Origin of the sequence: Streptomyces sp. NPDC102437 (assembly GCF_044765565.1) — a bacterium.
Lineage (GTDB): Bacteria > Actinomycetota > Actinomycetes > Streptomycetales > Streptomycetaceae > Streptomyces.
Map to the genome: position 1 here is coordinate 1 of NZ_JBIWKI010000036.1, position 57,248 is coordinate 57,248.

Consider the following 57,248-nt stretch of genomic DNA (forward strand, 5'->3'; position numbering starts at 1 on the left):
GGTCGAACCCGCCCCGCACTCGGCACCACGCCGCTACAATCCCCACGCTCAAGCCGTTGACCAGGACATACACCGAAGTCCGGCTGGAGTACTAGTGCTTCCTCGCAGAAGTTTGTGGAGGGGCCCGTCGAGAAGCGGCAGCTCAGCGACCGTTAAGCTGCGCGCTGTCGAACGTTAGTTGGAAGGGCTGCATGAGTACTCGACCCCCGATGGTTGGTTTGGTCGCCACAATTCGCTCTCTGGCGGTACTCACACTGCTGGTGGGATTGGTCAGTGCTCTGCCTGCCCTTTTGCGCGGCACGGAGGGACTCGGCGTTCCTGGGACCGTCCTGCTGGCGGCGCTGATCTTTGGTTTGCCGTTCGCGTGGTTCGCTGGGCCTCGCCGCGTTTGGTACCAGACGCGGCTCGACGCGGTCACGCCGTTGCCTCATGGGGCAACGGTGGTAGCACGCGAGAAGACGTTCGAGCTCGTCTCCCGGCCCTTGACCGTTCCCCTGGTGATTGCTCTCGGTCTCTGTTTGCTCATCGCCTACAACACCGGCATTCCGGCTGGCCTTGCGTTGGTGGGGGTGGGCGGCGGGCTGCTCCTTCAGGCCCGTTGGCTGGCACGTGAGGAACGGAGGCGTGGCGTCTGGCTCTTGTGTCCGCAAGCACCGCTTCGGGTCGCGGCTGACGACCCTGCTCTCTCCCTGTACCGGCGGGCGCCTTTCTATACCGCCCCAGAACCACCAACCCCCGATTTGGTCTCCTGAGCAGCTACACCATGATCACCTGCCGTGGGCAGGAACAGGCATGCGGTGACGGTGGCGCTGGACGAGGCAGTCCGGGCCCGACTTGAGAAGCTTGCAGCTTCGGCACGCGGGCAGGCGAGGGCAGTACTGCGGGCCAAGATCGTGCTCGCGGCCGCAGACGGACTGTCCAACGGTGCGATCGCTCGTCGTTTTCGCATCAATGTGAACACCGTCCGCAAATGGCGCGGCCGGTTCGCCGGGCGGGGCGTGGACGGTCTGAAGGACGCCGCCCGCTCGGGCCGCCCGCGCCGCTACGACGACCTGGTGCGCGTAGCTGTGGTCGCCGCGGCCACCAGCGCCCCCGCCGGCCCAGCTACGACCTGGACTCATGCGGCCGGCGGGCAGGAGGTTCTCGACCCTCTGCGGGAGAAGCGCGCCCAGCGGGATCTCGAACGGGCTGCAGCCGACGTCGATGTAGTTGTCCCCGCCCGTCGAGGGGTGCAGGTCGATCCGGTACATGCCGAGGCCGACGGTGTCCGGGTACCGCACGGCGACCCGCTCCCCGCGGACGGCGAGCGAGAGGTCCTGCTCGACGACGGTGTAGTCGGCCCTGATCCGGCGCGCCTCGCGGATGTACGCGGCCTGGGCCAGGCCGTCGGTGCCGCCGGTGATGTCGCCGCGCAGGCGCAGCCCCGGGAATCCGGTGCTGCCGTCCGGGCGGGGCGCCTCGGTCTGCATCCAGTACAGGAAGGAGAAGCTCAGCTCCCTGGCCCGGCGCAGGTGGTCGGCGGCGTCCGAGACGTCGAGGACCGGGCCCTCCAGGTAGTCGATCATCGGCCAGTTGACCAGGGTGATGTCGCTGGGTAAGCGCCGTCGGTGAAGGTGCCTCGGGCGGCGATCCGACGGAATGTCCACAGGTTGGCGTTGCCGGGATTGACCCGCTGGTCGGCGATGACCGCCAGCGGGTCGTCGCCGGGGGTTGGCTGAAGTCGTGCTCGACGCGCTCCAGCGTCCTGGGGTGCGGGTATCCCCAGGACAACAGCCGTCCACCCCAGACGTCGGGCTGGTAGGACCGCCAGAAGTCGTAGTCCGCGGGCTTGTCGATGGTGTGGTCGCCGTCGACGTGGTCCATGGCGAAACACACCGATACGGCCTGCATGTTCAGCGGCTGGGCGACCTGCGGGGCGCTCGGCTCGCCGGTATTCGCCAGGTTGGGGGATTCTCCCGTGAGCTCACGGCTCATCTCGTTGACCACCGCCCAGTGGATCGCTACCCGGGACCCCTGAGGCAGAGTCTCGTAGTCCCGCACGAGACTCTGGTGCCACATCAGCCAGCCGAAGGTCCGTTCGATCGCTTGCCTCTTCCGCAGCGGCTGTGGCGCGGCAGGCCGTCGTGGATCACAGTAGCGACACCGACAACTTGACCGACATATAGTTAGCCTCCATACTACTTCTCATGAGGATCGAGGATGCGCACCCCGGCGCCGCACCCACGCTCGAACAGGCGCGGAAGCAGATCGAACGGTACGGACTTGACGCCGACCCGCAGGCGGTACTTGTCGCCGTGCGCCTCATGGCGACCGGCGCCCGTCTGGACAGGGCGTCCGAAGTGCATTTCTCGCGCTCCGGGCTGTCGACCGGACGCTACCGTCTCCTGGTGGATCTCGAGGACAGCGGCGGCGAGAAATCGCCGTCGCAGCTCGCGAAGAGCCTTGATGTCTCGCGCGCCACGGTGACTGGCCTGGTCAGCGGGCTCGAGCGGGAGGGCCTGGTGGCTCGGCGCGCCTCCACGGAGGACGGGCGGGGCGCGGTGGTCGTTCTCACCGCGCGCGGTGCCCAGCAGCTGCACGACATGGCAGCGGACCACTTCGCACGACTTGAGTCACTCGTCGATGGACTGACCGCCGACGAACGCGGATTGTTCCTGGATCTTCTGGAGCGGATCACTCGACGGATCGGCGCCCTGACCGCCGAATAGCACCACCGCACTCCGCGAGGAGTGACCGCCCCGGCCGGGGCGGTATCGCCTTCATACCCTAATAGTTAGCCTCCTAATTATTTTCGAGGAGTTCCATGAGTTCCCCGCGCAGAACCGCGCCACGCAATTCCGTCACGCGCCCGTTCACCCTCTGGAAGGAAGTCGCGACCGCCTACCTGGCCCCCGCGCTCACCGCCGGGCTCGGCGGAGTCCTCAGTGGCCAGTCCGAACTGACCACGGCCGCCTTCACCTCCATCGGGGTCACATCGGCCCTGGTGGCCGGCGCTGTCGGCGCGTGGCTGCACCGCCGCGGCCGGCCCCGCCGCTGGACGACCTCGGCGCCGCGGCCGGCACTCGCCCTCGTGTTCACCGTTGCGGCGGCCGGAATCGGCGGCCTGGCCGGATGGTTCGCGTCCGGTTGGCTGCCGTCGCACGCCCCGGTGCCGGATGCCGAATGGCTGGAGCGGCTACGGATCGACCTGCCGTTGTCGGCCGCCCTGGCCACCGCCATTGTCACCTGGCGGTGGCACGGCACGACATCCCGGCAGCAGGGATGACCCGACCCTCCCCGCCCGTTTCTCGAGACCCCTCACCTACGAAAGGCACACCGTGATCACCATCGTGGGCGCAACCGGCGCCACCGGCGGCGCGCTGCTCCGGCGGCTGACCGAACTCGACGTCCCCTACCGCGCCGTCAGCCGTGTCCCCAGCAGACTAGGCGTTGCCACCGGCGCGAGAAAGCCGGTCGAGACCGTCGCCGCGGACGCCGCGGACCCCCGCACACTCCGCGCCGCGTTCAAGGGATCCACGCAACTGTTCCTCGCCATGGCCAACAGCCCCCGCCAGGCCGAGCTGGAGAACAACGTGATAGACGCCGCGGCCGCATGCGGGGTACAGCACGTGGTCAAGCTTTCCGCCCCAGCAGCCGAGCCCGCCTCACCGGTGACCGTCTCCCGCGGCCACTGGCGAGTCGAGGAACACCTGGCGGCAACCGGCATGACGGCTACGCTGCTCCGCCCGTACGCGTTCATGCAGAAGCTGCTCCTGAACGCCCCGGCAATCGCCCGGGGCGTGCTCATCGGGGCAATGCGCGAGGCGCCCTGCAACTACATAGACGTCCGGGACATCGCCGACGTCGCCGCCGAGACCCTCCTGCGCCCCGGCCTCGCCGGCACCACGTACACCCTGACCGGCCCGCGGGCCTTCAGCCATCCCGAACTCGCCCGTCTGCTCGGGGAGCTGACCGGCCGTCCCGTCCGTCACATCGACCTGCCGCCGAGCGAATTCCGCAGCCATCTCCTGTCGACCGCACATATGCCGCCCTGGCTCGCCGACCACGTAGTGGAGATCCAGCAACTGGCCATCGCACGCCCGGAGTCCCCCAACGACACGATCGAGAACGTCCTCGGCCGCCCCGCCAGGACACTCCGCGCCTTCATCCACGAACACCTCCACACATTCGCCCCAACCACCTGACCGACAGCTCAGCCACCCGCTCCCGGACCCTTCGTTCTTCTCCGAGAAGCAGCGCCGCTTCTCGGAGAAGAACGTGTGAGACGAACGCTGTCCACAACAAGAAGCCATCGGCCTCGCGGAGCAGCTCGACACCCTCACGGACTCCGCCACACCCCCACCCACCCCCGGCTCACCGAGCGGGTGCGGTCAGAGCGTTCCCGCCGTTCGCCAGGAAGATCGCAGCGTCGAACACGTCACGCGTCCGATTCACCTCCGGCGGCAGATTTCCCCGATGAGCGTGTCCAGGTCTTGAGGTCCGTCATGCGGCTCGCCGCATCCCCAGCCCGAGGTCGGCGGTTACGCCTGATGACCGACGACCCTGAACCAATCAGCCGATCATCAGACTTTTTGAGTATGCGTTGAAAGCCTTGGCTGTCAGGGTAATTCTGAAAGTAACCCATCGTCTCCGGCCCAAAGGCGAGTTGGTTTCATCGTCCGATTCACACGGCGGTGCTGCTCTGGCATGCACGAGACAAAGGTGGCATCCCGCTTCGCGCACAAGGGGTACGCCATGTCTGTCCTGACCGAAGCTGATGCCAGCACGCCCCGGGCTTCGAAGCTTCCCCGTGATGGTGGACACGCTTCGTTGCTCACGCGGCGAGCATGAGCTCGGTGATTTCGAAGGTGTTGATCTCATCCGACGTGTGTGGCTTGCGGAAGCTGCTCTACGCCTACGACGACGCACGGCTGCGGTACCGGCTGAGGCTCGGGGAGGGTGGACACGTCGGTGGAGTGGAACATGGACAAGCTGCCCGGGTCGGCACGTCCGGGCCGTGCTGGTACTGATCGCCGGTACCACCCGTGCGTTATTGCCTGCGCAGTTCGATGACTGTGATGTCGGGTGGTGCTCCGACCCTGATGGGTGGCAGGGATGCTCCGATTCCGCGGGAGACGTAGAGCTGTGTGTGGTCGATGGTGGCCAGTCCTGCTGTGAGGGGCTGGGTCAGTGGCACGAGCAGGTTGCCGGGGAAGAAGGCTCCGCCGTGTGTGTGCCCGGACAGTTGGAGATCGACTTCGTACCGGGCGGCTTCGTGCACCTGCACGGGTTGATGAGCGAGCAGGATCACGGGGTGGGAGGCGTCGCGGTCGCCGAGGGTCCTGTCGTAGTCGGGTGCGTCGTGGTTCTGCTCGCCTGTGACGTCGGTGACGCCCGCGAGGTCGATGGCTCCGCCCCGATGTTCGATCAGTGTCCGGGTGTTGCGCAGTGTGGTGACGCGGAAGTCGGCGAGTGTGGCGATCCAGGCGTCGACATCGTGGCGGTAGTCGTGGTTTCCCGTGACGAAGAAGGCGCCGTGGGTCGAGGACAGCCGGGTGAGCGGCGCGGCGTGGGTGGCCAGGTCTTCGGCGCTGCCGTCGGAGAGATCTCCCACGACGGCGACGATGTCGGGCGAGGTGTCGTTGATCACGCGGACCATGCGTGCGGTGTGGGAGCGGCCGAAGAACGGCCCGAGATGGAGGTCGCTGGCCATGGTGATACGCATGCCGTCGAGTGAGGGGTGCAGTCGGCGCAGGGCAACCGGCACGACTTTCACGTCGGGTGGTCCCAGGCCGCGGTGGAAGCCGTAGCCGGTGCTGGCCACGGCGGTACCGGTGGCGAGCAGCGCGACCGAGCGCGCCAGAACGAGGCGACGGCCCATCATCCGCGATGATGCGCCCTCGGCCGGTCGGGGATTCGTGTCGCCCGTGATCGGAGCCGCGGCGGAGTCGCCCTGCTGCACGACCGGCGCCCGAGGGGCCTGCGCGGGGACTACAGGGCCCGATCCGGTGCGACGCCGCAGCGTCCGAGCCATGAGGCGTGCAGGGATCTCAAGGACGACGAGAGTCATCAGCAGGTAGGCGGCCAGGGCGACCCAGACGAAGGCCGGCCAGGCCAGCCAGGCGATGCGTGTGGGGTCCGCGTACTGGGCAGCGAGGACACCGGTGGGGACCAGGACCGTGAGGGCGAGTGCCGTGGCCCGGCCCGCGCGGCGCAGCCGGGCGGATGCTGTGACGTCCTTGACGAGCCGCAGGTAGAGGTAACGGTGTGCGGCGGCCGAGGCGGCGATGCTCGCTGCGGCGACGGTGGCGTCCTGCGCGAGGGTGCTCACGCCGCTGCCTTAGCCGGTGGGAACGGACTGGAGAAGGATCGCCCGTCGTGGGTGCTGGGGTCGAGGTGTCGGTGCATGGCGGCGGGGTGCTCCGGGAGGATTGTCGAATGGTCTCGGTCGGCGGCGCCCGGTCGGCGGGACGGCCGCGTCGGACGACGGCATATGGGGCCAGGTGGCTGTTCGCGCGGGCTCACTGGGGGCGGCCCAGGCCCACGTCGTAGGCGAAAATGACGGCCTGTACGCGGTCGCGGGCATCGATCTTTGCCAGGATGCGGCTGACGTGGGATTTGACCGTCGACTCGGCCAGGTGCAGGTGGGCGGCTATCTCGGTGTTGGACCATCCCGTGGCGATCGCGGCGAGGACTTCGCGTTCGCGTTCGGTCAGGCCGGCCAACTGTCGTCGCTGTTCGGGGCTGAGGACAGAAGAGCCCGGCGTCCGCTGTGGGTGCGAGGTGGTGAACGCGTCGATGAGTCTGCGTGTCAGGCTCGGGGAGATGACGCTGTCGCCGGCCGCCACTGTCCGGATGCCGACGACGAGTTCCTCGGGGCGTGCGTCTTTGAGGAAGAAGCCGGCCGCGCCGGCCCGCAGGGCTTCGTAGGCGTACTCGTCGAGGTCGAAGGTGGTCAGGACCAGCACCCGCGAGCGGCCGCCGGATTCGACGATGCGGCGGGTGGCTTCGATGCCGTTGACGCCGGGCATCCGGACGTCCATCAGGACGACGTCCGGGCGCAGTTCCGCGGTCAGGCGAACGGCCTCCTGGCCCTGGGAGGCTTCGCCGACGACTGTGATGTCCGGCTGTGCTTCGAGGAGCATGCGAAAGCCCAGTCGTTGCAGGGTCTGGTCGTCGACGATGAGGACGGTGGTCATATGAGGTGCTTCTCCGTGACGTCGCTGGTCAGGTTGCGGGAGGTGCTGAGGACGGTGTGCACGCGCCAGCCGCCGGCGGGGGTCGGGCCGGCGCTGATGCGGCCCTGGTAGAGCGCGGCGCGGTGGCGCATGCCGACCAGGCCCTGCCCGCCGTGCCCGCTCTGCCTGCCGTGCCGTTCGCTGTCTGCCGCGCGGGGCAGTCCCGTGTCCTCCACTGTGACGTGCACGGACTCCTCGTTCCTGTGCAGGTCGACGGACACGGTGGTGTCGGCCGCGGCATGTTTGAGGGTGTTGGTGAGGGCTTCCTGCACGATGCGGTAGACGGGTGAGCTGGAGGCCGGGACTGAGCGGTGTCAGGTCCCCGTCGGTGTGCAGGTCGGCGGTGGGGCCGGCGGCACGGACGCGGTGGAGCAGCGCGGGCAGGTCCTGAAGGGTCGGCTGCGGGGACAGCGAGGTGGTGTCCCGCTGTGTCGTGGGGTTGTCGACCACGATGAGCAGGCGGCGTAGTTCCGCGAGGGCCTCGCGGCCGCTGTCGCCGATGAGGTCGAGGGTGTCGGCGGATTTCTCGGAGCGGGATCTGGCCAGGGCGGCTGCTCCGTCGGCGAGGCCGATGATGACGGCAAGGGTGTGGCCGAGGATGTCGTGCATCTCGTGGGAGACGCGGGTGCGTTCCCAGGCCGCGGCCAGGCGGGTCTGCTGGTCCCTCTCGGTCTCCAAAGCCACGATGTAGGCCTTCGCTAGACGCCCGGTGAGGGCCAGTCCGGCGCAGGCGGTCACGGCGAGCATGGCCAGCAGCGTGACGATTTCTGGGCGCTTGACGTGTTGCAACTGGTCGCTCCCCCAGAACGCCGCGACCCAGACGACCAATTGGGCGGCGGTGACCATGCAGGCGAGGACCAGTTGGCGGTGCGTGCCGTAGCGGCCGACGTTGTAGAGCGCCACGATCCGGGCCGCGTCGGCGCCGTTGAGGACGTTCAGCGGCAGCGCAAGGACGGACGCGGCTGTGGTGATCGCGAAGACCAGGCCGGGACGGCGTTCTCGCCACAGCAGCGGAACGGTGTAGGCGATGGTGAGGACGATCTCGCTGGGCAGGTAGGCGCGGTTGGCCGGGTTGAACAAGGAGGGCAGTCCGAGGACGGCGCAGAAGACGGGCACGGCCCACAGCCGCAGCCGGGGGTGGTTGCGGTCGAGCATCCGCCACGCGGCCAGCCCGCTGATGATCGACACCGTGACGCGGTGCTGGGGATCGCTGGTCAGTGACCGCGGAAGCCGCGAAGAATGGGGCGAGGGGCCGCGTACAGGTTCGTCGGTGGTCGGCTCGCTCATGGCAGGTAGGGGCCTTTTCGTTGTCCGGGCAGACCGCCCGCCCCTCCTCGGGGAGCGTGAACCGGCGGACGGGGTCATAGGGGCCCGGACAGCTGATGTGCGGTGCACGGTGTGCTGTCCGGGCCCCCGGGGCCCACCTGCCGCACCTCGAGGGATGGGGGCCGGCGGGCGGGGTCGGGGCGTGCCGGGGTGTGCCTACCCGAGGGGGGTGGGCGCCGTCGGCTCCTGGTCGCTCTGCGCGGGAATGCGGGCCTGGCGGTCGCGTTCGGCCAGTACCTGGCGCAGCTTCTCGCCTTCCACGTCGACGTTGGGCAGGAGGCGGTCGAGCCAGCGGGGAAGTGCCCAGGCCCGTGCGCCGAGCAGGGTCATCACCGCGGGGACGAGGGTCATGCGGATGACGAAGGCGTCGAAGAGGACCGCGGTGGCAAGGCCCATGCCGATGGATTTCACCAGGGCGACGTCGTCGAGGAGGAAGCCGGCGAACACCGAGATCATGATGATGGCGGCGGCGGTGACCACGCGGGCGCCGTGGCGGAAACCGGTGACGATCGCTTCGGTGGGGCTGGCGCCGTGGACGTACGCCTCGCGCATCCCGGAGATGAGGAACACCTCGTAGTCCATGGCCAGACCGAAGACGACCCCGATCAGCAGGATGGGCAGCAGGCTGACGATCGGGGCGGTCTCGTCGACGCCGAAGACATCCTTGAGCCAGCCCCATTGGAACACGGCGACCAGCACGCCGAGGGTGGCGACGACGCTGAGCAGGAAGCCGGCCGCGGCCTTGATCGGGATCAGGACCGAGCGGAACACGAGGAGTAGCAGGACCAGCGCGAGGCCGACGACGATGGCCAGGTAGGGCACCATCGCCTCACCGAGCTTGGCGGAGACGTCGATGTTGAGCGCCGTCGTGCCGGTCACCATCACCCGCGTGCCGCTGTCCTTCTCCACCGCGTCTCTGCGGTCGCGTATGTCGGCGACCAGGTCGACCGTATCCTGGCTGGTGGGCGAGCTGTCCGGTACCGCGGTGATCAGGGCGACGTCACCGGCCTGGTTGAAGACCGGGGGCCGTACGGCGGCGACGTCGTCGAGGCCGTCCAGCATGGCGGAGGTGTCCATGGCCGCGGGTTTCGCGTCGTCGCTGTCTCGTGCGTCGACGACGATGGTCAGCGGACCGCTGAAGCCCGGCCCGAAGCCCTTGCTGAGCGTGTCGTAGGCCACACGTTGGGTGCTGCCGGGGGCGGCCATGCTGTCGTCGGGCAGGGTCAGCCGCAGCGACAGTGCCGGGATGGCCAGCACACCCAGGCCGACGACCGAGGCCAGCAGCATTTTCCAGGGGTGGCGGGTGACGAAGCGGCCCCAGCGGACGCCCATCGTGACGCGCCGGCCGTGCTGCTCGGCCCGCACGCGACGCGTGGTGAGGCGGCCGTTGGCCACGCGGGTACCGGTGAAGCCCAGCGTGGCGGGCAGGAGGGTGAGCGCCACCAGCACGGCGACGGTGATGGCGAAGGCCGCGGCCAGGCCCATGGTGGTGAGCATCGCAATGCCGATGACGCTCAGACCGGCGAGGGCGATGATGACGGTCAGGCTGGCGAAGACCACCGCCGAGCCCGCGGTCCCCAGAGCACGCCCGGCGGCTTCCTCGGGCGCGTGCCCCTCATGCAGCTCTGTCCGGTAGCGGGAGACGATGAACAGGGCGTAGTCGATGGCCACCGCCAGGCCCAGCATGAGTGCCAGGGTCTGCGCGTTGGAGGCCATGTCGACGAACGAGGAGGCGACGGTGATGGCGCACAGGGCGATACCAACGCCGACGATCGCGGAGAGCAGCGGCAGCCCGGCCGCGACCAGCGAACCGAAGGTGATGACCAGGACGAAGGCGGCGACCAGCAGGCCGATCAGTTCGGCTGCGTTGCTCTCTTCCCCCTCCAGTACCGCGTTGCCGCCGAGGCTGACGCTCAGGCTAGCCTTCTCGCCCTTGTCCGCCACTTCGTGCAGGGCGTCCGACGCGGCGGGAGTGATGTCGGCCTGCGGGACGGCGTAGGTCACCTGGGCGTAGGCGATGCTGCCCGAGGAACTGACCAGGCCGCCGGTGAAGGGGTCGGTGACGCTCGCCACCTGCGGTGCCTTGCGGAGGTCGGCGACCAGTGACTCCACCTCCTGCTTGTGCGCGGCGGACGTCAGCTTCTGCCCGTCCGGAGCCTCGATGACCACACGGGCCGTGGCGCCGGCAGCCGAGGCCTGCGGGAACTCCTTCTCCAGCAGATCGATGGCCTGCTGCGACTGGGTTCCGGGAAGCGTGAAGTCGTCCGTCGTACTGCCCGACACGCTGCTGACGCCGATGACCGCGGCGACAAGCACCGCGATCCACGCCAGCAGCACCAGCCGACGCCGCCGGAAGGCGAGCCGGCCGAGCCGGTAGAGAAAGGTGGCCACGAAAATTACTCCCACCAGGAGAAAAACGGATGTGTGAGGGCGAGCCCGACAGGCTCCGCCAATGAACGTAGGAGTCGGGTGCGGCCGAAAAGAGCTACTGGAGGACGAATCCGCGTCCGGGGCAGTACCCCGGTACCGGGCGGTGTCCTCCTTGAGGCGGGCGTCCGGGTCTCAGCCGGACAGGTGGGCGGCGAGAAGTGCCGTGGTCGCGTCCCACAGCTCCCGCTGTACGCGCGGGTCCCGGCCGGGCTCGGGGCACTGCAGGGGGCGGGCGCCGCGGACGGAGAAGTAACCGCCGGTGGTGCCCGCGAGAGCCAGGTCGGTGGCGAGCCGCACAATGATGCCGGCGCCCTCGCGGGGCTCGCCGATCCTCAGGGCGTTCAGCACCCGCTGCAGGACGGCGGAGCCGGGCAGGTCCCGGCCCAGGCCAGTGGCATTGAAGCCGGGGTCACAGCAGTTCACGGTGACCTTGTCCGCGTCCAGGCGGCGGGCCAGCTCCTGCGTCCACATGATGGTCATCAGCTTCGTGCGCCCGTACAGGGGCATCGACTCCCGGCGGGTGTAGGGCTCGGTGCGCCGCAGGTCCTCGGCCGGGGCGATCGTTTTGGCCTGCTGGGAGGCTTCGGAGGCGACGTTGACGATCCGGGCCGGCGCCGAGGCGCCGAGCTTCGCCGTCAGCGCCTCGGTCAGGACGAACGGGCCGAGGTAGTTCACCGCCGTCATCTCCGCGAGGCCCTCGGCAGTGACGCGCTGCGCGAAGGCGTGGAGGCCGGCGTTGTTGACCAGGACGTCCAGGCGCCGGTAGTACGCGGCGATTTCCTCGCCCGCGCGGCGGGCATCGGAGAGCAGGCCGAGGTCGGCGTGGAAGACGTCGACGGGCTCCTCGGTCACCGCCTTCAGGTCGGTGACAAGGACTTCCGCCTTGCTGCGGGAGCGGGCCACAGTGCCGATCCGGTAGCCCTGGCGGGCCAGCTCGAAGGCGGCGATGCGGCCCAGTCCGGAGGTGGCTCCGGTGATCACAGCGACGGGACGATCCATCCCACAACCCCTTTCATGAGGTACCTCATGATTCTGTTGTGCGAGGATACCCGAACCATGGAGCAGCACGAATCAACAACGACGGGCAGCGCCCCGGAGCAGGTGGGACTGTCCTTCCTCACCCTCGCGTACAGCCTGCGCGAACAGGTCGACCGACGCATGCTGGCGACCGCCGGCCTGTCCCTGTCCCGCACCAAGGTCCTTCAGGCCCTGGCCGGCCGCGGCGCGCTCCACCAGGCGGAGCTGGCCACCTCCCTTGGCCAGGCTCCGCGCTCCGTCACCCAGATCGTGGAGGGCCTTGAGCGCCTCGGCATGGTTGCCCGGACCGGCGACCCCGAAGACCGTCGCCGCAAAACCGTCTCCCTCACGGACGCAGGCCGCACGGCCCTGGCCGCCGCGGAACAAGCGGGCACGAACGCACTCAGGGAGTGTTTCGGCTTGCTCGAACCGCACCAACTGGCCACACTTGACGCCCTGCTCACGTACCTGGATACCGCCCTCACCGGCGACAAGACCGACTGACGCACGTCGCAGAAGAAGCCACATCGCAACGGGTCACAAGAATTGGGCGGTGTGGTGGTGCACCCGGCTTATCGCGGCCGGGGCATCGCTCGGACGGTGATCTTGCTATTGCACCGGACTGATCCCAGCTGTGAGGGTCTGTCCAATTAACGGCCCCGCCTCACATTCGGTGGTGACGACATGTGACGAGTCTCGTTGACATCACATGTGCGATGCCAACTCCCTTGTGGGAACAGTGTTTTCGGGGCTCGCGGCGCTGGTCATCGAGGAGGTGGTGGATGGCAGTGAGGTGATCCGGATCGCGGCCCGGACACGGGATGTTCCTTTGCCCTGCCCGGTGTGCGGGGTACTGACGGGGAAGGTGCACGGGTACCACAGGTGCCACCGATAGGCCGACTTCCGGCTCACCCGGAGCCGCTGGGCGACCTCCAGCGGCTTGATCTTCTGCTCGAACAACTCGGCCGCCTGCCGCCGTACGGCCTCCCGACGCTGCCGCCCCGCAGCGGTCAGGGCCGAGCCCATGGTGAGGAAGCTCAGATCCAGCGCTGAGTGGTCCGGAATGTTCTGGTGCCTCGAGCGGTTGCAGACGGTTGCTACAAAGCGGTTACTCGAGATGGGAGAGTGCGCGTGAAGATCGGTGACATACAGGTTCTGCCGGTGTGGGACGGGGTGGGGATCGAGGTCGCGGCGGACATCCTGTCCCGTCCCGGCGTGGAGGATCCGTGGACCTGCCACACCGAGCATCTTGAAGCGGACGGCACCTTGCGTCTCCCGCTCGGCGGCTTTTGCATCCGCACCGGCGAGCGGACCGTACTCGTTGACACCGGTGTGGGCGCGTTCGACGATGGCCGGTACACGGGAGGGGACCTGCTCTCCTCTCTGGCCGACTACGGAATCACCCCAGCGGACGTGACGGACGTCGTTCTCACCCACCTGCATTTCGACCACATTGGCTGGGTGACGCACAAGGGCACGGCCGTGTTCCCGCGGGCGACCTACCGTGCACACCGGGCTGACTGGGAGTACTTCGTCACCGGCGACAACGCGCAGCCGAGCGCCGTCGACAAGCTCACTCCGCTCGGTACGCGGCTGGAGCTGTTCGACGCGGACTTCACGGTGGCGCCCGGTGTCGATGCGCGCCATGCGCCGGGCCACACCCCCGGCTCCACGGTGTACGTGGTCTCATCCGGTGGCCGTAGGGCCGTCCTGTTGGGGGACGTGGTGCATTCCGTCGTCCAGTTCAGCGAACGGGATTGGGAGGTGGTCTGGGACGTCGACCCTGCCGCCGCCTCGGCGGTGCGCAACCGGATCGCGGACCAAGCGGCGGACAGAGACGACCTGCTGGTAGCCGCGCACTTCCCTGGCATGCGCTTCGGGCGCGTCGTCGTGGGGGATGGTGACCGCCGCTTCGTGGCCGTCTAGTGGCTCGTCACGCAGCCTTGGCCGGGTATTTGATCCACTGACGGATCGGTGAGTCCGGGGCGAAGTTGGTCTTCGGATCGGCGCGGACATTGCGCCAACAGACGTAGGCGCCGATGGTTGCGTTCAAAAATCGGCCCCGGCCCGAGACCTGGTGGGCGGGGGTGGACCGACCTGGTCCGCTCGAGCGGGTCGATAACCCTGAGGGTCGTCGGCGGTCTGCCACACGATCGTGCCAACGGCTGTTTTCGACGGGCCACATGGCGGCAGTCACCCCCTGGAATCGCTGTACGCCCCTCTGAGGCGCGAACACGAGCCGCCCCGGGCACGCCAACCGCATCACCTGCACGAGCGAGTAGGCGGAGGGGCCGCGGATTTGGTTGTCTGCGCAGACAGCCGGACAGCCGCAGCTACAGCTACAGCTACAGCTACAGCACGGTGCCGTGCAGGGCGCGGCGGTCACCGGACATGGCGTAGCGGCGGGCGGCGAGGCCGTGGTCGAGGGGTTCGCCGATCTCCTCGCACAACGGGGCGAGGACGTCGGCGGCGTCGGTGTCGGAGAGGTAGGCGGAGGCGACTTCGAGCATCAGCTCGCCGATCGCGTGCGTGCTGGCGGCGAGCTCGTCGACGACACGGCGCAGCGCGGCGAGCGTGGGGTCTGCCTGCGGGTCGGTGGCGGTCAGCGGCACGCTGTTGCCCGTCTGGCCGGGCGCATGCTCCAGGATGTAGCCGGTGGCGACGTTCTTGAAGTTCAACTGTTCGGCGGCACCTGCCCACCAGGCTGAGCTGAGCTTGTCCGGTCCGTTTACCCGTACGTTCTCCAGCAGGCGCCGGTTGAGCCGGGTGCGTGCCCCTGGCCGCTCGTGCGGTCCAGAGCGAACCAGTCGGGCATCAGCTGCGATGACGCCCGGACTGCTGGACGTACACTTGCCTTTCAACTTGCCCCAGGTGACCGCGCTAATCGGGGAACGCGCACGTCACAGCCGTAGTCAAGGGGGATGCCGGACGCCGACTACTTCCCTGGGACACCCCCTTTCGGCCCGGGAAGCGAGTGACCCGGTCCCCCGCCGGTCCGCTCGGGCCCTGACGTGGCAGCGTGCCCGAGCACCGGGCTGGCTGGTCGTGGTCCGCCTCCCGGTGCCGTCGCCGGGAGATACGCCACCGGCACCGGCGCACTGGCCATCATCGAGCCGGTCCCCAGGGCCGGGCGGGTCCGGGGGGCCGCACGCGAAGCCGCGCACACCACGACGAAGTCCGGCCCGCATCTGACCGCGAGACCGGGCGGCGTACTCCTGGGCCTGCCCGTTCAGCGCTTGGCAGTCCTCGGCCGCGCCGGACGCGGTGGTGGCGTACTCGGCCAAGCGGTCGGTGAAGGCGTGCCTGTCGGCGACGGCCCGCGACATCTTCGACGTGCTCACCGCGCGCCAGGAGCCCGGCGGCCTGGTCCGCATCCGTCAGCAGCAGCTTGCCGAGCGCCTGGGCCTGTCGCAGTCCGCGGTCTCCCGCGCGATCGGGCAGCTTCGCGGCAAGGGCATCATCAGCGAACGGCAGCGCAAGGGCACGCTGCTCATCCACCCCCTGCTGGCCGGCTACGAGTCGCTCGCCCACAAGACCAACCACCTCGAGGCCCCGGACACGCACGTGTGGCCCATCAACTCCCCGTGGGCGACATCCGCCCACCGCGTGTGCGCGACGGGCGCACCGGTACCGACTTCGCCCCCGACCCGGACCCGGACGGCGGTGAGGACGCGCCCGCCCCCGAGGCCCGGCCCCCTCCGGCTGGCTGGCTGGCTGGCTGAACCCGAGCCGCACGTCGCGCACCACCATGGCGCCCTCCGAGCTGGAGGGCGCCGTCGCCGTTCCTGGCCGGTGACGTTTCCGTGCCAGCAGCACCAGGTGAACCGGCCCGTTCCAGATTTCACGGTGCTGCGTTGCGCACGCGCATGCCCAGTCGGCGGTCTGCGGGCTGGTGGTGGTGTTTTCCGCCGAGCAGCCAGTGTGTGATAGGCGCGGTCGACGGTGCGGTGCCTTCGGCTGGGCTGTCCACGTCGATGTCGGGTGCGGTGGCGTTCACTGTGCGGCTCCTTGGGGGCATGTGTCAGCGGTGGCCATGGTGTTGGGGTGGTGGTTCATGGGCGGGCCTGGTTCAGGTGGGTGGGGAGGGTTTGGACGGAGTTGGAGATCAGGGATGGCACGGGCACGAGGGATTCGGGGTTGGTGGCGAGTGAGAGTCCGGGGTATGCGCTGAACAGGGCTTCGAGAGCGATCGCGGCTTCCATGCGTGCCAGGGGTGCGCCAAGGCAGACGTGGGGGCCACCACCGAAGGCCAGGTGCCGGGACTGGGTTCGGGTGAGGTCGAACCGGTCGGCGTCCTGGCCGTGCTGGGCGGTGTCGCGGCCGGCCGCGCTGTAGGGAGCGAGGATGGCGTCGCCAGCGGGTATGGTCACGCCGCCTATGTCCAGGTCCTCGCGTGGGTAGCGGGCGAGGAAGTTTCCGATGGGGGCGTCCCAGCGCAGAGTTTCCTCGACGACGACGGCCCAGACGGAGGGGGCGGAGCTCAGCGCGAGATCGAGTTGGCCGGGGTGGGTGAGCAGGGCGCGCAGCGCGTTGGTGATGAGGCTGAGGGTGGTTTCGTGACCGGCGGCGACCATCAGCCAGAGGGTGCCGGTCAGCTCTGCGTCGTTGAGGATGCCGGAGTTGTCCCTCTGGGCGGCGATCAGGGCGCTGGTGAGGTCGTCGCCCGGTGTGCGGCGCTTGTGCGCGACGACCTTGTCGAGGAGTTCGTAGATGAGGCGTTGTGTCGAGAGGACTTCTTCAGGCTCTGCGGTGGAGTCGAAGATGGACCGGACCAGGCGCCGCAGCTGGGGCCGGAGCGGGCCGGGGACTCCGATGATGTCGCAGATGACGTTCATCGGCAGCGGGTAGGCCAGGTGCTCACGCAGGTCGACCGAGCCGTCCGGGCCGGTGCGCTCGGGCAACGCCTGGACGAGGCCGCGGGCGAGGTCGGTCACTTGCGGGCGCATGGCCCGGACACGTTCGGGGGTGAGGACCTGGGTGACGACGCGGCGCAGGCGGCGATGGTCGTCGCCGTCAGCCGTCACCATGTTGGTGATTTTGACCATGCCGGTCAGCGGCCAGTCCTCGGGAATCCGGTTGGTGCGGATGTCCGTCCACCGGTGCCAGTCCTTGCTGACCCGCGGATCAGTCACCAATTCCGTGACGAGCTGGTGCGTGGTGACGGCCCAGGCTTCCACGTCGCCGGGCAGGATCACCTTCACGACCGGGCCGAGCTCTCGCAGCCGTGCGGCTTCGCCCTGGTGGTCGGCGCCGGTCGGGTCCAGGCGCAGGGCCGGGACATGCTGGGCAGTACGTTGTTGTGCCGTCATGAGCTACCTCCGGTACACGGTGCGAGAGCGGGCGGGCTGGGCTGTCGAACGGACGGGTCCAGGGCGGTGTCGCTGGTCGGCGTGAACGTCACGGGCAGGGATTGGAAACCGGTCGATGCGTCCGAGCGGCCTGAGCGTGGTGGCGAGCATGTCTTTGTAGCGGCTGGCGGTCTCGGCGTGGTTGGTGTAGGTGGTCCGTCTCGCCTCTCGTAGGACCCGGAGGGTCTCGGTCCTGGTCTGGTGGCGGGCTGTACTGCGGCTGAGGGGGGCCGCGGTGGCACCCGTCGCCGCTGTACCGAGGGCTCCGACGGTGGCGCCGAGCACGGCGGCGAGTCCTGCGTCCATCGCGCCACTGTGGCGGCCGCCGTCCGGGCAGCGCGAGACGGAGATCAGCCATCCGCATCCGGACAGCTTCGCGGCACGCCTGGTGGTGGTCGGGGCCGGAAGCCGGCCGGGACGCCAGTCGCCTTTCGTGGGCTGACGCGAGGGTGACGGGATGCACTCATATCTGCGGATTCAAGGAGTGGTTTACGGCTAAAGGTGAGGTTGTCTGCGGCATCCCGTCGCTCGGAACGTGACTGTCAGAGCTGCCTCGTATCTCCTGCCCCGTCAGATTGGCCGCCATACGCGCCAGATCACACTAGAGGTGCGATTTTCATGCCTTTCGTTGCTCTCTACCCCGAAGTGGGCCGCCTTGACGCCACCCAGCCCGGTCTCGGGGTCGACCTGGAGTGGTCCCGCGTCTACAAGGTCTCGCCCCGCGTCGCCCTCACCTGCCCCGAATGCGCGTGGGGTGTGCACGCCAAGCACTCGCCGAGCCGAGTGCGGTTCTTCTGCCATGACAGCGGGCGACCGCCGGAGTGCTCACTGGCGAACGAGTCCTGGGAGCACCACATGCTCAAGCTGGAAATGGCCGGGGCTATCCGCGCGGCCGGCTGGTTCGCCGAACTTGAGGTCGCGGCAACCGCAGCTGTCAAGGACGTGGGAGAGGTAGGCCGTTGACGCCGCGTTCCGGCCGAACTTCGTTCCCTTGGTGACCATGACGTGGGGGTTCTCCGTCGACCAAGCCGCGCGGTGGTTGAGGCATCGTTGCAGCCCTGTCCAGGAAGCCGGATCGAGTGGAACTGGGTGTGGGCGTTTGCCGAGCCGGATCGGTGAGAGGTCGAGTACCTCGTCGACCAGGTCGGCGACAAACCGGGCCAGATGATCCTCGGGCAGCCAGTCGTCCGGCGACGGCGGCAGCAGCAGGACCTGGTGCGGGTCGAACGCCCGGAACGTCTTGTCCACCGCCGCCGGACGATGCTGCGGCCGCTTCTTCCCGCCCGGCTCGACCTCGAACAGCCCATCCCCGCCATGCATACCGGGATCATGCCGCAGAGAAGACCGCGAGATACGGGCGGGTTGACCACATGACTTCGTAAGAGGTGCCGGCACGGCCGGGGCGGATGTCAGGCGCGCGAACCGCGCCCGCGGCCGCGCGGTTCCCTCCCGCGCCGTCGTTCCTGCTTCTCCTCGGCCCGGCGGGCGCTCCGGTACGCGCGGGCCAGCACGGCGTGGGACAGCGGTACCACTTCGGGCCGGGCCTGCAGGAGCAGCGTGTACAGATCGCGCGAGACCGGCGCGCTGAAGCTGGGCCAAAGTCCCTGCCGCGAAGCGCGCAGACCCTCGGCGATCCAGGGGTCCACCCGCTCGGGGCGGGCGAGCACCCTGGCGCCGCGCACGGCGTTGTAGCCATGAGCCGAGGGGGAGTGGGCGACGTACCGCCGCAGCAGCTCGCCCGCCCCGGGGAAGTCCTCGCAGGCGCGGGACAGTACGCCCGCCAGGTGCTCGGAGCGGTGCCCGTCCAGCCCTGTCTGGAGGCGGTCGAACAGCTCCGGATCGGCGTACATCCGTGTCGTCACGAACCAGTGGGTGAAGGTCTCCGGTCCGATCCAGGGCTCCGCCATGCGCGCGGGCGCAGGCGTCCCGCCGTGCAGCGCGAGGGCCCAGTTCACCCAGGCCCACGTCGCGGACCGCGCCCCCTCCGCAGCCGACCCCGCGAACTCGGGAAGGCGTTCGAGGACGTGCGCGGCGGTGACGTACTGCCGATGGCCCGCCGACAGCAGGGCGAGCATGACGCGTTCGGGCAGGCCGGGATGGTCGGACAGCCCCGGAAGGGCGGGGACGCCGGGAGCCGTGAAGGACGCGGCCGAGCGCCGCCAGCGCCCGCGCTCGTACTCGAAGAGGACCCCGGCGACCTCCTCGAGGGGCCGGGGGACAGCGGGCAGCGGGGCCCCGGTCAGCGCGCTGACGAGGGCCTGGGCGTGCAGGTCGAGCGGGGTCCGGCCGGGCAGGAGGGGGATGTCGACCGGGGCGGCGACGGCGCTGTCGGTCCGCCCGGCGCCGGTGCCGCCACCGAGGGCGGCGGTGAAGGCGGCCAGGGCCACCGCCTGGCGCTCGGCCAGAGCGGCACGGTCGAGCGCCGGCGGCGCGAGGCGCAGGACGGGTGCGTCGGCGAGGAGGTGGAGCAGGTCGGGGCCGCCGCGGGAGTAGTCCAGTTCCTCGCGGACCACCGCGCGGAAGCGCTCCGCGTGGCCCACGACGAACAACAGGCGCACCGGCGGCGTGTCCCGCGGGCGCGCATCGAACGCCAGCAGCAGCGGGACGACGGTCGCGCGCACGAGGGAGTGCAGGTGGCTGTCGACGTCGGAGCGCAGGTCGGCCTCGTCCACGACGACCAGCGCGGGCCTGCCCCGGTCGCGCAGCGCCGGGAACAGCTCGTGCTCGGAGACGCGCAGCAGCCGTCCGGCGGTCCACTCCTCACCGAGCGCCCGCGCGAGTTCCAGCGCCAGCCGCGACCTGCCGACGCCGCGGTCACCGGCGAGCAGCATGACCGGCGTGTCGGTCCCGTCCTCGCACCAGCGCCGCAGCCGGGCCAGCTCGTCGTCGCGGTCGCGGAAGGGCACGGGACTGTGCAGGGGCGACAGCAGCCGGAACACGCTGGGACCCTCCGCACCCGGGCCGGCCACGCCCGGCGCCGGGTTCTCCAGCATCTCCCGGTAGGCGAGGAAGCGCTCGATCCGCCATGTGCGCCGCCCGATCACTCCCTCAACGGCGGACACGGCGATCCCCCCGCCGGCCAGGCAGACGGGCTGCCACCAGGACTCGGCCCACACCCGGGACCAGCCGATCATCACGCAGAACCAGGCGACCCCGGCCAGGAAGCAGGCCGCGCCGCCCCAGAACACCACGCTCGCCGCGATCGGCAGCCCCTTGCCGGGCCCCGGATCGTCCCAGCCGCCCCGCTGCGCACCCCGCCGACCCACCGCGCCCACGCCCACGCCCACGCCCACGGCATCCCTCCCCGTCCATTCCCCTGACCCTCATGATCACCCCGACGAGTCCGGCCCGGCAACGGCCCGTCGGCCAGGGGCGCGAGGCGTGCCACCAGTCAGGGGAGAGCGCGCACCGGGTGCGTTTCGCGAATTTCTGGCAACAACGTCGACTCCCCGCCGCGGTCTGCGCACTCGCCGGGGCGCTCGCCCTCGCCTTCTCAGAGTTCGCCGGGGCCTGGAGGCCACAGCCACCGCGGCTGCCCGCGCTGAAGCCGGCGTCTTCGCCAGCCGGAAGTGATGTCGCAGAGTCCGGGTCCGAACGTGCCCCTCCCACGACCACGATCTCTCAGCACAGACAGTGGTACCAGCGTTCCCCAAGGCACCTTAGCTATGTCGGGGCAGTTCGACTCGGACGGTGAGGCCCCCGCCGGGGCGCGGGTGGGCGATGACCTGGCCCTGGTGGGTCAGGGTGATCGCGCGGGCGACGGCCAGTGCCAGTCCGGAGCCATCGCTGCGGCACTCCGGGCCGTGTTGGAACGCTTCGAACAGCACGGGGACCTCGTGCGGGTCCAGGACCGGACCGGTGTTGGTGACTTCGATGAAGGCGAGACGGTCCGTGGTGCCGGTGGCTACCGTCGCTGTGCCGTCGGGGTGGTTGTGGCGCACCGCGTTGGTCAGCAGGTTGAGAGCGATCCGCCGGAGCGGTGAGGGGTCGCCTGCAACCGGGCCCGGCCGCAGGTCGGTGGTGATGCGGGTGCCCGACGCTCGCGCCTCGTCGGAAGTTTCCCCCTGGCCGTGACCTTTTTCGACGCCGACGGGTATGCGTGGGTCCGGGACTGCATGTCGCGAGACGTGGTCCGCCGTAGACGTCTGGATCGCGGGGCCGGCTGCTGATGCATCCCCGCACGTGGAGAACCTTCGGAACGCACCAAAAACGCAGGAGAATGCTGCGCCGCTGAGCGTTGTTGGGGCTCGTTGAATCTGGTTCTGTCCGCACTTCCGTGAACGATCTTTCTGCGGCCACCAGGCGGATCGGTAGGATCGCGGCATGATCGGAGATCCCGTAGTCGTGCTGCCAGAGGCCGAGTACCGGCGTGTATGGGACCGTTTCTACGAGGATTTCAGCTTCCGTCCGAGTACGAATCCGATCAAGTGGCCGGCCATTCATGACCGCGTACTTCCGCAGGCAGGATCGGTGCTGCTGGCAGGTCTTCTCCACTGCCTGCGACAGATTCCGCAGCAGGTGCCAGCGATCTGCAACCTCCACCGCATGCGGCGCCGCTTTCTTGATCGCTCGCGTGTAAGCACTGACCCGGTCTCGGCAGACGATCTCCACTCCAGGATGGGCAACGAGCCAGGATGCGAGCGTCTCAGACGTGCGATCGGGAAGAACATCGACGGGGCAACGCTTTTCCACGTCCACGAGGATCGTGCCGTAGGTACGTCCCCGTCTGAAGGCAAACTCGTCCACGCCCAGAATGCGCGGTGCCCGTTGTGCAACGGGTGGAGCGTGAAGGAGTTTCAGCAGCCGCATCCTCCCTGCTGGCACACCCATCTTCCGACACAACCTGGATCCGGGGCGCCCTCCGAGCTCCGTCGCGATGGCATGCAACAACTGACGCAGCCCCATGCTGGCCTGGCGGTATCGCTCACTGACCCCGGCGATCTGCTCAACGAACGTACGACGCATGCACTCGGTGTTGTCACAGAAGAACCGACGAACCGTCAGCAGAATGATCGTCGGCCGACCGGCAACAGGGCGATCAGAGATCCTCCGTCCGTACCGACTGTGGACGCGTTTCGACGGGACGCCGCAGGCAGAGCATGAGCGGAGTGGTGTTCGGCTGAAAGCTCGAACTATGACGAGACAGTCATCAGCCGTGAAATCCTCCACCACAACGCCGTCGGCGCCTGGGTACAGCAGCTCTTCGATCGATCGCGCAGTAGCCCCCACCCCCAAGAGGTGCCCAGGAGGAACGATCCGTCATTCAAGGCGGCCGGACCTCGTTCACGGAAGTGCGGACAGAACCTTGAATCTCCCCACCCCACGCTCACAGGTTCCCCAGACTTGCTCACCTTCGTTCCCATCCGAGACGGACGTGGGTATCGGTCAAGGGATGTAGGGCCACAGCCCCATGTGCTTTCCGATCTTGCTGACTAGCGTCGGCGACTATGCAGAACAGAAGAATCGTTCACCGCTCGGTGGCCGAACGTAGGCGTGAGACTTTCGACCGCCTTGCCACGGAGCGGGATGTCTGGGTGGCGACAGCTCATCCCGATCACGGCCCCCACCAGGTCCCCTTGTGGTTCGCATGGGACGGGAAAGCGGTCTGGGTGTGCACGAGCGCGACGTCCGCGACGGTGCGGAACGTACACAAGGACCCGCGGGTGCGCCTGTCACTACCGGACGCCTTCGATGTCGTGCTGCTCCAAGGGGCGGCGCAGTGCTTCACGGACCAGAATGTGCCGGCGGACGCTGCGGACGCATTCGCCGGCAAGTTTGGCTGGGACCCGCGCATGGAGGACGGTCCCTTTGTGTATCTACGCATAGCGCCGAAGGTGGTACGTGCTTGGCGCGGAGAGCCGGAGTTGAGCGGCAGGGTGATCATGCGTGACGGTGCTTGGCTGGAGTAGCCGCTGCCCCGGACGGACTCCCTGCCTGTAGCAGACCTCCCGCTCGGGGCCCGTGGCCCAACCGGGGCAACTGGGCTGCGACCATGCGGCGTTCGTTCATTTGCGATGAGTGGGCTTGATGAATTTCAGAGATCCCCATCAGCGTTCGGTTCTGCATCCGGCGAAATAGGCAGGAGCGAGCGAAATAGGCAGGAGCGAGTCAGAGGACAGTGCCGTGCAGGGCGCGACGGTCGCCGGACATTGCGTAGCGGCGGGCCGCGAGGCCGTGGTCGAGGGGCTCGCCGATCTCCTCGCACAGCAGCGCCAGGACGTGGGCGGCGTCGGTGTCGGAGAGGTAGGCCGGGGCGACTTCGAGCATCAGCTCCCCGATCGCGTGGGTGCTGGCGGCGAGGTCGTCGACGACACGGCGCAGCCCGGCGAGGGTCGGGTCTGCCGGCGGGTCGGCGGGGGCGGTGGCGGGGCGGTGCGGATGTCGCGGACGGCCTGGCGGACCACGGCGCGCACGGTGGGCTCGTCGAGGGCTTGGAGGCCGCTGTCGGCGAGTGCGGTGAGTCGGTGGGTGGATGAAGCTCCGCGATGTCGCTGGAACGGGCGGAGACGGCGATCAGTGCGCGTTGGGACAGGCCGTAGTCGAGGGCGGCTGCGGTGGCCTGGTCGGTGTCTCGCGTGCGAGACACCTCGGTGCCGGCGGCGACGGCGCCGTGGATCGCGGCCAGGGCGCGGGCGACGTTCAGGAGCCGGTACGCCTGCCCGCGGCTGATCCCGAACTCCGCGCCGCGGTACGACTCCCACGAGGCGTAGCCGAGCGGCACCCAGACGCGGACGGCGTGCGCGTCACGGACCCGGACGGCGAGCACCGCCACGGAACGCCGGACATCGTCCATCGCCGCACGCAGCCCGGCCGTCGCCTCCCGTGCCTGCTCCTCGGTGAGCGGCGGCCCGACAACGGGCCCGGCGATGTCTTGGCCGGTCCCGTGGCCGCAGACCTCGAGGCTCAGGTGGACCCGCTGCGGACGGGCATCGACTGGGTCTTCAGTCTCTTCTGCTCCAGCCCCACCCAGTTCGGCGAGTGCCGCGCACCGCGCGGCGTGTCAGCCGGGGTTGATGTGGTAGCAGGGGAGATGCGGCAGGTCCTCGGCCCATCGTGGAAGAGATCCTCCCGACCGTGCAGCAGTGCACGTGTGCCTTGATCGCCCCGGGAAGCTTCCTTCCCCGAGGCATCGGACGAACTCCTGTCCATGGCTCTCAGCGCGGTGCGCGGGGACGAACTGGATGCACGCAGCGTCTGGAGGCGTTCACCGAGGGGCACCGCGAGCGCCTGGTCGAGATCGGCCGATCAGGGTGGTGCCGGTGGTTCACACTCGTGTGTCGAAATCTCCCGACGCCGCTTTCACACCGTAGGGGCACTCGGCCTTGGCGTACGAGTAGCGCCAGGCGCTGACGCTCATGCTGCCGTCCTTGCACCACACTGTCGCCTTTACGTAGATGTTCCCCTGGCAGTCAACGCGGTAACGGCCGGCACGCCCGGTTATGTATCCGGAGTGTGTCGGGCGGCACTCGGGATTACGTCGAAGGAGAAGAAGCGAGGAGGGTGGCGCGCGGCCACCGAGCGGATGAACGCACGGAGTCCCACCTGGTGTTTCTCAGGGTGTCCGTGGGACGGCGCTGCACGTTGAAGGGCTTCTGGGTACGGGGCGCTGTCCGCTGTCTGCCGTATCGTTCCGATCGTGGTGTGGCCGCGCGCACGTCGTGAACGTGCGCCTGGGCCGTCCGACCGTCTGCCGCTTCGAACAGGAGTCGTCCCCTTGTCCTCGCCCGAGTCCCCCGCGTCCATCGCGCGCGTGCTGCTGGTCGAGGACGACGACCTGATGCGCCGGTCCTTCGCCGTCGCCCTGGAGCGCTACGGCTACGAGGTTCGGGCCGCCGCCGACGGGCTCGCCGGGCTGGAAGCCTTCTATGAGTACACGTTCGACCTGCTGATCCTCGACGTGATGCTGCCCGGTCTCGACGGGATCGGGCTGTGTCGCAGGGTCCGGGAGACCAGTTTGGTCCCGGTCCTGATGATGTCCGCCCGGGGCGACGGCCTCGATGTGGTCGCCGGTCTCGAGGCGGGCGCCGACGACTACGTCGTCAAGCCGGTGGAGACGTACGTCCTGGTGGCCCGGATGCGTTCGCTGCTGCGGCGCGCCACGTACTCGCCCGCTCCCCCAAGTGGTCCGACCGCGGGCGGGGACCGTCCGGCCGAGGAGGACGTGCTGGAGTTCGGGGACCTGCGGATCGACACCGCCGGGATGGAGGTCTTCGTCTCGGGTCACCCGGTCGCCCTCACCCCCACCGAACTCAAGCTCCTCCTGGAGTTCGCCGCCCACCCCGGCGTCGTCCTGGAACGGCACACGCTCCTGCGGGACGTCTGGGAGTACGGCTGGGACGGTGACAGCCGGGTCGTCGACCTGTGCGTGCAGCGGCTGCGCCGCAAGCTGGGCCGGGACCGGATCGAGACGGTCCGGGGCTTCGGATACAAGCTCCGGCGGTGACCGTGCCCCCCGCACCCCGAACCCGGCCGCGCCACTCCTCGTTGCGCTGGAAGATCGCCGCGCTAGCCGCGTCCACTGCCCTGCTCGTGGTGGCGGCGGTCGGCGTCCTCGTCCACCTGTGGACGGCGCACGACATCCGATGGCGCGGCGAGGCGCGGGCGTTCAACGCCGTGTACACGGCCATGGACGTCTACCGGCGCACCGGCGTCTTCACCGAAAGTGCCACGCTGGACCCCGACAACCTGCCCGCCGAGCTGCGTGCCCCGGCCGATGGCGCCCGGCACACGGCCTACGACGACCACGTCGAGGGAAACGTCGGACCGAGCGCCTGGGCCGCCCAACGGACCGGCGGGCCGGGCAGCCCCGTCCTCGCCATCCAGATCAATCTCGGCCCGGAACACGCCAACCTCTCCCGCCTCGACGCGGCCATGACGGTCGCCTCGCTCCTCGCACTCGCGGCGGCCACCCCCCTCGCCGTGTACGGCGCCGGACTCCTCGCCCGGCGGCTGGGCCACGTCGCCGAGACGGCGGCCCGGATCTCCGCCGGGGACCTCGACGCCCGCTCGGGGCCCACCAAGGGCAATGACGAGGTCGCCGACATCGCCGCCACCGTCGACCTCATGGCCGACACCCTCGCACGGCGGCTACGCACCGAACGTCGCTTCACCGCCGACGTGGCCCACGAACTGCGCACTCCCGTCGGAGGGTTGCTGGCCGCCGCCGACCTCCTGCCGCCCGGTGAGACCGAGGACCTGCTGCGGGCCCGAATCCGCGGCCTGCGCGATCTGGTCGAAGACCTCCTGGAGATCTCCCGGCTGGACGCCGGTGCCGAACAGCCGGTCCACGCCCGGATCCCGCTCGGCGCCGTGGTCACCGAGGCAGTCTCCCGTACTGGCCTCAGCGCGGAGGTCACCGACGTCACCGACGACGGCACCGAGCGAACCGTGGAGACCGACCCCCGCCGCCTGGAGCGGGTCGTCGGCAACCTCGTCGTCAACGCCCACCGGCACGGCGGCGCCCCCGTCCAGGTCACCGTCGACGGGCGGACGGTCGTCGTCCGCGACCATGGCCCCGGCTTCCCGCCCGACCTGCTGGCCCACGGTCCGCGCCGCTTCCACACCGGCGTCCGTGAACGCGGCACGGGCCACGGCCTCGGACTCACCATCGCCTTCGGACAGGCCCGTGTCCTCGGCGCCGGACTTCGGCTGTCCAACGCCCCGGACGGCGGCGCCGTCGCCACCCTGCGGCTGCCCGGCTGAGGGAGGAACAGAGCCATCGCCGCCGCCCGGCCGGCGGCGGCCCGACCGACTGATACACGCCCGAGCGGGCACCGATACACGACCGACCAGGCCCCGATACGTTCTCCCGACACCCTTCTTGTGCGTCTTTCCGTACGAGAAGAGGAGTCCCATGACCGCCGACCTCCGGTCGACGCCAACCATGACCGGCGTGGCAGCCTCCACCACCGACCTGTCGAAGATCTACGGCGAAGGCGACACCCGAGTCGTCGCCCTGGACCGGGTCAGCATCGCCTTCCGGGAAGGCGAGTTCACCGCGATCATGGGCCCGTCCGGCTGCGGCAAGTCGACCCTGATGCACTGCGCCGCCGGGCTCGACTCGCCCACCGCCGGCTCCGTACGCGTCGGCACTACCGAACTCGGCGGCCTCCAGGACCGGCAGCTCACGCAACTGCGCAGGGACCGGATCGGGTTCATCTTCCAGGCGTTCAACCTGCTGCCGACGCTGACCGCGCTGGAAAACATCACGCTGCCGCTGGACATCGCCGGGCGCCGCCCCGACCGGGAGTGGCTGGACCGCGTCGTCTCCATGGTCGGCCTCGCCGGACGGCTGGGCCACCGCCCCGCCCAGCTCTCTGGCGGCCAGCAGCAGCGCGTCGCCGTCGCCCGCGCTCTGGCATCCCGCCCGGCGATCATCTTCGGCGACGAGCCCACTGGCAACCTCGACTCACGCGCGGGCGCCGAGGTCCTCGGCTTCCTGCGGGACTCGGTGCGCGAGCTGGGCCAGACCGTCGTCATGGTCACCCACGACCCGGTCGCCGCCGGGTACGCCGACCGCGTGGTGTTCCTCGCCGACGGACGGCTCGTCGAGGAGATGGCCCGCCCCACCCCGGACCGCGTCCTCGACCTGATGAAGAGCCTGGGCGCGCGCTCGCACGATGGCTGATCCACACCCTCCCGGCACCCCGGCACCCCGGCACCTCGGCCAACCTCAGAAGGCCCTGAAAGGTCCTGGAAGACCCCCATGTTGAGAACAACACTGCGCAACCTGCTGGCCCACAAGGCCCGGCTGGCCATGACCGTCCTCGCCGTCTGCCTGGGGGTCGCGTTCGTCAGCGGCACCCTCGTCTTCGCGGACACCACCGCCGCCGCCCATCGCGCCGCCTCGTCGAAGAGTTTCGCCGGGATCGCGGTCACCGTCACCGAGAAGGCACCGGAGCCCGGCGCCCAAGAGGACGGGCCGCCGGTCGGCGTGCTCGACGACGCGCTCGCCACGAAGCTGGCCCGGGTGCCCGGCGTCGCCGCCGTACGCCCTTCCATCGACGGCTTGGCGACCCTTAACGCGGCGGACGGCATCCCGCTGCGCGCCGAGCGGGCCTGGTCGAACGTGGCCTCCGCGTACATCCCCGGCGAGGACAGCGAGGACACCCGCCACCCGCTGGCCGAGGGCCGCGCCCCCGCCCGCGCGGGCGAGATCGCCGTCGACAGCGGCACCGCCGACGCCGGCGGACTCCACCTCGGCGACACGGTCACCTTGGCCACGGACGGCCCGGTCATGACCGCGCGGCTCGTCGGTCTCGTCACCACCGAAGACACCCGCGTCACGGCGGGCGGCACCCTCGTCCTGTTCGACAAGGCGACCGCTCAGAAGCTGTTCTTGACCCCCGGCCACTACACCGGCATCGATCTCTCCGCCACGCCCGGCACCAGCGCGTACGAACTCGCCGACCGGGTCACAGCCGTCCTCCCCGCCGACCGCGCCGAGGCCACCACGGGCCAGGCCCAGGCAGCCCAGCAGGCCACCCTCGTCAACACCCTGACCCGCGGCTACCAGAAGATCCCGCTGGTCTTCGCCGGGGTCTCGCTCTTCATCGGCTCCTTCCTCATCGTGAACACCTTCACCATGGCCGTGGCCCGGCGGAGCAGGGAGACCGCCCTGCTCCGCGCGATCGGCGCCTCGCGCCGCCAGGTGTCCCGCTCTGTCCTCCTGGAAGCGGTCGTCATCGGCCTCGCCGCCTCGGCAGCCGGATTCCTCCTCGGCCTCGGCATCGCGGCGGCCCTGCCCCACGTCCTCGGCGCCGACGGGCACACACTACCCAGCGGCCCTCTGGAGATCGGCCCGCGCTCGGTCGTGGCCGCGCTCGGCGTGGGCGTCGGTGTCACCGTCCTCGCTGCCTGGCTGCCCTCCCGAAGGGCCGCCAGGACCGCGCCCGTCGAGGCGATGCGCACGGCGGAACAGCCGCCCGCCGCACAGCGGTTCCGGCTGCGCGGCGCGATCGGCCTCGGCCTCCTCGCGCTCGGAGTCACCTGGCTCGTCTCGCTCAGCGACGCACAGGACGCCTCCGAGGAGAACCTGCGAAACGCCATGATCGGCTGCGGGCTGCTCGTCGCCGCCCTGATCGCGCTCGCCCCGCTGCTCGCCTCGCCGGTGATCCGGCTGACCGGACGGCTGACCGGACGCCTCGGCGTCACCGGCCGCCTCGCCCGCGAGAACTCCCTGCGCGACCCGCGCCGCACCGCCGCCACCGCCGCCACCCTGCTCCTCAGCACCGGCCTCGTCACCGGGCTCGCCGTCATCGGGAACTCCACCGGCCAGGCCCTCGACCGCCAGGCGGCCGCCGGTCTCGGCGCCGACTACGTCGTCAGCACACGCTCCACCACGACAGGCATCGACCCGGGCGCAGTGCGCCGCCTGGCCGACACCAGCGGAGTGCGTACCACCACCGCGATCACGGACTCCACCCTGTTCACCGGCACCGGTGTACGGGAGATATCCGGCGTCGACCCCGCCACCGTCCGCGACACCATGAAGCTCGACTTCCTCTCCGGCTCCATCGACGACCTGGCGCCCGGCCGGATCGCCCTCTCCAGCACCCTCGCCCGGGAACACGGGGTGACCACCGGCGGAGTGCTCAACGCCCGCCTCGGCCGCGAGGGCGAGTTCGCCCGGTACAAGATCGTGGGCGTCTACAAGGACAGCCCGATCGCCCGCGACGCGCTCGGCGCCCGCACCGAGGTCGCGCGGAACAGCTTCCTGCCCGGCTCAGTCCAGCGCGTCCTGCTGCGCACCGACGACGCAGAACCGAAGGCACTGGAGACACGGCTGCGCACCGCCGTGGACAACAACCCGCTGCTGAAGGTGCAGGACCGGGACCAGCTCGTCCGCGAGGCCGCGGGCACCATGGGCGACCTGCTAGGCGTGATGTACGGGATGCTCGGCATCGGCGTCGTCATCAGCGCGCTCGGCATCGTGAACACCCTCGCCATGTCGGTCGCCGAACGCACCCGGGAGATCGGCGCGCTGCGGGCGCTCGGCATGGACCGCTCCGGCGTCCGCCGCATGATCCGCCTCGAAGCGCTGACGGTGGCGGGCTTCGGCACCCTTCTCGGCGTGGCGGGCGGCCTGTTCAGCGCCTGGTCGGTCGGCTCCCTCGCCAACGGCGCGATCGACGACTACACCCTGGCCCTGCCCTGGGGAACCCTGCTCCTCGTCTGCCTGCTCTCCCTCACCATCGGCACTCTCGCCGCCGCCGTACCGGCCCGCCGGGCAGCGGCCCTGAGCCCTCTGGAGGCGGTCGCGGACGTCTGACAGGACCGATGGGTCTCCGACAATTAGCCGTGCCACATCGTGCCAGAAGGGGTGGCCAACAGCGGCCAACAACAGACACGGGAAGACGGTACTCACTGCACCTGCGCCTTCCACACGGCGGCGTATTCGCCCTGTTCCTCTGGAAGGCGGCCAGCGCCCTCAGCACTTCCTTCCTTCGCACTCCGGTCGGCTTCCAGACCTGTGTCGACCTGGTGTATTGCCCCGTGAGACACCTCAGGGTTCTACTCGTCCACACGCTGTCGTGCTGGCTGGACGCGTTCGGTGACGTGGGTGCCGCGTCCGCCATGGCGTACGTGCACCCCAACACCTTCCGGTACCGACTGCGCCGGGTCGCAGAGGTCGGTGAGATCAACCTCGACGACCCTGGCGAGCGGTTCGCGGCGATGCTGCAACTCCGGCTCCACCCGCCCGGCGCCATGAGGAGAAGCACCGCAACGAGTCAACATTCGTCCGCACCGCTCGAACACCACCTGAAGATTCGTGGAACTCCACGAATCGGCTGCGCCACCTGATGTCCAGGATGAGCCGTCAACCCCGACGCAGCCGTACGGAGGTAACCATGACCGCGGTGGTCACCGAGGACACCTGGACATCTGAGCGGATCAACCGGACAGCGACGATCACGATGGTGGTCATGCTGTGCGCCTGGTCGATCGACTACATCGACCGGTTCTCCATCAGCATGGCTCTGCCGTCGATCGGAGAGGAGTTCCATCTCGGCAAGACCGCGCAGGGCTCGTTGGTCACCGTCTTCGCGCTGGTCTACATGATCTGCCAGATACCGGCTGGCTACCTGGCCGATCGGTATGGCTCTCGCAAACCGATGCTGATCACGCTCGTGCTGTGGTCGTTGTTCACCGCTTTGACCGGGATGGCCGGCACCTTCGGTCTGCTCCTGCTGTTCCGTGGCCTGTTCGGTGCTTGTCAGGGCGCGTTCCCGGCGGCGTCGTTCAAAGCCATCGCGGAACGGACGACACCGGAGAGACGGGGGACCGCCACGAGCGTGATGTTGTCCGCCAGCGGGATCGCCGGCCTTGCACCCCTGCTCGTCGCCCCCCTGCTGACAGCCATCGGCTGGCGGCACACCTTCCTCTGGATGGCGGGTTGTGGCGCGGCCATCGGCATCGGGCTGTGGGCGCTCCTGCCCAAGGCGTTGCCGGACCGGCTCAGCCGGCTGCCGCAGGCGGCGGTGACGATGCCCGAAGTCTCGCGTGCCCAAGTGCTGAAGTCCCCGGGCGTGTGGAAGTTCGCGGTGCTGTTCTGCGCGATGAACATGCTCAGCTACGGCCTGGTCACCTGGGTGCCCAGCTATCTGCTCGAGGCCAGAGACCTGTCGCTGAACGAGACCGGCGTGCTGTCGGCGATCCCGAGTCTGGTGGGCTTCGCGACGACTATCTTCGGCGGCTGGCTGTTCGACCGGTACTTCCATGACAAGGCCAGGTGGTACCTGGTGTCCATCGCGACGGTGACCTCGGTACTGCTCGTCCTGATGGTGTCGGCGGGCAGCGCGGCGACATTCACGGTCTACGAGACGCTGGCCGTCGGAGTGTTCGGGATGGCGACGATGTGCGTCTTCGGCCTTCCGCTGCGGGTGCTTCCCACGGCGGTGGCCGGACTCGGTTCCGGGATGACGAACTTCGGAGGCCAGGTCGCCGGCGTCATCGCGCCGCTGGCGATGGGCTGGCTGGCGGACGCGTTCTCCTACACCGCGGCGTTCGGCTTCCTCATCGGCACCACGCTGCTCACCGCGGTGATCGCTTTCTGGGTCCCACAGCGCGCCGAACAGTTCAACTTTCCGTCGACCGGCACCAAGTAGTCGGCCGGCGCACCAGCAGACAGATCCGGTGCGGACAGAAAGTCCATACCGGACAGACAGAAGGGATCACCCCATGGTCACCGAATCGGAACTGGTCGCTACAATCAGCGCCCGGGCGGCGGAAGTCGGCGTCCAGGTCCGGCTGCACGCGGCCGATCTGGACGGCCCGCGGCAGGTGGGCATCGACGCCGAGGAGCCGGTGGTCACCGCGTCCGTGTTCAAGGTCCCCGTAGCAGTGGAACTTGCCCGGCAGGCGGCCGACGGTGAATTCGAACTCGCCGAGCGGATCGCGGTGGCACCGGGACATCCGACCGCCAGCCCGTACGGTCTTGCGACGTTCCGCCACGACGTCACGATGTCCTGGTACGACCTGGCCGTCCTGATGATCGGCATCAGCGACAACGTCGCCACAGACCTGATCCTCGGGAAGGTGGGAAAGGCCGCGGTCGCCAGGACGCTGCGGCGGCTCGGCCTCCCGCACACGGCCGTCCCGCACGACTGCGGGGAGCTGTTGCGCACGATCGGCGAGGACCTCGGGATCGACTACCAGGACGACGAACGGATCCTGGCCGCGTTGCCGGCCGAACAACTCGCCAGACTGCGTGCGTTGACACCCGAAGAGACCTGCCGGACCACCGCCGCGGAAAGCACCCGGTTGCTGGGCCTGATCTGGCGTGATGAGGCAGCGCCCGCGGCGGCGTGCGCCGACGTCCGGCGCTGGCTGGAACTGCAGGTGTGGCCGCACCGGCTGCGTTCCGGCTTCGCGGACGACGACGTCAGGATCAGCGGCAAGACCGGAACGCTGCCCTCGCTGCGCAACGAGATCGGCGTGGTGGAGTACCCGGACGGCGGCCGGTACGCAGTCGGTGTCTTCACCAGGGCCGTCGATGCCCGATCGAGAGTTCCCGAGCGTGACGCCTTCATCGGGTTCGCCGCCGCCCGGGCGGTGGACTGGCTTCGGCGGTAACCCGTACCGGAGGCCGGGGCCACCGCCGTCGGCGGACCGGTCGAGGCGTTCAGATTCGTGTACCCGGACGGATCTGCCTCCCCGGATTCGTCGCGTGAGACGAACGGACCGTCCGGCAAAGCTCCTAGGGTCGCCAGCAGCGAGGCTAGGAGGCGAAGCATGCGGACACTATTGCGGGGCGGTCGCGTCATCGACCCGGCTACGGGCTTTGACGGCACGGCAGACGTGCTGGTCTCCGACGACGAGGTCATCGCCGTCGGACCAGGGCTGCCGACCGCCGACGACCAGGTCGACATTGATGTCGCCGGGTACATCGTCGGACCCGGGTTCATCGATCTGCACAGCCACGTGCACTCCATCGCGGGCCAGCGGCTGCAGGCGATGGACGGCGTCACGACGGCGCTCGACCTGGAAGCCGGGATGATGCCCGTCGAACGGGCCTACGCCGAGGCGGCCGCGGCGGGACGCCCGCTGCACTACGGCTTCTCGGCCTCCTGGGGTTCCGCGCGGGCCAAGGTGCTCGCCGGCATCGAGCCGGACGCGGACATCAACACCGGACTCGCCGTGCTCGGCAATCCGGCCTGGCAGCGGACCTCGTCGAAGGCCGAACTGGCCGCCTGGCTGTCCCTTGTGGAGGGTGAGCTGGCGGCGGGCGCGCTGGGCGTCGGCGTGCTGCTCGGGTACGCCCCGGCCAGCGATCCGGCCGAGTTCCTGGCGTTGGCGAAGCTGGCCAAGCAGGCCGAAGCGCCCACGTACGCGCACGTCCGCGAGCTGGTCGAGATGGACCCGGCCACGCCGGTCGACGGGTCGCAGGAGATCGCGATCGTCGCGGCCGAGACCGGTGCCGCGATGCACCACTGTCACGTCAACAGCACGTCCGGACGGCACGTCGACCGGGTGCTCGCCACGCTGGAATCGAGCCGTTCCGCCGGGTCGCGGGTGACGGTCGAGGCCTATCCCTACGGTGCGGGCAGCACCGGCATCGGCGCGGCCTTCCTTTCGCCCGAACGGCTCAAGATGAAGGGCCTCGACCCGACGCGCGTGCTGATGCTGGAGACCGGCGAGCGGATCGCCGACGAGGCCCGGCTGCTGCAGGTCCGCGCCGAGGACCCGGGTGCGCCGTGCATCCTCGAGTTCCTCGACGAGGAGAACCCGAAGGACCGGGCCCTGCTGCACCAGACGCTCGCCTTCCCGGATTCGATCGTCGCGAGCGACGCCATGCCGGTGTACTGGCGAAACGCCGGCAGCGAATCCACCCAATGGCCGCTGCCCCCTGGGGGTGCGACGCACCCGCGCACGGCGGGCACGTTCTCCAAGTCGCTGCGGCTGATGGTGCGCGAGGCCGGGGTCTGGACCTGGCTGGAGGCGTTCCGGCGCTGCTCCTACTTGCCCGCGCGGGTGCTCGACGAGGTCGCGCCCGGCGCGCGGACCAAGGGCAGGCTGAACGTCGGCGCGGACGCGGACATCGTCGTCCTCGACCCCGCCACCATCACCGACACTGCCACGTACTTCGATTCGACCCGGCCCTCGGTCGGCGTCCGGCACCTGTTCGTCGCGGGAACCCCGGTGGTCCGCGACGGGCAGCTGCTCACCGACGCGTACCCTGGCCGGCCGCTGCGGGGGGAACCACGATGACGGAATTCAGCTTGGAAGCTTTGCTCACCGACATCGAAACGTTGGTGTGCTGCGAATCCCCGTCGTCCGACCTCGACGCGGTGGCACACAGCGCTGAGGTGCTGGCGGACCTCGGCAAGGCGTTGCTCGGCGTGGAGCCGGAGCGGATCGTCCTCGACGGCCGGACGCATCTGCGCTGGCGGTTCGGCGACGGCCCGGCGCGCGTGCTGCTGCTCGGCCACCACGACACCGTCTGGCCGATGGGTTCCCTGGAAACGCACCCGTTTTCCGTGGCAGACGGGGTCTTGCGGGGGCCGGGCTGCTTCGACATGAAGGCGGGCGTCGTGATGGCGCTGCATGCGGCCGCGGCATTGCCGCACCGGGCCGGATTGTCCATCTTGGTCACTGGCGACGAGGAGCTGGGCTCTCCGTCGTCGCGAGCGCTGATCGAGGAAGAGGCGCGCGGCTGCGAGGCGACGTTCGTGCTGGAGGCTTCGGCGGACGGCGGCGCGATCAAGACCCGGCGCAAAGGCGTTTCCCACTACCGGATCGAGGTGACCGGCCGCGCCGCACACGCCGGGCTCGAACCGGAGAAGGGGATCAATGCCGGGATCGAGATCGCGCACCAGGTACTCGCGGTCGCCGCGCTCGCCGATCCGGAGTGCGGGACCAGCGTGGTGCCGACCGTGCTTTCGGCTGGCACGACGGTCAATACCGTGCCGGCGGCGGCCGCGGTCGACATCGACGTGCGGGTGTGGGACGAGGAGGAACAGCTCCGCGTCGACCGGGCGGTGCGGGCGTTGCAGCCCGTGCTGGCGGACGCACAGGTGCGGATCAGCGGCGGGATCAACCGTCCATCGCTGGACGCCGCCTCTTCGGCCGCGTTGTTCGGGCTGGCGCGGGAATTGTCCGCGGAAATGGGTCTGCGGAAACCGACCGAGGCTGCCGTCGGCGGTGCTTCGGACGGCAACTACACCGCGGGTCTGGGAGTGCCGACTCTCGACGGTCTCGGCGCGGTCGGCGGCGGGGCGCACTCGGATCACGAACATGTCCTGATCGAAGAATTGCCGTGGCGGACCACATTGCTGTTCGCGCTGGTGGAAAATGTGTTGGCGAAGGGGAGTCCGTCGATTCCGGTGAATCCGGCGGACAATTCTGGTCGAGCCCGACGGTGACTCTCCGGGGCGAGCCGGGAAAGGATCATCCCGTGACGAATCTTGCGATAAACACGGAACGGCCGGTCCCATCGGAGACCTGCGACGAGGCGGTCGCGGCCGCGCGGGCGGCTGCCGCCGCGTCGGGGGTCGAGGTACGGGAGATCACCGAGATCGCCGAACTGACCGCGGTCGGAGTGCTCTTCGAGACGATCTGGCGGTCGGCCCGGCCGGTGACCACGGAGCTGCTGCGCGCGCTGTCGGCGGCCGGGAATTACGTGGCCGGCGCGTTTTCCGGCGGCGAGCTGCTCGGCGCGTGCGTCGGATTTTTCGGCAATCCCGGAAAGGGCAGTCTGCACAGTCACATCGCCGGAGTCGCCAAGGCCGGTGCGGGCCGTGGAATCGGGTATGCGCTGAAATTGCACCAGCGCGGCTGGGCATTGGCGCAGGACGTCTCGGCGATCAAGTGGACGTTCGACCCACTGGTGCGCCGCAACGCCTATTTCAACCTCGGCAAACTCGGCGCGCTCCCGGTGCTGTACCTGCGCGACTTCTACGGCCCGATGGCGGACGGCATCAACGGTTCGGGCGACACCGACCGGCTGATGGTGTCCTGGGACCTGGCCGGCACGGCAGTGCGGGCCGCCGCGTTCGGCGAGCCCATCCGGACCGACGCGAAAGCCCTGCTCGAGCGGGGCGCTGCCGTGGCGCTCTCGGTGGACGCCGACGGCGGTCCGGCGACGGGCTCGGCAGATGCCCCGGTGGTGGTGGTCGCCGTCCCGGCCGACATCGAAGGCCTGCGCGGCACCGACCCCGGCAAAGCAGCCGATTGGCGGGCCGCGCTGCGCGAAACTCTCGGCGGACTGATGTCCGCGGGGGGCCGGGTGACCGGCTTCGACCGGGCCGGCTTTTACGTGATTTCCAAGGAGGAGCAGTGAAACTCAGCGGTGTGGAACTGCGCCGGGTGCAGATGCCGCTCGTCGCCCCGTTCCGGACTTCGTTCGGCACCCAGTCCGTGCGCGAACTCCTGCTGCTGCGGGCGGTGACGCCGGCGGGCGAGGGCTGGGGCGAGTGCGTGACGATGGCCGGCCCGCTGTACTCGTCGGAGTACAACGACGGCGCCGAGCACGTGCTGCGCCACTACCTCGTCCCGGCGCTGCTGGCCGCGGAGGAGGTGACCGCGGCGAAGGTGACGCCGTTGCTGGCCCAGTTCAAGGGCCACCGGATGGCGAAGGGCGCGCTGGAGATGGCGGTGCTCGACGCCGAGCTCCGCGCGAGCGAGCGATCCTTCGCGGCCGAGCTGGGGTCGGTCCGGGACACCGTGCCGTGCGGTGTTTCGGTCGGGATCATGGACACGATCCCGCAGTTGCTCGACGTCGTGGGCGGGTACCTGGACGACGGCTACGTGCGGATCAAGCTGAAGATCGAACCGGGCTGGGACGTCGAGCCGGTGCGCGCGGTCCGCGAACGCTTCGGCGAGGACGTGTTGCTGCAGGTGGACGCCAACACCGCCTACACCCTGGGCGATGCGCCGCAGCTGGCCCGCCTCGATCCGTTCGGCCTGTTGCTGATCGAGCAGCCACTGGAAGAGGAGGACGTCCTCGGCCACGCCGAACTGGCGCGCCGGATCAAGACGCCGATCTGCCTGGACGAATCGATCGTGTCGGCGCGCGCGGCGGCGGACGCGATCAAGCTGGGCGCAGTCCAGATCGTGAACATCAAGCCGGGTCGGGTCGGCGGTTACCTCGAAGCGCGGCGGGTGCACGACGTGTGCGCGGCGCACGCGGTTCCGGTGTGGTGCGGAGGGATGATCGAGACCGGCCTCGGCCGGGCGGCGAACGTCGCGCTGGCCTCGCTGCCGGGCTTCACGCTTCCCGGGGACACCTCCGCGTCCGACCGGTTCTACCAGACCGACATCACCGAGCCGTTCGTGCTGTCCGACGGGCACCTGCCGGTGCCGACCGGTCCGGGCCTCGGCGTGGCGCCGATTCCGGAGCTGCTCGACGAGGTGACCACCGCGAAGGTGTGGATCGGTTCGTAGCCTGGCACGAATTCCGGGGATAGATTCGGCCGAATCGAACCACCCGGTTCGCCCCAGGCCGGATCTACCTTCGGGGAGTGCTGACACCCGTGCCGAGCAAGCCGAACACGAGTCTGGGCCGCGTCCTCGAAGCCCTCGGGGGCGTGCTCCTCGAGCCAGTCGCCGCCGCGCCGGACACCCGGCGGCAACTCGGCGGCGTGGTGATCCACGATCCGCACGACGACGCCGAGTTCCCCGCCAAGGCGGTCGTCCTCGGGGTCGGCGTGCGCGAACCCGACGAGATCGCGAAGCTGCTGCGCACCGTCGGCGAACGAGGGGCCGCCGCGCTGGTCGTGCGGTCTCCGGTCTCCGCGTCGACGGAACTGGTGCGGGCGGCCAACTCCACCGGGGTCGCGCTGCTCGGGCTGGCCAGCGGTGCGTCGTGGACGCAGCTCGCCGCGATGCTCCGCACATTGCTCGCCGAGGGCGACGTCGGCGATGTTTCCCCGCAGACGCTCGGCGGAATGCCGTCCGGCGATCTGTTCGCGCTCGCCAACGCGATCGCCGCGCTGCTGAACGCGCCGGTCACCATTGAGGACCGCAACTCGCGCGTGCTCGCGTTCTCCGGCCGCCAGGACGAGGCCGATCCTTCCCGCGTCGAAACGATTCTCGGCCGTCAGGTGCCCGAACGGTTCACCCGCGAACTGGAGAAGGAAGGCGTTTTCGAACGCCTTTACCGGGACCACGGGCCGGTTTACGTCTACCCGGACGGCTACGACGAGAACATCGCCATGCCTCGGGTCGCGGTCGCGGTCCGAGCCGGCGACGAGGTCCTCGGCTCGATCTGGGCCGCAGTCGACAACGAGCTCAGCGAAGAACGTACCGCGGCGATGGTCGACACCTCGAAGATCGTTGCACTGCATATGCTTCGGCTGCGCGCGGGTGCCGATGTCGAGCGCCGGTTGCGGGCCGATCTGGTGAGCACCGCGCTCGAAGGCGGCTCCGGCGCGCCGGAAGCCATCGCGCGTCTCGGGTTGCTGGGGCAGCCCACCATCGTGCTCGCCATGGGACTCCTTGAGGTCCCCGACGACGACCTCCGGCTCGTCGCGGAACGCCAGCGAGTCGCCGATGCGTTCGCCATGCACCTCAGCGCCGTCCAGCCCCGGTCGGCGGTAGCGCTTGTCGGCGATGTCGCGTACGGCATCGTCCCGATGCCCGGGAACCACGGCGATTGCCGCGAACGCTCGGTGCGCGTCGCGTCGACCTTCCTGGAACGCACCGGACGCCGGGGCGCCGCCGTAATCGGCGTCGGACCGCTCGCGCTCGACGGCTCGGGCCTGCGTGCCTCCCGCGACGGTGCCGACCGCGCGTTGCGCGTGTTGCTCACCAACGGCGGCACAAAGCGAGTGATCACCGCCGAGGACGCGCACATCGAAGCGTTGATGCTCGAATTGGCGGACCTTTGCGCGGCACGCGGCGATGGCGCGACCGGGCCGATCGCGCGGCTTCTGGCCTACGACACGAAACACCAATCGCAGCTCGTGCACACGCTGCGGTGCTGGCTCGATTCTTTCGGCGACATCGGCGCCGCGTCGGCCGCCGCGTACGTGCATCCGAGCACATTCCGGTACCGATTGCGCCGACTCGCCGAGGTCGGCGGAATCGATCTCGACGACCCGGGAGACCGGTTCGCGGCGATGGTGCAGCTGCATTTGCTGCCGCGGGAGAGGGAAAGCCGTTCCGGCTGAAGAGGCCTGACCGCCGTTCGGGTTGAAGAGGTTGACCGCCGTCCCGGTTGCTCCCCGGACGCGTTCCCGGGTCCCCGAGCGCGACGCATTCATCGGTTTCGCCGCGGTGATGGCAGTGGAGTCGCTGCGCACGGCCTGATTCGTCCGGGCGGAGGAACTTTCCCCGCGCTCTCCTCGGTCCGGACGAACAAGTGACGCAGGCCACGGACCTAGCATTCCGGAAACGCCATCCTCACCCGGGCAGAAGGTGCACATGTCGAAAATTTCTGAAATCGAGACTTGGCTCCAGGAGAACTTCGCCGCCCTGCTGGCCGAGCATCAGGTTCCCGGCGCCGCGATCGCGGTGCTCGCCGAAGGCGAGGTGATCGACCACGCGGCGGGCGTCCTGAACAAGGCCACCGGGGTGCAGTCCACTGTGGACTCGCTGTTCCAGATCGGGTCGATCACCAAGGTGTGGACGACCACCCTGATCATGCAGCTGGTCGACGAGGGCCGCCTCGACCTCGACCGGCCGGTGCGCGACTACCTGCCGGAGTTCGCGCTCGGCGACGACAAGGCCGCGGCCGCGATCACCGTCCGGCAGCTGACCTGCCACACCGCCGGCTTCGAGGGCGACATCTTCACCGACACCGGGCCTGGCGACGACGCGGTGGAGAAGCTCATCGCGACACTGTCCGACGCGCCGCAGCTCTTCCCGCCGGGCGAGCGGTTCTCCTACAACAACGCCGGCTACTGCGTACTCGGCCGCATCATCGAGGTGCTGCGCGGCAAGTGCTGGGACGACTGCGTGCGCGACCACCTCTTCGTGCCGCTCGGCCTGACCCACGCCGCATCTGGTCCCTACGACGCGATCCGCTACCGCGTCGCGATCGGCCACATCGCCCCGAAGTCGGGCGAGGAACCGGTGCCCGCGCCGATCTGGGCGCTGACCCGCTCGAACGCCCCGGCCGGTTCGACGCTCACGATGCGCCCGCGGGACCTGCTGACCTTCGTCCGAATGCACCTGAACGACGGCAAGGCCGACGACGGCACCCAGCTGCTGTCGCCGGAGTCGCTGGCCGCGATGCGCGAGCCGCAGGTGGAGGTGCCCGCGCTCGGCATCATGGCCGGCCACTGGGGTCTCGGTTGGATGCTCTTCGGCTGGGAGGGCGACGAGGTGATCGGCCACGACGGCGGCACCATCGGCCAGTCGGCTTTCCTGCGCGTGGTGCCGGAGCGCAACGTGGCGGTCGCGTTGCTGACCAACGGCGGGCAGCCGCTGCACGTCTACCGACAGGTCCTCGGCAAGCTGCTTGACGAACTCGCCGGCGTCAAGCTCCCGGCACTGCCGGAGCCGAACCCCGCGGCCGCCCCGGCCGACCTGTCCCGGTACGTGGGCGAATACTCGTCGATGGTCGCCGATACCGTCGTTACCGCGGAAGACGGCAAGCTGTGGATAGAGCGCACCCCGAAGGGGATCTTCGCCGAGCTGGGCGGCGCGCCCCCGGCAAAGGAGGAACTGCTGCCCTACCTCGGCGACTCGTTCGTCGCCAACGTCCCGGAGGTCCCGGGTGTCTATATGGCACACGCGTTCGTCGGCGACGACGGCACGGGCCGCGCCCAGTTCCTCCACACCGGACGCGCCGACCGGCGGAGGACCCAGTGAGCGAGATCCGCGAACAGATCGAAGCCGTCTTCGCCGAAGCCGGCGCGGAAGGGTTCCTGCACGCTCGCGAAGTCGGCGTGCCGGACGGACCCGACGTGTCGACGGGCGGCGACGACCCGGTGGTGCTGGCATCGGTGTTCAAGATTCCGGTGGCCGTCGCCTACGCCCGCGAAGTCGCGGCGGGACGGCTCGACGAGACCGAGCAGACGTTGGTGACCGCGCGGTACCGGATCGGCGGTATCGGCACTGCGGGCTGCGCCGACGACGTCGAGATGAGTTGGCGCGACCTCGCGCACTTCATGCTCACGATGAGCGACAACGCCGCGACCGACCTGGTGTTCCACCGCGTGGGCCAGGAAGCGGTGGACCGGGTGCTGGCCGACCTCGGGCTGGTCCGCACCCGGCTGATCGGTTGCTGCGAGGACCTGTTCGCATCCGTCGTGGCGGACCTCGGCGGGAACTCGGACTCCGACCTCGAAGCGCTGCTGGGCGAGGCCACGCCGGAGCAGATGCTGAAGCTCTCGGTGCGCGACCCGGAACGTACGACGTCGTCGACGCCGCGCGAGATGACGGCGCTGCTCGACGCGATCTGGACCGATCGGGCAGGTGAACCCGAAGCCTGCGAACGGGTCCGCAAGATCATGGCCCAGCAGGTCTGGCCGCACCGGCTGTCGTCCGGATTCCCGTCCGGAGTGCGGATCGCGGCGAAGACCGGGACGCTGCCCGGCGTCCGCAACGAAGCGGGAGTGGTGACCTTGGGGGACGGTCGCCAGTTCGCGGTAGCGGTGTTCACCCGCGCCCACTCCCTCGAAGACCGCCTTCCCGCGGTCGACGCGTCCATCGGCGCCGCCGCCCGGCTGGCTGTCGACCACCTCCACGCGCAGAGCGCGACCCGCTGGGAGTGATCGTGTCAAGCCGTCTGCGTGACCGGCGGGGCGGAGGTGAATGTCTCACGCAGCATCGCCCACAGTACGTCGACCCGGCGGTGGGCGAGCGCGAGCAACGCCCGGGCGTGGATCGGACACTCGGTGTGTTTCTTGAGGCAGTAGTCCCCCGACGGGCCCGGTCGCATCATTGCGGACTGCGCGAACGTGTGGAACAGCCGGCGCAGGCGCCGGTTGCCACGCTTGGGCCGCTGGTAGTTGCCGGTTCGGCGGCCGCAGTCGCGGGGCACCGGCGCCGGGCCGCGTGGGAGGCCGGGCGCCGGCGTCGCGGTAGCCGGACAGGTCACCGACGATGTCTGTCCACCGCCCACCGCACCTCGTCGGCCTTCTGCCCGGTGGTGTCGGTCAGCGTCAGGACCTGGGCCTCGTAGTTGATCACCTTCGTCGAGAACAGCGTCTCGCCGTCGGTGTTCACCGCCACCGCCCAGTGGTGGCCCTTGCCGGCGTCGCTGCCGGCCCGTATCCGGGTGTGACGCCGGGTCAACCGTGTTGCTCCGTTCCTCCGTGACCAGCACTTCCGCGGCCCGGGGAGCCCTGTGCCGACAGGTCCTTGACCGGCGATGCCCGCAGTTCTCCATCAGCAGTCAAAGCGTCCCGGAGGACCGGGCGGCCATTCCCCTGGAGCCATCAACGGCAAACACCCCATCAGCCACACCCGGTCCTCCCGGACCGCCCAACGTTCTTAAGGAAACCCCATGAAAACTGCTCGGCTCACCGCCGCGATGGCGTGCGTGGTGGCCTTGACCGTGAGCGCGTGCGGGGGATCAGCGCAATCCGGGCAGGACCCGACCGCGCATCAGAAACTGACCGACGGCAAGACCTTCACCTATGCCATCTCCTCGGATCCGGGAACGCTCGACCCGGCGATCACCGTGCTTTCGATCGCCCGCGGCGTCGACCAGTTCCTCTATGACGGCCTGATCAACCTCGACACGAAGGGGCAGCCGCAGGCGGCGATCGCGGAGAACTGGGAAGCCTCCACGACCACCGCGTCCTTCACCCTGCGCAAGGGCATCACCTGCGCCGACGGCAGCCCGCTGACCGCGAAGGACGTGGCCGGGAGCATCAACTTCGTCGGCGACCCGGCGAACAAGTCGCCGATCGCGGGCGTCACGGTGAAGGCGGGCACGAAGGCGGTCGCCGACGAGGCCGCGGGCACGGTCAAGGTCACCAGCGGGGCGCCGGACGCGTTCCTGCTCCGCAATCTCGTCAACGTGCCGATCGTCTGCGCGAAGGGGCTGGCCGACCGCAAGACGCTGGCCAAGGGCGAGAACGGCACCGGCATGTTCACTGTGTCCGAGATCGTCCCGAACGACCACTACACGCTGACCCGGCGCAAGGACTACACGTGGGGTCCCGGCCAGTTCGACTCGAAGCAGCCGGGCCTGCCGGACAAGGTGGTCATCCGGGTCATCCCGAACATGACGACGACGTCGAACCTGCTGCTGTCCGGCGAGGTCAACGCCGCCTCGGTCACCGGGCAGGACCAGCAGCGGCTGCGGGCGCAGCGGCTGTTCCACAGCGACCTCACCGTTCCGTTCGGGGAGCTGTTCTTCAATCAGGCGCCCGGCCGGTTCGGTGCCGACCGGGCGATGCGCCGCGCGCTGGTCCAGGCGCTCGACCTCGCCCAGGTCGGGAAGGTGCTGACCCGGGACGGCAGCGCCCCGGTCAAGGGCATGGTCACCGGCAATCCCCCGCCGTGCGACGGCGATTCGGTCACCGGGAAGGTCCCCGGATTCGACGTCGCCGCGGCCAAGGCCGCGCTCGACGCGGCAGGCTGGAAGCCGGGTCCGGACGGCATCCGGGTGAAGGACGGGAAGCGTCTCGCCCTCACCGCCGTCTACGGCGCGCGGTTGGGCCCGACCATGGCCCCTGGCGCCGAGCTGATGCAGCAGGGCTGGAAGAACGCCGGCATCGACGTCACGCTCAAGGGAGTCGACAGTCCGGGCCTCAGCCAGGCACTGTTCGCCACCGGAGAGTGGGACATCTCGATGGCGCCGCTCGGCCTGACCCTGCCGAGCCAGCTGATCCCGTTCGCTTCCGGCGCAGAGCCCCCGCAGGGCACGAACTTCGCGCACATCAAGAACGCCACGTACGACTCGCTGGTCGCCAAGGCGGCTTCGCAGCCCGGGACAGCGGGCTGCAGGGACTGGCTGTCCGCTGAATCGGCACTGTTCGAGAGGCAGGACGTCGTGCAGTTCGCGAACTCGGTGATTCCGACCTTCGGGAACAAAGTCCGGTTCGAGATCGCGAACGGCTTCCTGAAGCCGTCCTCCATCCGGATGTACTCCTGATGACCGGCGCGATCGCCGTCGCGGGACCGAAGGTCAACCCCTGGCTGACCTTCGGCGCCCGCCGCCTCGGGCGGTTCGTCGTGTCGCTGTGGGCGCTGGTGACGATGGCGTTCCTGATGATCCATCTCATCCCGGGTGACCCGGTGCGCGCGGCGCTCGGCCTGACCGCGCCGGTCGACCTGGTGAACGCCCGCCGCGCCGCGCTCGGGCTGGACCGTCCGCTGTGGCAGCAGTACCTGGACTACGTCGGCGGGCTGTTCCACGGCGACTTCGGCACGTCAATGCTGAGCGGGCAACCGGTCGGCGACATCATCGCCACCCGGCTGCCCGCGACCTTGCAGCTGGCGTTGCCCGCCTTCGTGGTGGTCGTCGCGCTCGCGATCCCGCTCGGCTTGACCTTCGCCGTGCTGACCCGCGGCGGCCGCCGCCGCGGCAGCGAGCTGGCCTTCACCTCGACGACCGTGCTGTTCGCCGCGATCCCGGAGTTCCTGGTCGCGGTGGCGCTGGTGGCGTTTTTCGCGGTGCAGCTCGGCTGGTTCCCCGTGGCCGGGCACGACGGCGCGGGCTCGCTGGTTCTCCCGGTCGTCGCGCTGGCGCTCGGCCCGACGTCGACACTGTCCCGGATTGTCCGAGTGGAGACGCTTTCCGTACTGGGCAACGATTTCATCCGCACCGCGCGAGCGAAGCGGCTGCCTGCCCGGCTGGTCTACCTGCGGCACGCGCTGCCGAGCGCGCTCACCGCGACGCTGACGCTCGGCGGGCTCATGCTCACCACCATGGTCGCGGGCACCGTGCTGGTGGAGAACGTCTTCGCCTGGCCGGGCCTCGGCTCGACGATCTCGCAGTCCATCCTGCAGAAGGACTACCCGCTGGTGCAGGGGATCGTGCTGGTGTACGGCATCGGCGTGCTGCTGGTGAACCTCGTGGTGGACCTGCTGCTGGCCGTCCTCGATCCGCGTTCGACGATCCGGGAGAACTGAGATGGCGAAACGGCGCAAAGCGCAGTGGCTCGCGGCCCTGCGCACTCCCTTGGGCGGGTTCGCGGCCGCCCTGCTCCTGTTGGTGTTCGCGGTCGCGGTGCTTGGCCCGATCCTGTGGCAGGACGCGGCTTCGGCGGTCGACACGAACGCGATCGGCCAGGGGCCGTCTGCGCAACATTGGGTCGGCACCGACGAACTGGGTCGCGACATTTTCTACCGGGTGCTGGTGGCGACCCGGCTTTCGGTGCTGCTGGCGCTGGTCGCCATGGTGATCGGCGTAGCGACGGGACTCGTGCTGGGCATGCTGCCGACGGTGCTGCCGCGCCCGCTCGGCAGGCTGCTGGCGTCGGCGGTGAACATCGCGGTCGCGTTCCCCGGGCTGCTGCTGGTGTTGTTCTTCGCGGTGATCTTCGGCGTGGGCACGCAAGGCGCGGTCATGGCGATCGGATTCGCACTGGCTCCGCAGTTCGCGCGACTGACGCAGACCTTGTCCGCGTCGGTTGCCGGCCGGGACTTCGTGCTGGCGGCGCGGGTCGCGGGAGTGGGCCGGATCCGGTTGCTGTTCCGGCACGTCCTGCCGAACATCGGCGAGCCGCTGGCGATCAACGCCACTATCGGCGCGGGCGGTGCCCTGCTGGCCTTTTCCGGGCTGTCCTTCCTCGGCATCGGCGTGCAGGCCCCCGACTACGACTGGGGACGGCTGCTCAACGAGGGCCTCAACGGCATTTACGTCAACCCGGCGGCGGCGCTCGCACCCGGCGTCGCGGTGGTCGTCGCGGGGCTCGCGTTCAACCTGTTCGGTGAGACGGTCGCCGGGGTGATCGGCGTCCGGACCCGGCTGCCGCGGCCGGCCCCTCGGCCGGTCCGAAAGTCCACAGTGGAGCCGGCAGTGGCGAAGGACGACACCGTGCTGGTGGTCGAGAACCTGGAAGTCGCCTTCCCGCAGCCGTCCGGCTGGACGGTGCCGGTTCGCGGCGTGAGCTTCACCGTGCGGGCGGGCGAGGCGATCGGCGTCGTCGGCGAATCGGGTTCGGGCAAGAGCTTGACCGGACTCGCGGTGTCGAGGCTGATCGAGGCGCCTGGCTCGGTGACCGCCGACCGGCTGGAATTCGCCGGTACGCCGGTGCTCACCACGCCGGAACGCGAACTGCGGCCGCTGCTCGGCACGTCGCTGGCGATGGTGTTCCAGGACCCGATGACGTCGTTCAACCCGGCCCGCCGGATCGGCAAGCAGCTCGCGGAGGTTTCCGAACAGCACCAAGGGCTTTCGCGGACCCAGGCGCTCGCGCGGGCGGTCGACCGGCTGCGCGCTGTGCGCATCCCGGCGGCGCAGCGGCGGGCGCGGCAGTACCCGCACGAGTTCTCCGGCGGCATGCGCCAGCGCGCGATGATCGGCATGGGCCTGATGGGCGATCCTAGGCTGATCATCGCGGACGAGCCGACGACGGCGCTGGACGTGACCGTGCAGCGGCAGTTGCTCCGGTTGCTGGCGCAGACGCGCGCCGAACGGGACACCGCGATCATCCTGATCAGCCACGACATCGCGGTCGTTTCCCAGACGTGCGAACGGATCCTTGTGATGTACGCCGGGCGGATCGTGGAGGACCTGCCTGCCGCCGGTCCGCAGATCCGGCCGCAGCACCCGTACACGCGGGCGCTGCTGGCCACGACGCTCGACCTGGACACCGACCCGGACGCGCCGCTCGCGGTGATCCCGGGCCGACCTCCGGAACCGCACCGGATGCCGGCCGGCTGCGCGTTCGCGAACCGCTGTCCGGTGGCGACGGACCAGTGCCGCACGGAGGACCCGGAACTGACCGTGATCGCGCCGGAGCATCGGGTGGCGTGCTGGCATCCGGATGGGGCGATACCGCAAGCAGTGAGTGCCGTCGTCGTGGCGGGAGGCGCGGAATGAGCGAGCTGGTTTTCGACTCCGTCAGCGTGCGGTACGGCGGACGGCGCGGACTGACCGCGGTGGACGGGGTTTCCCTCACCGTTCCCACGGGCAAGGTCGTCGGCCTGGTCGGCGAGTCCGGTTCGGGCAAATCGACGCTCGCTCGGGCAGCGGTCGGGTTGTCGCCGGTGAGCGCGGGCCGGGTGCTGCTCGGTGGAGTGGATGTGCGGAAGCTGCCGCGCCGCCGCCCACTGCAGATGGTGTTCCAGGATCCGTATTCGTCGCTCAACCCGAGAATGACCATCGGCGAGTCGATCACCGAAGCGATGCCGCGGGACAGCAAGGCGGCTCGGCGGGCGGAAGTGGCGCGGCTGCTGGAACTGGTGAATCTTGATCCGGACCGCGCCGGGCAGCTGCCCGGGGAGATGTCCGGCGGGCAGCGGCAGCGCGTGGCGCTCGCCCGCGCGCTCGCCGGGCGGCCGCAGGCGCTGATCGCCGACGAGATCACCTCCGCGCTGGACGTTTCGGTGCAGGGCGCGGTGCTCAATCTGGTGCGGTCGGTGCAGCGGCAGCTCGACCTGTCGATGCTGTTCATCTCGCACAACCTCGCCGTCGTGCGCCATCTCAGCGACATCGTCGCAGTGATGTACCTCGGCCGGATCGTCGAGGCCGGCCCGGCGGAGCGGGTGCTCACCGATCCGCAGCATCCCTACACCCGCGACCTGCTCGACGCCGCCCCGTCGGCGCACAAGTCGCTGTTCGACCTCGAGCCGAACGCGACCGTGGACGCCGATCCGCCGGACCCGCACTACCCGCCCGCCGGATGCCGGTACCACCCGCGCTGCCCGGTCGGCCCGCTCGTGCGTACCGACCGCGACATCTGTCTTCGCGCCGATCCGGCCAAGGACGCCGCACCCCGACGACACGCCGCGGCCTGCCACTTCAGCGAATCCGAGGGCCACGAGCCCGCGATCTCCAGAGGAGCCAGCGTATGACCCGCCGTCTCGGCATCGAAGACCTGTACAGCCTCGCCGTGCCCAGCCAGCCCGCGCTTTCGCCGGACGGCAGCCGGATCGTCTACGTGCTCAGGACCGCGGACCGGGAGGAGGACCGCAACGTCGACGCGCTCTGGATGGTGCCCACGGAGTCGGGCGAGGCCCGGCAGCTCACCCGTGGAAACGCTGACGCAGCACCGAAGTGGGCTCCGGACGGCGCCCGGCTCGCGTTCCTGCGTGCCCAGGACGGTCCGCCACAGGTGTGGTTCCTCCCGGCGGCCGGCGGCGAAGCCGAGCAGATCACCACGCTCCCGCTCGGCGCGGGCGCACCGGTGTGGAGCCCGGACGGCAGCAAGATCGCCTTCTGCGCGGCGACCGATCTCGCCGCGACCGTCGAGGCTCCCGCGGCGAACGCGCCGATCGTGGCCGAGCGGCTGAACTACAAGTCCGACGGTCCCGGCCTGCTGAAGACTCTTCGCAGCCACCTGCACGTCCTCGACGTCGCCACTGGCGAAGTCCGGCAGCTCACCTTCGGCGACTGGCACGCGGGTGAACCCGCGTGGTCGCCCGACGGCACGCACGTGGCGTTCACCGCGGCACAGGACGACGATGCCGACCTCACCTTCCGGTCCGCCTCTTACATCCTCGACGTCACCGAGCAAAGCTCCGAACCGAAGCTGGTCGGTTCCGCCGAGGGCATGGCGGGCACCGTCAGCTGGACGGCCGACGGCACGGCGCTGCTGGTGGTCGGCCGCACCGACACGGCCACCGGGCACCTCGGCCTGATGCGCGTCCCGCTGGACTGCGGCGAACCGGTCAACCTGGCCGCTTCCCTCGACCGCAACGTGGTGCCCGGCGGCCCCGGTTATCCGGGCGCGCTGCCGCAGCTCACCGCGGCGGGCGATGTCGTGTTGTTCGCGATCCGCGACCGCGGGTGCAGCCATCTGTACGAAGCGGACTTGGCCGGTGGGGAGCCGCGCCCGGTGCTGACCGGCGCCGACAACGTGGTGTCCGGAATGAGCCTGGTCGGCGACCAGGCGGCCATCGTGCTGGCCACGGCCGATTCGTTTGGCGAGATCGCGGTGCTCGACCGCGCCACGGGTTCGCTCGACGTGCGCACACAGCACGGTGCGGCAGTGTCCGAAGCGGAACTGTTCTCCGGTGAGGCGCGGGAGTTCACCATCAGCGACGGCACGGTCGTGCAAGGCTGGCTCATCCGCGACCCCGAGCGCACTGGCGCGCAGCCGCTGCTGATCGACATCCACGGCGGTCCGCACAACGCCTGGAACGGTGCCGCGGACTCCATTCACCTCTACCACCAGGCGCTTGCCGAGCGCGGCTGGGCGGTGCTGCTGCTCAACCCGCGTGCCAGCGACGGCTACGGCGAAGCGTTCTACGCCGCCACGGTCGGCGCGTGGGGCCACGCGGACGCCGCGGATTTCCTGGAGCCGATCGACCAGCTCGTCGCCGAGGGCCTCGCCGACCCGGACCGGCTCGCCGTCACCGGGTACAGCTACGGCGGCTTCATGACCTGCTACCTGACGAGCCGGGACGACCGCTTCGCCGCCGCCGTCGCCGGTGGTGTGGTCAGCGATCTGACCAGCTTGGCCGGGACCTCCGACGGCGGACATTTCCTGGCGGTAAACGAGCTCTCCGGCGTCTCGACGAGCAACTACGAGAGGTCGTCCCCGCACTCTCAGGTCGATCAGGTCCGCACACCGACGCTGATTCTGCAGGGCGCCGAGGACATCCGGTGCCCGATCGGGCAGGCGGAGCAGTGGTTCACCGCGCTGCGCGAACGCGATGTGCCGTCGCGGCTGGTGCTGTACCCCGGCGGCGCGCATCTGTTCATTTTGGACGGTCCGCCATCGCACCGCGTCGACTACAACCGGCGCGTCGTCGAGTGGGTCGAGCAGTACGCGGGTGCGGTCGGCGGGGTTTCGCGGGTGCCGATCGAGGCCGCGCACTGGAGCCGTCGGCTGGCGGAGCTGGCGCGCAAGCACCGCGTTCCCGGCGCGTCGCTGGGGATTCTGCGCGTCGAGACCGGCGAGGAGGCGCTCGCGACCCACGGCGTGCTGAGCACGGCCACCGGAGTCGAAGTCACCGAGGACTCGCTGTTCCAGATCGGCTCGATTTCCAAGGTATGGACCTCCACGGTGGTGATGCAGCTGGTCGACGAGGATCTGCTCGACCTCGACGCGCCGATCACCGACGTGCTGCCCGAACTGCGGCTGGCCAGTCCCGAGGTGGCCAAGCGGGTCACCATGCGGCACCTGCTGACCCACACCAGCGGCATCGACGGCGACATCTTCACCGACACCGGCCGAGGCGACGACTGTGTCGAGAAGTATGTGGACCTGCTGGAAGACGCCGCGCAGAATCACCCGCTCGGCGTCACGTTCTCGTACTGCAACTCGGGTTTCGTCCTCATGGGACGGGTGATCGAGAAACTCACCGGGAAGACCTGGGACGCCGCCATGCGGGACAAGCTGTTCGCTCCGCTCGGGCTCACGCACACCGTCACGCTGCCGGAAGAGGCGTTGCTGTTCCGCGCCGCGGTCGGCCACATCGCCCTGGGCGACGCCGATCCGGAGCCGGCGTCGACCTGGCAGTTGCCGCGCTCGGCCGGTCCGGCCGGCCTGATCACTGCCCAGAGCGCGGACGTGCTCGCGTTCGCCCGACTGCACCTCACCGGCGGTCTGGCCGCGGACGGCTCGCGGATCCTGTCGCAAGAATCGGCCGCGGCGATGGCGGAGAAGCAGGCTGAGGTGCCGAACCCGCACGCCCTCGGCGATTCGTGGGGCCTCGGTTGGATCCGCGACGACTGGAACGGCCGCCGCGTGATCGGCCACGACGGCAACACGATCGGCCAGTCCGCGTTCCTGCGGCTGCTGCCGGACCAGGGCCTCGCGGTCGCACTGCTGACGAATGGCGGGCACGCACGCGACCTGTATGTGGAGCTGTACCAGGAAATCTTCGCCGAACTCGCCGACGTGGCCATGCCGCGCCCGCTCGAACCGCCGGCGACCCCGGTCACGGTGGACGCGAGCCGGCACCTCGGCGTTTACGAACGGGCCGGCGTCCATGCTGAGGTGTCGGAGGGTCCGAACGGGTTGCGCCTGGTGCACACCACCACCGGCGAGCTGGCGGAACTCATGCCGAAGAAGACACAGGAGTTCGACCTGGTGCCGATCTCGGACACGCTGTTCCTGTGCCGCGAACCGGGCGGGAAGTTCTGGACGCCGGTGATGTTCTACACACTGCCGACGGGAGAGCCGTACGTGCACTACGGGGTGCGAGCCACTCCGAAGGTGTCCTGAACCTGAACAGAGGGGCGGCTGCGGATGCGGTCGCCCCTCTGTTCGGGTTCAGGACACCTTGTCGATCAACGCGAAAACGGTGTCGCTGCACGGTCCGTGGCCCAGCGTCAGGCTCGAGTTCCGTAGAAGTCTCTGCGCTCTAGGTCACGAATCTGTGGGTTGACCTGCGAAAACGCATGCGAGAGCGCCGCCGGGGCGTGTTGCCGGCGATCCACAGGAGGGGCAGCAGCCGGATCGCATAGCGGAAGCGCTGCGGCTCCCCTTCGGCGCGGGGCAGGTAGGAGCGGACCCAGGACCCGGCGCGGGCCGGCCGGTTTCGGCTGTCATGCACAGTTGCTCGGGAAGGACCTCCAGCAGATCCTCGACGCCTTGACCGGCGCCGCCGCCTTTGTGCGGCGGCTTTGATGACTTCGTCGGTGGCGAGGGTGAGGCACCTGCCGGTACCTCCTCGGGCGCGGGCAACGGCCAGGCCCTCGCGGGCGCCCCGGACGATGAGTTCGCGGATGAACTCGGCCCCAGATCATCCAAGGCGCCGTCGCCGACCTGCACCTTCCGGTGAAGCGTCGAGCGCCGGTCAGATCACTCCGGTACGGGCAGGCACTCGGAGAGCAGGCCGACGATGTCGCGCCAGGCCCGCTGCGCGTGCCGCTGGTGATAGCCGACGCCGGGAACCACGGCATGGTCGACCGGCGAGTGGTGGAAGGCATGCAGAGCTCCGCCGTAGACCACGAGGCGCCAGTCAACGCCCGCGGCCTGCATCTCCGCAGTGAACGCCTCCCGTTGCGCGGGCGGCATGATCGGGTCTTCCGATCCGACCCCGGCCCACACCGGGCAGCGAATACGCGTCGCCTCGCCCGGTCGGCCCGTGGTCAATGCGTTGACTGTCCCGATCGCACACAGGTCGACGCCATCGCGTCCGAGTTCCAGCGCGATCGCGCCGCCGGTGCCGTAACCAACGGCGGCGACCCGGTCGGGGTCGGTCTGCGGCTCGGCAAGCAACACGTTGAGCGCCGCACGGCCGATGCCCCGCATCCGGTCGGAATCGGCAAGCAGCGGCATGCAACGGTCCAGCATCTCCCCTGGACTGCTCAAGTAGCGTCCGCCGTGAAGGTCGAAGGCCAGCGCCACGTACCCCAGCTCAGCCAGCGCATCGGCTCGGCGACGCTCGACGTCGCTGAGCCCCATCCCCTCGGGCCCGATCAGAACTGCGGGCCGGCGCTCGGCACTGGCGGGGAGCGCAAGGTATCCGATCATTGTCAGGCCGTCGGCCGGGTATTCGATCGTACGAGATGTGACTGTCATGAGATTGGACGGTAGCGACCGTCGAGCCCAGTCGGGTCGGTTTCACCGACGGCAGACGGCAGCCTGCCCCAGCTGCATCACCAGAGCGTGGGCCACGGTGTCAGTGGCGTGCGCTTGGATGGGCGCCATGACCGTTCACGACGTTGCCGAGGCGCTTCCTGACATCCCGACACTGCGGGACCGGTGTCGGTCGATGGCCATGCTGGAGACAGTGCTGAACCCTGATGGCGAGCGCTACTACTCATTCAGTCAGGCCTGGTCCGAGACGGAGGAGATCGCCTCCATGCGCAACGGCTCGGGTGACGAGTTCGACATCATCTTCTCTCCGGCGGGCGCGTATGTCCGAGGCTTCGACCACGAGTCGGCGATGAGCCCGTATGCCGACGACGAGCCCTGGCCGGGCGTCGTGGACTCGGTCCCCGAAGTGTTCCGCAGGTGCGTCGAAGAGCCTGCCTTCACGGACGACGGAATGCCCCGGGTGACGGCCTGCATGTGGCGTGAGGCGGGCAGCGAGCACTGGCAAGCGGGAGAGATCGACTTCCCCGAGGACAGCGCCGACCCTGACGGCTCGGGCTGGCTGTTCCAGTTGCTGGTCGACCCATCGCCGGAGGCATTCCAGAAGTTCGCCGAGGACTACTACGAGGTCCCGGTCGACATCGACGCGGTACGCCACATGTATGCCCTCCGCCCACTGACTCAGGATGTGGTCACGACTTTGAACGACAAGGCATCCCTGGCAGGCGTTGCCGACGCAGCCGCCGCGATCGGCTATGCCATCGCGGCCGGCTGACCGCTTCAATGGCCGGGGACGACTTCGTGTCGGTCCTGGCGGACCCAGTGACGGGCCAGCCCGCTGCAGGGGTGTTATCGGCAGCTTCGAACGCGACCGTCAGCCAGGGCAGATCGTCGGTGCCACCGTGCCGGTCGACGTGGTCGATAGGTGCTTCAGTTTGGTCCGGAGGCCGACCAGGACGTCGTGGATGTCGGCGATGTTGCTGCGGTACGTCACCGTCGGCAGGCCACGCGCCCACTGCTGGGAGACCCTCTTGAGGTCGAGGACCAGGGCGTGCACGCCGTGGTGCATGAGCTGGGCGGGCAGGGTTCGCAGGGTGGTGGAGGTGGCCGCCGCCGCTGGCGGAGCAGACCAGAACGTGCGGCAATTCGCTGTCCAGGTGGGCGCAGACCGGCTGCCCGTCGCCGCCGAGGCCGATCAGGGTCTTGGAGGCGGGCAGCGCTTCCAGCTGCTCGCGGACGCCGGGGTCGGTGAAGCGCAGCAGCTTCGGGAGAGTGTTCTTGTCGTTCTCGTTCCGCATGGTGGGGTATTCCTTTTCTGTGCGGTGCCTGATGAACCGGGTGTTCTCCTAGTAATGCAACCGCATGTGGAGGTCATGGCCTCGGCGTTGGTAGTGGCAGCGGCGGGCTCGGGCTTGGCTGCGGCGCCGGAAGCGTGCAGGTGGTGCTGGTGGGCCTCGCGCAGTCCCACCGCCTGGTCGTCGTCGACCGGGGCCGGGGTGGGGTTCCAGGCGTCGGCGAGCAGGTCCCGGTTGGCGGGTGGCTCCGTGGCGGGCGAGAGTTCGGGGGGCTGGTGCTCCGGGCGTCGGCAAAGGAGTTGGCGGGCTGTTCCTGCAGCTGCGCCGGAACCGGTTGGGCGGCGGATTCGGCTGCCTTCTTGCCGGTGGTGGCCCAGTGGCGGGCTTCGGCTTCGGTGAAGAAGAGGACCTGTGTCTCCCGCGCGGAGCCGCCGCTGAACGACCTGGGCGCGCCCGGGGTACTTGGTGGACCTCGGGGGCGAGCATGCGCCAGGCGTTGACGCCGTAGCGGGCGGGGATGCGGGTGGAGAACTGCTCGCGGGCCTCCGGGCCGCCGAGGGCGCGGGCGGTCGCGGACTGGGCGACCAGGAGGACGTGCATGCGCAGTTGGCTGCCCATGTAGAAGATCTCGTTGAGCGCGTCGAAGGCCGGGGAGATCTTCGGGTCGCCGGACTCACGGGTCTTCTCCCAGTAGCGGGCCAGCTGCTTCATCGTCGCGTTGACCTCTTCGAGGAGGATCAGCAGCCTGGGGTCGATGGCCTTCGGGTCGGCGTCGATGCCCAGTTCGTCGGGTACGGCGCCGGCCGATCGTGCCGAGTTCGATGAGCTGGTCGTGGATGTCGGCGATGTCACGGCAGTACATGACGCCGTCGATGCCGCTGGCCCAAGGGTGTGAGATCCGCTTGGGGTCGAGGACGAACACGAGCGAGCCGTGGTGAAGCATCTGGAAGCGATGCCGCGCAGGGTCACCGACTTGCCGCCGCCCGTGCTGTGGTGGACCAGGATGTGCGGGGAGTCTGCGTCCAGGTCGACGGAGACGATCTGCCCGCCGGCGCCGATCCTGATGATGGGCGCGGACTCCTTGGCCTTGGCCACCAGCTCTTGCGGCCTGGGGTCCTTGAAGGCGGCCTTGGCCGGGGGCTTGCGGGTCTTCTTCACCAGCACGTACGGCTTGCGGTCCTCCGAGTGCCAGGAGAACGTCACGCCCTGAAGGGCGAGCTTCTGGGTGATGAGGTCGGCGACGACGTCGCGGGAGAAGCCCAGCCGGGTGGGCAGGTTAATGCGTATCTCCGCTTCGTCGTCTTCGGGATGTGGGCCGATCCAGGTGACACCGGGGTCCGATCCGGCCTGTGCCGACGGGTAGGGACCGCTTCGGCCGACCCGGCGCTGCGCCGGCGTTACGGAGCGGAGTTCCGCGCTGTGGCGAGTGCCTGGATGTGGGCGGGGACGACACAGGCCTGACGGGCGAGCAGGTCCGCGAACGTGGTGGTCAGCGGGTCCGGCCGGGTGCGGGTGTACGCGGTGAGGGTGCGGCGGACCGGCGGTTCCGGCAGGCGCAGCAGGCCGTCGAAGTCCAGCGGGACGATGTTGGCCGGGACCAGGGCCGGTCCGAGCCCGGCGGCGGCGAGCAGTGGTGCGGCGGAGGTCTGCTCAGCGCGAACTGCCGTCTGCGGCTGGAATCCCGCCTGCTGGCAGACCTGGTCGAGCAGGTCGGCGAGTCCGTTGCCGGCGGCGTAACGCACCCAGGCGCGGTCGGCGAGGGCTCCCAGCGCCAGCGGCTCGGCCGGGGTGTCCGCGAGCGGGTCGCCGCTCGGCAAGACGATGACGAACTCCTCGATGCCCAGGTCACGGACCGGTCCCTCCCACCCGGAGGGCGAGGGGCCGATGGCCAGATCGGCCTGCCCGGCGGCCATGGCGGCCTGGAGTTGGCGGGCGTGCGGATACTCGCGCAGACGGATCCGCACGCCCGGGTGGCGGCGGCGCCAGGCCCGCAGCACAGGCGGCAGGATTCCCAGACTGACCGAATAGACGGTCGCGACCTCCAGCTCACCGCCCTCCAGGCCGGCCGCGCGGCGCGCCGCGGCGACCAGGCGCTCGCTCTCGGCGAGTGCGACTCGGGCGTGCGGCAGGACTGCGCGGCCCATCGGGGTGGGCCTTATCGCGCGCGGCAGGCGTTCCAGCAGCGGACCGCCGAGCGAACTCTCCAACGCCCGGATCTGGTGCGACAGCGCCGGCTGTGTCACGTGCAGGAGCTCGGCCGCCTGTGTGAACGAGCCGGTGTCGACGACGGTGACCAGATACTCGAGCTGCCGCAAGGTTGCCATGAAGAAATGTTATCGCCATTAGCGAAAACAAGCCTTGGACTCATCGCATGCCGACGGGAGAAGGTCAAGGCATGGCAATCACAGAAACCCCTGCATCTGCAACGACTCTCGGCGGGCAGCGCCTGGTCATCGTCGGCGCCGGCTCACGGACCGGCCGCCTGCTGGCCCAGGCCGCCTCGGTGGCCGGTGCCGACCTGGTACTCGCCGGTCCCGACCCCCGCAAGCTCGAATGGACTGCCGGCGAGCTGGCCGATCCGGCCGAGGTGGTCCCGGTCGACCTTGCCGACGAGGC

Annotated in this window: 46 protein-coding genes and 8 pseudogenes (1 of these 54 running past the window's edge); 33 read left to right on the forward strand and 21 right to left on the reverse strand. The window is 69.6% G+C overall.

The window, feature by feature from the left end; genetic code table 11:
• The first annotated feature begins 191 nt into the window (after positions 1-191).
• Together ACIRJP_RS32420 and ACIRJP_RS32425 are read left to right on the forward strand one after the other, a co-directional pair.
• Positions 192-752 (forward strand): hypothetical protein, encoded by a 561-nt coding sequence (locus tag ACIRJP_RS32420; protein ID WP_404181916.1) that lies wholly within the window; start codon positions 192-194, stop codon positions 750-752.
• Positions 753-893: 141 nt separating this feature from the next.
• A pseudogene (locus ACIRJP_RS32425) lies at positions 894-1,058 on the forward strand (helix-turn-helix domain-containing protein); the annotation flags it as partial.
• A 63-nt stretch (positions 1,059-1,121) separates the two neighbouring features.
• Here the strand turns inward: ACIRJP_RS32425 and ACIRJP_RS32430 are convergent.
• Positions 1,122-1,938 (reverse strand): annotated as a pseudogene (locus ACIRJP_RS32430) (FAD-dependent oxidoreductase); the annotation flags it as partial.
• A 248-nt stretch (positions 1,939-2,186) separates the two neighbouring features.
• Here ACIRJP_RS32430 and ACIRJP_RS32435 point away from each other — a divergent pair.
• The 3 genes from ACIRJP_RS32435 to ACIRJP_RS32445 all read left to right on the forward strand — a co-directional run bounded on the left by ACIRJP_RS32435 (position 2,187) and on the right by ACIRJP_RS32445 (position 4,184).
• On the forward strand, positions 2,187-2,708 hold the full coding sequence (locus ACIRJP_RS32435; protein WP_404181919.1) for a MarR family winged helix-turn-helix transcriptional regulator: 522 nt from the start codon (positions 2,187-2,189) through the stop codon (positions 2,706-2,708).
• 95 nt (positions 2,709-2,803) lie between these two features.
• A complete protein-coding gene (locus ACIRJP_RS32440; protein WP_404181923.1) occupies positions 2,804-3,265 on the forward strand; it encodes a hypothetical protein in 462 nt (153 codons plus the stop codon).
• Between the two features lie 52 nt (positions 3,266-3,317).
• Positions 3,318-4,184: an NmrA family NAD(P)-binding protein gene (locus tag ACIRJP_RS32445; RefSeq protein ID WP_404181926.1), complete on the forward strand. Its 867-nt coding sequence runs from the start codon at positions 3,318-3,320 to the stop codon at positions 4,182-4,184.
• Positions 4,185-5,029: 845 nt separating this feature from the next.
• Here the strand turns inward: ACIRJP_RS32445 and ACIRJP_RS32450 are convergent.
• The 6 genes and pseudogenes from ACIRJP_RS32450 to ACIRJP_RS32475 form a co-directional block, all read right to left on the reverse strand.
• Positions 5,030-6,310: a metallophosphoesterase gene (locus ACIRJP_RS32450; protein WP_404181929.1), complete on the reverse strand. Its 1,281-nt coding sequence runs from the start codon at positions 6,308-6,310 to the stop codon at positions 5,030-5,032.
• A gap of 190 nt (positions 6,311-6,500) precedes the next feature.
• Positions 6,501-7,178, reverse strand: a complete 678-nt coding sequence (locus ACIRJP_RS32455; RefSeq protein ID WP_404182058.1) for a response regulator — start codon at positions 7,176-7,178, stop codon at positions 6,501-6,503.
• Positions 7,175-7,489, reverse strand: a complete 315-nt coding sequence (locus ACIRJP_RS32460; RefSeq protein WP_404182061.1) for an ATP-binding protein — start codon at positions 7,487-7,489, stop codon at positions 7,175-7,177. The genes ACIRJP_RS32455 and ACIRJP_RS32460 overlap by 4 nt, the downstream gene beginning before the upstream one ends.
• Positions 7,490-7,730: 241 nt before the next feature.
• Positions 7,731-8,582 (reverse strand): annotated as a pseudogene (locus ACIRJP_RS32465) (histidine kinase); the annotation flags it as partial.
• 117 nt (positions 8,583-8,699) lie between these two features.
• Positions 8,700-10,934, reverse strand: a complete 2,235-nt coding sequence (locus tag ACIRJP_RS32470) for an MMPL family transporter (protein WP_404181932.1) — start codon at positions 10,932-10,934, stop codon at positions 8,700-8,702.
• Positions 10,935-11,105: 171 nt separating this feature from the next.
• Positions 11,106-11,972, reverse strand: a complete 867-nt coding sequence (locus tag ACIRJP_RS32475) for an SDR family NAD(P)-dependent oxidoreductase (protein ID WP_404181935.1) — start codon at positions 11,970-11,972, stop codon at positions 11,106-11,108.
• Positions 11,973-12,029: 57 nt separating this feature from the next.
• Here ACIRJP_RS32475 and ACIRJP_RS32480 point away from each other — a divergent pair, with 57 nt between their 5' ends.
• Positions 12,030-12,494, forward strand: a complete 465-nt coding sequence (locus ACIRJP_RS32480) for a MarR family winged helix-turn-helix transcriptional regulator (RefSeq protein ID WP_404181938.1) — start codon at positions 12,030-12,032, stop codon at positions 12,492-12,494.
• 42 nt (positions 12,495-12,536) lie between these two features.
• On the forward strand, positions 12,537-12,644 hold the full coding sequence (locus ACIRJP_RS32485) for a hypothetical protein (protein WP_404181941.1): 108 nt from the start codon (positions 12,537-12,539) through the stop codon (positions 12,642-12,644).
• A 279-nt stretch (positions 12,645-12,923) separates the two neighbouring features.
• On the opposite strand, the pseudogene ACIRJP_RS32490 reads toward ACIRJP_RS32485, so the two are convergent.
• Positions 12,924-13,238, reverse strand: a pseudogene (locus tag ACIRJP_RS32490) (hypothetical protein); the annotation flags it as partial.
• On the opposite strand from ACIRJP_RS32490, the gene ACIRJP_RS32495 reads away from it, so the two are divergent.
• Positions 13,122-13,916 carry an MBL fold metallo-hydrolase gene (locus ACIRJP_RS32495; protein WP_404181944.1) on the forward strand — a complete coding sequence of 265 codons (795 nt, stop codon included), beginning with the start codon at positions 13,122-13,124 and terminating at the stop codon, positions 13,914-13,916. The pseudogene ACIRJP_RS32490 and the gene ACIRJP_RS32495 overlap by 117 nt on opposite strands.
• A gap of 425 nt (positions 13,917-14,341) precedes the next feature.
• Here the strand turns inward: ACIRJP_RS32495 and ACIRJP_RS32500 are convergent, their stop codons facing one another.
• Positions 14,342-14,668: a hypothetical protein gene (locus tag ACIRJP_RS32500; protein ID WP_404181947.1), complete on the reverse strand. Its 327-nt coding sequence runs from the start codon at positions 14,666-14,668 to the stop codon at positions 14,342-14,344.
• Positions 14,669-15,257: 589 nt separating this feature from the next.
• Here ACIRJP_RS32500 and ACIRJP_RS32505 point away from each other — a divergent pair.
• Positions 15,258-15,917 carry a helix-turn-helix transcriptional regulator gene (locus ACIRJP_RS32505; RefSeq protein ID WP_404181950.1) on the forward strand — a complete coding sequence of 220 codons (660 nt, stop codon included), beginning with the start codon at positions 15,258-15,260 and terminating at the stop codon, positions 15,915-15,917.
• Between the two features lie 125 nt (positions 15,918-16,042).
• Here ACIRJP_RS32505 and ACIRJP_RS32510 read toward each other — a convergent pair whose 3' ends face one another.
• Entirely contained in the window at positions 16,043-17,299 is a 1,257-nt protein-coding gene (locus ACIRJP_RS32510) for a cytochrome P450 (protein ID WP_404181953.1), read from the reverse strand.
• A 657-nt stretch (positions 17,300-17,956) separates the two neighbouring features.
• Between ACIRJP_RS32510 and ACIRJP_RS32515 the strand changes: the two genes are divergently transcribed.
• A complete protein-coding gene (locus ACIRJP_RS32515; protein WP_404182070.1) occupies positions 17,957-18,301 on the forward strand; it encodes a hypothetical protein in 345 nt (114 codons plus the stop codon).
• A 147-nt stretch (positions 18,302-18,448) separates the two neighbouring features.
• On the opposite strand, the pseudogene ACIRJP_RS32520 reads toward ACIRJP_RS32515, so the two are convergent.
• The 3 genes and pseudogenes from ACIRJP_RS32520 to ACIRJP_RS32530 all read right to left on the reverse strand — a co-directional run.
• Positions 18,449-18,658 (reverse strand): annotated as a pseudogene (locus tag ACIRJP_RS32520) (IS1182 family transposase); the annotation flags it as partial.
• Between the two features lie 89 nt (positions 18,659-18,747).
• Positions 18,748-20,631 carry a hypothetical protein gene (locus ACIRJP_RS32525; RefSeq protein WP_404181956.1) on the reverse strand — a complete coding sequence of 628 codons (1,884 nt, stop codon included), beginning with the start codon at positions 20,629-20,631 and terminating at the stop codon, positions 18,748-18,750.
• Between the two features lie 366 nt (positions 20,632-20,997).
• Positions 20,998-21,663 (reverse strand): sensor histidine kinase, encoded by a 666-nt coding sequence (locus ACIRJP_RS32530; protein WP_404181959.1) that lies wholly within the window; start codon positions 21,661-21,663, stop codon positions 20,998-21,000.
• On the opposite strand from ACIRJP_RS32530, the pseudogene ACIRJP_RS32535 reads away from it, so the two are divergent.
• A pseudogene (locus tag ACIRJP_RS32535) lies at positions 21,662-21,772 on the forward strand (DUF2716 domain-containing protein); the annotation flags it as partial. The gene ACIRJP_RS32530 and the pseudogene ACIRJP_RS32535 sit on opposite strands and share 2 nt — an antisense overlap.
• Before the next feature lie 42 nt (positions 21,773-21,814).
• Here ACIRJP_RS32535 and ACIRJP_RS32540 read toward each other — a convergent pair.
• Positions 21,815-22,567 (reverse strand): annotated as a pseudogene (locus ACIRJP_RS32540) (ISL3 family transposase); the annotation flags it as partial.
• 218 nt (positions 22,568-22,785) lie between these two features.
• On the opposite strand from ACIRJP_RS32540, the gene ACIRJP_RS32545 reads away from it, so the two are divergent.
• Complete coding sequence (locus ACIRJP_RS32545) at positions 22,786-23,247, forward strand: pyridoxamine 5'-phosphate oxidase family protein (protein ID WP_404181962.1); 462 nt, start codon at positions 22,786-22,788, stop codon at positions 23,245-23,247.
• Positions 23,248-23,446: 199 nt separating this feature from the next.
• Here ACIRJP_RS32545 and ACIRJP_RS32550 read toward each other — a convergent pair whose 3' ends face one another.
• Positions 23,447-23,605, reverse strand: a complete 159-nt coding sequence (locus ACIRJP_RS32550) for a hypothetical protein (protein ID WP_404181965.1) — start codon at positions 23,603-23,605, stop codon at positions 23,447-23,449.
• A 1,510-nt stretch (positions 23,606-25,115) separates the two neighbouring features.
• Here ACIRJP_RS32550 and cseB point away from each other — a divergent pair.
• The 14 genes from cseB to ACIRJP_RS32620 all read left to right on the forward strand — a co-directional run bounded on the left by cseB (position 25,116) and on the right by ACIRJP_RS32620 (position 42,498).
• Positions 25,116-25,781: a two-component system response regulator CseB gene (gene cseB / locus ACIRJP_RS32555; RefSeq protein ID WP_404182064.1), complete on the forward strand. Its 666-nt coding sequence runs from the start codon at positions 25,116-25,118 to the stop codon at positions 25,779-25,781.
• Positions 25,778-27,040, forward strand: coding sequence for a sensor histidine kinase (locus tag ACIRJP_RS32560; protein ID WP_404181968.1), 1,263 nt, complete (start codon positions 25,778-25,780; stop codon positions 27,038-27,040). The genes cseB and ACIRJP_RS32560 overlap by 4 nt, the downstream gene beginning before the upstream one ends.
• 151 nt (positions 27,041-27,191) lie before the next feature.
• Positions 27,192-27,965: an ABC transporter ATP-binding protein gene (locus ACIRJP_RS32565; protein ID WP_404181971.1), complete on the forward strand. Its 774-nt coding sequence runs from the start codon at positions 27,192-27,194 to the stop codon at positions 27,963-27,965.
• A gap of 78 nt (positions 27,966-28,043) precedes the next feature.
• A complete protein-coding gene (locus ACIRJP_RS32570; RefSeq protein ID WP_404181974.1) occupies positions 28,044-30,608 on the forward strand; it encodes an ABC transporter permease in 2,565 nt (854 codons plus the stop codon).
• Between the two features lie 224 nt (positions 30,609-30,832).
• A complete protein-coding gene (locus ACIRJP_RS32575) occupies positions 30,833-31,141 on the forward strand; it encodes a helix-turn-helix domain-containing protein (protein WP_404181977.1) in 309 nt (102 codons plus the stop codon).
• A 47-nt stretch (positions 31,142-31,188) separates the two neighbouring features.
• Positions 31,189-32,445: an MFS transporter gene (locus ACIRJP_RS32580; protein ID WP_404181980.1), complete on the forward strand. Its 1,257-nt coding sequence runs from the start codon at positions 31,189-31,191 to the stop codon at positions 32,443-32,445.
• A 73-nt stretch (positions 32,446-32,518) separates the two neighbouring features.
• Positions 32,519-33,412, forward strand: a complete 894-nt coding sequence (locus tag ACIRJP_RS32585) for a serine hydrolase (RefSeq protein WP_404181983.1) — start codon at positions 32,519-32,521, stop codon at positions 33,410-33,412.
• Between the two features lie 159 nt (positions 33,413-33,571).
• The gene (locus tag ACIRJP_RS32590) at positions 33,572-35,047 is read left to right on the forward strand and encodes an amidohydrolase family protein (RefSeq protein WP_404181986.1); all 1,476 of its coding nucleotides are present in this window, start codon (positions 33,572-33,574) and stop codon (positions 35,045-35,047) included.
• Positions 35,044-36,201: a M20 family metallopeptidase gene (locus tag ACIRJP_RS32595; protein ID WP_404181988.1), complete on the forward strand. Its 1,158-nt coding sequence runs from the start codon at positions 35,044-35,046 to the stop codon at positions 36,199-36,201. Before ACIRJP_RS32590 ends, ACIRJP_RS32595 begins: the two co-directional genes overlap by 4 nt.
• Before the next feature lie 32 nt (positions 36,202-36,233).
• Positions 36,234-37,118, forward strand: a complete 885-nt coding sequence (locus ACIRJP_RS32600; protein ID WP_404181991.1) for a GNAT family N-acetyltransferase — start codon at positions 36,234-36,236, stop codon at positions 37,116-37,118.
• On the forward strand, positions 37,115-38,221 hold the full coding sequence (gene menC, locus ACIRJP_RS32605) for an o-succinylbenzoate synthase (RefSeq protein ID WP_404181994.1): 1,107 nt from the start codon (positions 37,115-37,117) through the stop codon (positions 38,219-38,221). The genes ACIRJP_RS32600 and menC overlap by 4 nt, the downstream gene beginning before the upstream one ends.
• A 77-nt stretch (positions 38,222-38,298) precedes the next feature.
• Complete coding sequence (locus ACIRJP_RS32610) at positions 38,299-39,948, forward strand: PucR family transcriptional regulator (RefSeq protein ID WP_404181997.1); 1,650 nt, start codon at positions 38,299-38,301, stop codon at positions 39,946-39,948.
• A 253-nt stretch (positions 39,949-40,201) separates the two neighbouring features.
• The gene (locus ACIRJP_RS32615) at positions 40,202-41,593 is read left to right on the forward strand and encodes a serine hydrolase (protein WP_404182000.1); all 1,392 of its coding nucleotides are present in this window, start codon (positions 40,202-40,204) and stop codon (positions 41,591-41,593) included.
• Entirely contained in the window at positions 41,590-42,498 is a 909-nt protein-coding gene (locus ACIRJP_RS32620) for a serine hydrolase (protein WP_404182002.1), read from the forward strand. Before ACIRJP_RS32615 ends, ACIRJP_RS32620 begins: the two co-directional genes overlap by 4 nt.
• Positions 42,499-42,503: 5 nt before the next feature.
• Here the strand turns inward: ACIRJP_RS32620 and ACIRJP_RS32625 are convergent.
• Positions 42,504-42,773, reverse strand: a pseudogene (locus ACIRJP_RS32625) (transposase); the annotation flags it as partial.
• A gap of 47 nt (positions 42,774-42,820) precedes the next feature.
• Positions 42,821-43,021 (reverse strand): transposase, encoded by a 201-nt coding sequence (locus ACIRJP_RS32630; protein WP_404182005.1) that lies wholly within the window; start codon positions 43,019-43,021, stop codon positions 42,821-42,823.
• A 211-nt stretch (positions 43,022-43,232) separates the two neighbouring features.
• Here ACIRJP_RS32630 and ACIRJP_RS32635 point away from each other — a divergent pair, with 211 nt between their 5' ends.
• The 5 genes from ACIRJP_RS32635 to ACIRJP_RS32655 are packed head-to-tail and all read left to right on the forward strand — an operon-like array spanning position 43,233 to position 52,020.
• The gene (locus ACIRJP_RS32635; protein ID WP_404182008.1) at positions 43,233-44,831 is read left to right on the forward strand and encodes an ABC transporter substrate-binding protein; all 1,599 of its coding nucleotides are present in this window, start codon (positions 43,233-43,235) and stop codon (positions 44,829-44,831) included.
• On the forward strand, positions 44,831-45,811 hold the full coding sequence (locus ACIRJP_RS32640; protein WP_404182011.1) for an ABC transporter permease: 981 nt from the start codon (positions 44,831-44,833) through the stop codon (positions 45,809-45,811). Before ACIRJP_RS32635 ends, ACIRJP_RS32640 begins: the two co-directional genes overlap by 1 nt.
• Position 45,812: 1 nt before the next feature.
• Positions 45,813-47,726: a dipeptide/oligopeptide/nickel ABC transporter permease/ATP-binding protein gene (locus ACIRJP_RS32645; protein WP_404182014.1), complete on the forward strand. Its 1,914-nt coding sequence runs from the start codon at positions 45,813-45,815 to the stop codon at positions 47,724-47,726.
• Complete coding sequence (locus tag ACIRJP_RS32650) at positions 47,723-48,700, forward strand: ABC transporter ATP-binding protein (protein WP_404182017.1); 978 nt, start codon at positions 47,723-47,725, stop codon at positions 48,698-48,700. The genes ACIRJP_RS32645 and ACIRJP_RS32650 overlap by 4 nt, the downstream gene beginning before the upstream one ends.
• Positions 48,697-52,020, forward strand: a complete 3,324-nt coding sequence (locus ACIRJP_RS32655) for a serine hydrolase (protein WP_404182020.1) — start codon at positions 48,697-48,699, stop codon at positions 52,018-52,020. The genes ACIRJP_RS32650 and ACIRJP_RS32655 overlap by 4 nt, the downstream gene beginning before the upstream one ends.
• A 579-nt stretch (positions 52,021-52,599) precedes the next feature.
• Here the strand turns inward: ACIRJP_RS32655 and ACIRJP_RS32660 are convergent.
• Complete coding sequence (locus tag ACIRJP_RS32660; RefSeq protein WP_404182023.1) at positions 52,600-53,322, reverse strand: dienelactone hydrolase family protein; 723 nt, start codon at positions 53,320-53,322, stop codon at positions 52,600-52,602.
• A 127-nt stretch (positions 53,323-53,449) separates the two neighbouring features.
• Between ACIRJP_RS32660 and ACIRJP_RS32665 the strand changes: the two genes are divergently transcribed.
• Positions 53,450-54,112: a hypothetical protein gene (locus tag ACIRJP_RS32665; RefSeq protein ID WP_404182067.1), complete on the forward strand. Its 663-nt coding sequence runs from the start codon at positions 53,450-53,452 to the stop codon at positions 54,110-54,112.
• Positions 54,113-54,211: 99 nt separating this feature from the next.
• Here ACIRJP_RS32665 and ACIRJP_RS32670 read toward each other — a convergent pair whose 3' ends face one another.
• From ACIRJP_RS32670 to ACIRJP_RS32680, 3 genes are all read right to left on the reverse strand, one after another.
• Complete coding sequence (locus tag ACIRJP_RS32670) at positions 54,212-54,406, reverse strand: hypothetical protein (protein ID WP_404182026.1); 195 nt, start codon at positions 54,404-54,406, stop codon at positions 54,212-54,214.
• A gap of 277 nt (positions 54,407-54,683) precedes the next feature.
• A complete protein-coding gene (locus ACIRJP_RS32675; protein ID WP_404182029.1) occupies positions 54,684-55,835 on the reverse strand; it encodes a hypothetical protein in 1,152 nt (383 codons plus the stop codon).
• Positions 55,836-56,029: 194 nt separating this feature from the next.
• On the reverse strand, positions 56,030-56,956 hold the full coding sequence (locus ACIRJP_RS32680; RefSeq protein WP_404182031.1) for a LysR family transcriptional regulator: 927 nt from the start codon (positions 56,954-56,956) through the stop codon (positions 56,030-56,032).
• 71 nt (positions 56,957-57,027) lie between these two features.
• Here ACIRJP_RS32680 and ACIRJP_RS32685 point away from each other — a divergent pair, with 71 nt between their 5' ends.
• Positions 57,028-57,248, forward strand: partial view of an SDR family oxidoreductase gene (locus ACIRJP_RS32685; RefSeq protein WP_404182034.1) — the start only. 523 nt of this gene lie beyond the right edge of the window; 221 of the gene's 744 nt are visible here — the first part of the coding sequence; it begins with the start codon at positions 57,028-57,030; its stop codon lies off the right edge, out of view.

Excerpts from the sequence above, each read along its gene's own strand:
- ACIRJP_RS32580 (WP_404181980.1), top strand. The coding sequence starts at position 31,189 with ATGACCGCGGTGGTCACCGAGGACACCTGGACATCTGAGCGGATCAAC.
- ACIRJP_RS32420 (WP_404181916.1), top strand. The coding sequence starts at position 192 with ATGAGTACTCGACCCCCGATGGTTGGTTTGGTCGCCACAATTCGCTCT.
- ACIRJP_RS32440 (WP_404181923.1), top strand. The coding sequence starts at position 2,804 with ATGAGTTCCCCGCGCAGAACCGCGCCACGCAATTCCGTCACGCGCCCG.
- ACIRJP_RS32650 (WP_404182017.1), top strand. The coding sequence starts at position 47,723 with ATGAGCGAGCTGGTTTTCGACTCCGTCAGCGTGCGGTACGGCGGACGG.
- ACIRJP_RS32510 (WP_404181953.1), bottom strand. The coding sequence starts at position 17,299 with ATGACGGCACAACAACGTACTGCCCAGCATGTCCCGGCCCTGCGCCTG.
- ACIRJP_RS32480 (WP_404181938.1), top strand. The coding sequence starts at position 12,030 with ATGGAGCAGCACGAATCAACAACGACGGGCAGCGCCCCGGAGCAGGTG.
- ACIRJP_RS32595 (WP_404181988.1), top strand. The coding sequence starts at position 35,044 with ATGACGGAATTCAGCTTGGAAGCTTTGCTCACCGACATCGAAACGTTG.
- cseB (WP_404182064.1), top strand. The coding sequence starts at position 25,116 with ATGCGCCGGTCCTTCGCCGTCGCCCTGGAGCGCTACGGCTACGAGGTT.
- ACIRJP_RS32645 (WP_404182014.1), top strand. The coding sequence starts at position 45,813 with ATGGCGAAACGGCGCAAAGCGCAGTGGCTCGCGGCCCTGCGCACTCCC.
- ACIRJP_RS32570 (WP_404181974.1), top strand. The coding sequence starts at position 28,044 with ATGTTGAGAACAACACTGCGCAACCTGCTGGCCCACAAGGCCCGGCTG.
- ACIRJP_RS32435 (WP_404181919.1), top strand. The coding sequence starts at position 2,187 with ATGAGGATCGAGGATGCGCACCCCGGCGCCGCACCCACGCTCGAACAG.
- ACIRJP_RS32545 (WP_404181962.1), top strand. The coding sequence starts at position 22,786 with ATGCAGAACAGAAGAATCGTTCACCGCTCGGTGGCCGAACGTAGGCGT.
- ACIRJP_RS32590 (WP_404181986.1), top strand. The coding sequence starts at position 33,572 with ATGCGGACACTATTGCGGGGCGGTCGCGTCATCGACCCGGCTACGGGC.
- ACIRJP_RS32615 (WP_404182000.1), top strand. The coding sequence starts at position 40,202 with ATGTCGAAAATTTCTGAAATCGAGACTTGGCTCCAGGAGAACTTCGCC.
- ACIRJP_RS32670 (WP_404182026.1), bottom strand. The coding sequence starts at position 54,406 with ATGCACCACGGCGTGCACGCCCTGGTCCTCGACCTCAAGAGGGTCTCC.
- ACIRJP_RS32530 (WP_404181959.1), bottom strand. The coding sequence starts at position 21,663 with ATGCCGCGATCCTACCGATCCGCCTGGTGGCCGCAGAAAGATCGTTCA.
- ACIRJP_RS32680 (WP_404182031.1), bottom strand. The coding sequence starts at position 56,956 with ATGGCAACCTTGCGGCAGCTCGAGTATCTGGTCACCGTCGTCGACACC.
- ACIRJP_RS32585 (WP_404181983.1), top strand. The coding sequence starts at position 32,519 with ATGGTCACCGAATCGGAACTGGTCGCTACAATCAGCGCCCGGGCGGCG.
- ACIRJP_RS32515 (WP_404182070.1), top strand. The coding sequence starts at position 17,957 with ATGCCTTTCGTTGCTCTCTACCCCGAAGTGGGCCGCCTTGACGCCACC.
- ACIRJP_RS32550 (WP_404181965.1), bottom strand. The coding sequence starts at position 23,605 with ATGCTCGAAGTCGCCCCGGCCTACCTCTCCGACACCGACGCCGCCCAC.
- ACIRJP_RS32635 (WP_404182008.1), top strand. The coding sequence starts at position 43,233 with ATGAAAACTGCTCGGCTCACCGCCGCGATGGCGTGCGTGGTGGCCTTG.
- ACIRJP_RS32565 (WP_404181971.1), top strand. The coding sequence starts at position 27,192 with ATGACCGCCGACCTCCGGTCGACGCCAACCATGACCGGCGTGGCAGCC.
- ACIRJP_RS32455 (WP_404182058.1), bottom strand. The coding sequence starts at position 7,178 with ATGACCACCGTCCTCATCGTCGACGACCAGACCCTGCAACGACTGGGC.
- ACIRJP_RS32640 (WP_404182011.1), top strand. The coding sequence starts at position 44,831 with ATGACCGGCGCGATCGCCGTCGCGGGACCGAAGGTCAACCCCTGGCTG.
- ACIRJP_RS32475 (WP_404181935.1), bottom strand. The coding sequence starts at position 11,972 with ATGGATCGTCCCGTCGCTGTGATCACCGGAGCCACCTCCGGACTGGGC.
- ACIRJP_RS32660 (WP_404182023.1), bottom strand. The coding sequence starts at position 53,322 with ATGACAGTCACATCTCGTACGATCGAATACCCGGCCGACGGCCTGACA.
- ACIRJP_RS32655 (WP_404182020.1), top strand. The coding sequence starts at position 48,697 with ATGACCCGCCGTCTCGGCATCGAAGACCTGTACAGCCTCGCCGTGCCC.
- ACIRJP_RS32665 (WP_404182067.1), top strand. The coding sequence starts at position 53,450 with ATGACCGTTCACGACGTTGCCGAGGCGCTTCCTGACATCCCGACACTG.